This is a genomic window from Gorillibacterium massiliense (genome assembly GCF_000455485.1).
GTDB classification, from domain to species: Bacteria; Bacillota; Bacilli; order Paenibacillales; family NBRC-103111; genus Gorillibacterium; species Gorillibacterium massiliense.
Window position 1 is genome coordinate 1 of sequence record NZ_CBQR020000010.1, and the last position, 57,043, is coordinate 57,043.

The following is a 57,043-nucleotide window of genomic DNA, read 5'->3' on the forward strand; positions in this document are numbered from 1 at the left end:
CGCGTGGAAGATCATCAACTCATTGCCGGCGGCGGTTTTTCGTTTATCAAGCTGGCGGTGATAGCCGGCAAGGCGGGGCTAACCGGCTTGGAATTTGCCGGAGGCATTCCCGGGACTGTCGGGGGAGCCGTATATATGAATGCCGGCGCTCACGGTTCGGATGTTTCGCAAATCTTGAGCTATGCCGACGTCGTTTTGACGAATGGCGAGTCTATGACTTTGACTGCCGAAGATATGCAGTTTGACTATCGTCATTCACGGTTTCACGATCAACCGGGTATCGTGACGGAAGCGGTTTTTCAGCTGAAGCCGGGTAACCGCAACGAGATCGCCGGAGCCATGGCCGTCTATAAAGACCGCAGGCTGCGCACGCAACCGCTGCAGTTGCCTTGTGCCGGCAGTACCTTCCGCAACCCTGAGGGTCATTACGCCGCTAAGCTGATCGAAGACGCAGGGCTAAAAGGCATGAAAGTCGGAGGAGCTGAGGTATCCTCCCTCCATGCCAATTTCATCATCAATACCGGCAACGCGACGGCGAAGGATGTCCTCACCTTAATCGCTGCCATTCGCACTAAAATTCATGAACAATACGGCATTCTGCTTGCACCCGAGGTTTTGACCGCAGGTGAACTGGACTGATCTCCCCCCGTGCCGGCTTGCTTGGCAAGCTGACAGGAGGTGAGTCTTTGGAAAAACTGGTGATCGAAGGCGGGAAACCCCTCAAGGGAACAATCCGCATCCAGGGCGCCAAAAACGCTGCGCTCCCCATATTGGCCGCCAGTGTGCTTGCAGAAGGTACGACGATCCTGGAAAATGTTCCGGATCTGCTGGATATCCGGGTAATGCTGGATATTTTACGGGCCATTGGCTGCAAGGCAGAGCATAAAAATGAGACCGTTCATATCGATACGACCGGGCTTAACTCATTTCATATTCCCGCTGATCTGATGACGCAGATGCGCTCCTCCATTTTTTTAATGGGGCCGCTTGTGGCTCGTCTCGGCTCGGTTCGCGTCTATCAGCCGGGAGGCTGTGCTATTGGCGAACGGAAGATCAATCTTCATTTGGATGGACTTCGGGCGCTCGGGGCTGAAATCGAAGAGAGCTGCGGCATGATCCACTGTCGGGCGGAGAAGCTGACGGGGACGGATATCTATCTTGATTTTCCGAGTGTGGGAGCGACGGAAAATATCATGATGGCGGCGGCTGCTGCAGATGGCATGACGATTATCCACAATGCGGCACGAGAACCGGAAATCCAGGACTTGCAGAACTTTCTGTGTGCCATGGGTGCCAGAATTTACGGTGCCGGCACCGGAACGATAACGATCGAAGGGATAACCCGCTTCACGCCTTGCACCTACCGGATCATCCCGGATCGGATCGTGACGGGTACCCTTATGGTTGCGGCAGCGGCGACGCGGGGCAACGTGACGTTAGAGCGGGTGATTCCTTCCCACGTAACCTCGTTGATACACGTCCTAAGGCGCTCCGGTGTTCAAATCACAGTGTCCGGTGATATAATGAACGTGCAGTGCCATACGCGGCCGAAAAGAGTAGAGAGAGTCATTACCTCCCCTTTTCCTGCGTTTCCCACCGACCTGCAATCTCTACTTATGGTGCTTCTCTCTCTAGCCGACGGTCTGAGCATCATCAAAGAGACGGTGTTCGAAGGGCGCTTTAAGCACGTCGATGAACTAAGCCGCATGGGAGCCGATATCCTGATCGATCTGAATACCGCTTTTATCCGTGGCGTTCCCAGACTTTACGGAGCGACGGTGGAGGCAACGGATCTACGGGCTGGGGCCGCTTTAGTGGTGGCGGGATTGGCTGCTCATGGAACGACGGTTGTTGAGCAGATCCAACATATTGACCGAGGCTATGACCGCTTGGAGCAGCTTCTCGGCAGTCTTGGCGCAGTCATTACCCGCACTTCTCTAGATTCGGCTGTCAGGCCGGAGACGGAGCCGGAACCGGAACGGGCATCTAATCCGCGTACAGGGACTGCGCGAGCGAATGGGTAAGGTTGTTATCTGGTAAAAGTAGCAGGTGCCCGTCCCTTTCCCCAGTTGGGAAAGAGGCGGCACCGTTTTCAGTTTATCAAAAAGAAGGTGTCGATGTGGCTGCCACCATCCCCCCCCTGAAGCAGGGCGCGAAGAAAAGACGCGGCAGCCGCAGGCTGCTTTATTTGCTAATCGTTTTTTTTATCATTATATTCGCGGTACTTTTCTTTCAATCCTCATTCAGCAAAATCACCGATATTGAAATCAGCGGAAATCAGTATGTGGAAGCCTCTCAGATCGGACAAGCTGCGGCAGTGGACAAAGGAGATTCCTATTTTACGGTTGATGCAAAAAAGGTAGAGAACCGGTTGAAAGCGTTGAAGACCGTGGAAGCGGTCAAAGTGCGGAAAAGCTTTCCCGGGAAGCTGACCATTACCGTCAAGGAGTTTCCCAAGGCAGCCTACCGACTGCTGGATGACGGCAGCATCGCCCTTATGTTTGCCGACGGCAGTTCGTATCCCTTGAAGACCGACAGCACTCCCGTAGACAGGCCGCTGTTGACAGGGTGGACAGATGGTGATCCGATGCTGAAGACGCTTTGTGTGGAGCTGGCCCGGTTGCAGGATGCACTGCTTTCGGACATTTCTGAAATCAAGCCGTATCCCAATGTATTTACGGACCGGATCAAGCTGTATACGAGATCGCGATTTGAAATCATTACCAGAATAAGCTTATTGAAGGATAAGATTCCTAATTTAACCTACTATACCAATGGTTTCAAAGAGAAGAACGGCACAACAGGAGTGCTTTGGCTGCTGGAGCAAGACCGAGGCGTCCCTTATACAGACCGGGAAGCAGCAGAGGAAGGAAATGAACCTGCTCAAAGTTCTGGCGGCACAACGGGAACGGCTGCGAACTCCGGTTCGGGTACCGCGGAAGGCGGCGGGAATCCATAATTATCCTATGGAAAAAGATTCGGTTCCTACCGGAATTAGGCTACTCTTTATATGGAATTAATGTTAAAATTGTAGGCGTGACTTATTTTCGACCCTCTCTATTTTTCCTGGGAACAGGAGCTTCATAGATTGTTCATTTGGCATTTTGTGGTTTGTGGAAGCGCGTTTTTTTACAAATCCAATGGATAAGTGAAAAAAATGTTGAAAAAAGAGGGAATCTTGCAATTGTGTTGAATAAGTACAGAAGTCTTAAGCCATTTTTTTTCTAAGCGATTTTTAGCTTTGCGCTATAATTAGCCTTATTCCGCTGCGGTAAACGTTGCGTGTCCTGTAAAGGACGGCGTCAGCCGTTTACCTAGGTTGGATTTTCGCACTGGGAGGTGCCTCGCATTGGGCGGCAATGAAGTGGTTGTCAGTTTGGATATCGGGACTTCCAAAGTGCGCGCCATTATTGGAGAAGTTTCCAATGGTTCCATTAATATAATAGGCGTCGGAACGGCGGAATCCGAAGGTATCCGCAAGGGGTCTATAGTCGATATCGATCAAACCGTTCAATCGATTAAGAATGCAATTGAGCATGCGGAACGCATGGTGGATATTCAGATCAACGAGGTGTTTGTTGGAATATCGGGAAACCACATCTCGCTTTTGTCTAGCCATGGAGTTGTGGCTGTATCCAATGAAGACCGGGAAATCGGGGAAGATGATATCGAGAGAGTGCTTCAGGCATCCCGTGTTATCGCTTTGCCTCCGGAGAGGGAAATCATCGGCGTCGTCGCCAAACAGTTTGTCGTTGACGGATTGAATGAAATCCATGATCCCCGCGGGATGATCGGTGTCCGATTGGAAGTAGAAGCGACCATAATCACGGGAGCCAAGACGGCCATACATAACTTGAAACGGGTCGTGGAAAAAGCAGATTTGCGCATCAACGGGCTGGTTCTCATGTCCTTGGCCGCTGGCAACCTGAGCTTATCTAAGGATGAGAAAACCATCGGTACCGTGCTGGTTGATATCGGCGCCGGCTCCACCACCATTGCGGTGTTCGAGCATGGCACGCTGATGGCAACTTCAACCTTGCCCATCGGCGGCGACTTGATTACAAGCGATATTTCCATTGGCCTGCATACTCAAATGGAACATGCCGAGCGAGTAAAGCTGAAATTCGGCTGCTCTCAAGGAGAACTGGCTGCGCGCGATCAAGTATTCAAAGTTCCGCGCATTGGAAGCAATTCGGACAAGGAGTATTCCCAAGTCGATCTGACCGGGATCATTGAACCCCGGGTACAGGAAATGTTCCAATTGATTCGTACGGAAGTCTATCATATGGGTTACGGCAATGCTCCTGGCGGTTATGTGCTTACCGGCGGAACCGTTTCTATGCCAGGGCTTTTGGCTACGGCGCAAAAAGAACTGGGCACCTCCGTTCGGGTAGGGTCCCCTGATTTTATCGGGGTGCGAGATCCTTCTTACACTAGCGGAGTCGGTATCATCAGCCACATCGTCAAGTCCCACAAAAACCGCAGTCACAGCCAGCCGCAAGGGAAGACGGTCGTGAAGAAAGCAACCGCCGAGAAATCAAGCTGGTTTGAAAAATTCAAAAACTGGATAAGTGAATATATCTAAGATCGCCTGACCTGCGGCGCTGCCGCCTCTTGATAGGGAGTCGGTCGAAGAAGATCAGTGAGGGGGATAATAGTCGTTATGTTCGAATTTGATCTCGATATGGACCAGCTCGCGACGATTAAAGTCATTGGGGTCGGAGGGGGCGGAAGCAACGCCGTCAATCGGATGATTGAAAACGGCATCCAAGGCGTGGAATTCATAACCGTGAACACCGACGCTCAAGCGTTGAACTTGGCTAAATCGGAGCATAAGCTGAAGATCGGGGAAAAGCTTACCCGTGGCCTTGGGGCTGGTGCAAACCCGGAAGTGGGTAAAAAGGCTGCTGAAGAATCTCGGGAAGCGATCATTCAAGCGCTGCGCGGCTCGGACTTGGTGTTTGTAACCGCCGGAATGGGCGGCGGTACCGGTACGGGAGCGGCTCCGGTTATTGCGGAAATCGCTAAGGAATGCGGAGCTCTAACCGTTGGCGTCGTTACCCGGCCTTTTACCTTTGAAGGCCGCAAGCGTGCGATGCAAGCCGAGCAAGGCATCGCTTCCCTGAAAGAAAAAGTCGATACCCTCATCGTGATCCCTAACGATCGGCTGCTGGAAATCGTCGATAAGAAGACACCGATGGTGGAAGCGTTCCGGGAAGCCGATAACGTTTTGCGCCAAGGCGTTCAAGGGATTTCGGATTTAATTATGGTACCCGGTCTCATCAACTTGGACTTTGCGGATGTCAAGACGATCATGACCGAACGGGGATCCGCCCTGATGGGCATCGGGATCGGCACCGGTGAGAACCGGGCTGCCGAAGCTGCCAAGAAAGCGATCATGAGCCCGCTTCTGGAAACCTCCATTGAGGGAGCACGTGGCGTTATCATGAATATTACAGGCGGCAGCAACTTGAGCCTATACGAAGTAAACGAAGCGGCGGAGATCGTCATCGGCGCTTCCGATCCGGAAGTCAACGTTATTTTCGGAGCGATCATTGATGACAACTATAAGGATGAAATCAAAGTGACGGTTATTGCTACCGGCTTTGAGCATAAGATCCAACAGCCCGGCAATATGAAACGCCCGACTCCTGGTCATACGGAGCCAGCCATAAGCAGTAATGAACAAAAAGTTCCGCTGCGTCCCTTTGGTAGCCAGCCTTCCGGCGATCAGCTGGATATTCCAACCTTCCTGCGGCGGAAGAATCAAAACAACGAATAAAGAACTTGCATGAATGAAGGCCTGAGCGAATGCTGCTCAGGCCTTTTTTTTATCGGGTTTGCCGCGAAGTCGATTAGCGTCGAAGATCGGCCGCTCCTTTATTGGATTCGACAAAAATACAGCCTCATCGGCCCCAGAAATAGACAGACTTTGATGGTCCCGTCCCTTATACTGGTTTCATTCTGACGCGGGAGTTGCTGGATAGATGGTCGTTTATATCGATCTGCTGTTTCTGGCCAACTTTATCGTCGATGGCGCTCTACTCGCCGTTACCGCATGGTTGATGAAAACGGACATGCGTCCCTTGCGGGTTGCCGCTTCCGCCGGTCTCGGCGCGTTGTACGTTGTCTTCGTATATTTTCCAGAGCTGTCATTTCTCTATACGCTGGGTGTCAAATTATTATTCTCGCTGGCTATGGTTTTTACTGCTTTTGGCTTCGGCTCTCTACAGCGTTATTTACGGCTGTTAGGCGGATTTTATGCCGTCAACTTTGCGGCTGCAGGTGGAGTTTTCGCTGCATCATACTTTTTTTTGTCCCAAAGCGAGTTGTTGGATGGGATGCTGTATACCCAGTTCGGCGGGGTGTCCACAATGCTACTCATACCGGTACTGCCTGCAACCGTTTGGCTGCTATACCGCGTAGTTCAAAGTGCTAGGAACAAGCAGCACCTTGCGGGCAACCTCGCGGATATCCAGGTCGAGATCGGCGATTTCGTTCACGCTTGCCGCGGGCTTATTGATACGGGGAATCAGTTGTACGATCCCTTGACTCGTACGCCGGTCATGATCGTGGAAGCAGACCAGTGGAAGGATGCTTTGCCCCCTTCGTGGATGACCATGATCCGGTCAAGCGAAGTGGATCGTATGGTGGCTGCAATGGGTGAGGACGAATCATCCGATTGGCGGGACCGCCTGCGGCTTGTGCCATATCGGGGTTTGAACCGGAACACGCAATTTTTGCTAGCGGTCAAACCTGACCGGGTAACACTCCACTATAACGGTTCATCACTGGAAACGGGAAAAGTACTGATCGGACTTGACGGAGGCAAGCTGAGCGCGGATGGTTCGTATCATGCCATTATCCATCCGAAGCTTCTGGAATCCGTAACTTCTGTAACCTAACTTGACTTTCAGGAGGAAACGCCATGCAAGTAAAATGGAAATTTATCATGCAGCTGAACTATTACCGGGTGCTCATCTTCCTCGGCCTGAAAGGCAATGAGATATACTACATAGGCGGAAGCGAGGCGCTGCCGCCGCCTTTGACGAGGGAGGAGGAGGAGTACCTCCTTCAGCGGCTGCCCAGCGGCGACGCGGCGATACGGGCGATGTTGATCGAGCGCAATCTCCGTTTGGTCGTCTATATCGCGCGCAAGTTTGAAAATACCGGGATCAATATCGAGGACTTGGTATCCATCGGCGCCATCGGACTGATCAAAGCCGTCAATACCTTTGACCCGGAGAAAAAAATAAAGCTGGCCACCTACGCCTCCCGCTGCATCGAGAACGAAATCTTAATGTATTTGCGCCGCAACAGCAAAACCCGTTCGGAGGTAAGCTTCGACGAGCCGCTTAACATCGATTGGGATGGCAACGAATTGCTGCTGTCCGATGTGCTTGGAACGGAAAATGATACGATCTACCGCAACATCGAGGAACAGGTGGACCGCAAGCTGCTGCACAAAGCTCTGGACAAATTATCAGAGCGGGAACGGACTATTATGGAGCTGCGTTTCGGGTTGGCGGATGGGGAAGAAAAGACCCAGAAGGATGTAGCGGACCTGCTTGGAATATCCCAATCCTACATATCGCGTCTGGAAAAACGGATCATCAAACGCCTGCGCAAGGAATTCAGCAAAATGGTTTAAGGAGGTTTCCTAAAGGAAGCAGCACCGCATAAAAAAACCGACCCGGGAGATAATGAACAGTAACGTTTCTCCTTGGGAGGTATTCGCTTATGACCCGCAATAAAGTCGAGATATGTGGCGTTGACACTTCCAAGCTCCCGGTGCTGACCAATGCGGAAATGCGCGAGTTGTTTACGGAGCTGCAAACGAAAAACAACCGGCAAGCCCGGGAAAAGCTGGTGAATGGCAATCTGCGGCTCGTCCTCAGCGTCATTCAGCGGTTCAATAATCGGGGAGAATTTGTGGACGACCTGTTCCAGGTTGGCTGCATCGGCCTCATGAAAGCCATCGACAATTTTGATTTGGGCCAGAACGTCAAATTCTCCACCTACGCCGTACCTATGATCATCGGGGAAATCAGAAGGTACCTGCGCGACAACAACCCGATCCGGGTATCCCGCTCCCTACGGGATATAGCCTATAAGGCTCTGCAAGTAAGGGACAACCTCACCTATAAGCATTCCCGCGAACCTACGGTATATGAAATATCCGAAGCCCTCAACCTGCCAAAAGAAGATGTTGTTTTCGCCCTCGATGCCATCCAGGATCCGGTCTCTCTGTTTGAGCCCATCTATCATGACGGCGGAGATCCGATTTTCGTCATGGATCAAATCGGAGACGAGCGCAACCGGGACGCCACCTGGATCGAGGGCATTGCCCTCCGGGAAGGGATGCGCAAGCTGGGCGAGCGGGAAAAAATGATTCTCTCCATGCGCTTTTACGATGGCAAAACCCAAATGGAAGTGGCTGAAGAGATCGGGATCTCCCAAGCTCAAGTATCCCGTCTGGAGAAATCGGCTATTCATCAGATGCAGAAGCATGTTCAGTCGTAAATGCCACGAAATGTGCCGGCCCCGCTAAAACGGAGCCGGTTTTTCGCGTCATGTGAGAGATATCGCTGACAAAAAATGCCTTGCTTGGTTAATTAGATCATAACCAAACTAAAGGAGCATGATCCAATGACGAAGCAAGTGACGGCGAAAAAACCTGTATCGGTTAACATTCTAATCGCTCTGCATATCTTTCTGGGGGTTGGCGCTTTATTCGGTGGCGGAGCACTGATGATCGGACCGGATGGAAGTGTGTTGAAGATGCCCAGCGATCTCATGGAAATTAAGATGTTCCCCGATTACTTTATTCCCGGACTCATATTATTCCTTGTCCTTGGGGTTGTTCCTCTCATTATCGCCACATTCCTGATTAATGGCCGGGAATTTCGCCCGTTTCAATTTCTCAATATCTATGGGGACATGCGTTCCGCATGGACGGCGTCGCTCTATATGGGCTTTGCCGACCTGATCTGGATCACGGTGGAGGTTTATGTAATGCAAGCCGTTGCAATCATTCACTTGGTTTATTTCGCCATTGGCTTCATTCTCCAAATCGTCACCCTGCTGCCTTCTGTACGAAACTACTACAAGTTGGAAACGGATAGAGCGGTCGCTTAAGTATGGGCGCTTTCGAACCTGGGCAAATCCTTCGTATCTTTTTGGGTGTCTGCCACATATAGTAAGATAGGATGCAGGCAAAACTCAGGATACGTGGTGGTCGTCATGAAAATATCCGATTTCCAATCGAAAGACGTCGTCAATATCATCGACGGGAAAAAGCTGGGTCAAATCAGCGATTTGGAACTGGATTTGCGCCAGGGGAGAATCGAAGCCATCGTCGTTCCGAATCATACCCGCTTTTTCGGCATGTTCGGCGGAGGGACAGACGTGGTGATTCCCTGGAGGAATATCGTCAAGATCGGCATGGACGTCGTTCTCGTCAAACTGGATGATACTCGAGTTTACCGGAACTCCGAAGAGGATGCACCAGCGGAATATATTCGTCCATATCGGGAGAAAGAGCAGCGGGAACGAGAACGGGAACGGGATAGGGATAGATGAGCAAACACAAGATCAAGTTGAAAAAAGCTGCGCATGCTCCCATGCGTAGCTTTTTTAGTAGAGATCATGGTCAATTCAGTCTTTTGGCCGCTTCCCATTCTATGGTACACTTATTGAAACATAAACAAGGGGGAGTGTGGGGATGGAACCTTTTTCGTTTCAACGGGTTGAAGGGGGACCAGATCTCTTCCGCATCTGCGGATGGGAGAGCCGCATTCCGGGGCTTAGCGTTGGCTTCACCTCCCGATTGGGCGGGGTAAGCCAAGAGTCGTTTGCATCGCTTAACTGCGGACTGCATGTTGCGGACGATCCGGACTCGGTTGTGGCGAACCGCAGGCGGGTTGCTGAAGAAATCGGCATCCCACTAGAAGGATGGGTGTTCGGCGAACAGGTTCATGGCAAGCGTGTGGCCGTTATAACGGCGCAAGATGCGGGCAGGGGAGCTTTCAACCGCAGCAGCGCACTGCCGGAAGCGGACGCTTTTATCACCCGTGAGCCGAGGCTGGTGCTGGCTGCTTTATTTGCTGACTGCGTGCCGCTGTTTTTCGCCGATCCGGTGACGGGAGTTATCGGACTCGCCCATGCCGGCTGGAAGGGCACAGCCTTGGCCATCGCCGCTGAAACGGTCGCTGCCATGGTCAATCATTTTGGCGTTCAACCGGAAAATCTGCTGGCAGCTATCGGACCTAGCATCGGTTCATGCTGTTATGAAGTGGATAATCGAGTGATCGACGAAATCGATCGGGTGCTGGACCTTTCTGCCTCAGATAAAGACAACGGGGAGCGGTTTCCCTATTATCAAAAAACAATCGCCGGGAAGTACGATCTCGACTTGCAACAAGTAAACCGACAAATTATGATTAAAGCAGGAATCATGCCGTCCTCTATCGAATTGTCTCGATACTGCACAAGCTGTAGCACTGACCTTTTTTATTCGCACCGCAAGGAAAAAGGGATCACCGGCAGAATGATGGCTTGGATCGGCAAAGCAGTTCATGCTTGAACGGAGGGAACTAGCGGTTTGGATTTAAGCGAAAGAATTAAAGACGTGGAAGATCGAATCACATCGGCATGCAAGCGTTGCGGTAGAAACCGTGAGGATGTGCGGATCGTTGCCGTAACGAAATACGTGTCGCTTTCTTTGACGGAACAGATCGTAGAAGCCGGGTTTCACCATGTTGGCGAGAACCGTTGGCAGGATGCCAAAGCCAAGTGGGAAGCTCTCTCGGACCGGGTAACCTGGCATTTTATCGGACACCTACAAACCAACAAAGTGAAGGATGTCGTAGGCAAATTCGCATACATTCATTCGGTGGACAGGCTGAATCTGGCTGCGGAAATCAGCAGGAAAGCGATGGAGTTCGGTGTGGTTGCCCGCATTTTTCTGCAGGTCAATGTTTCCGGTGAGGATACGAAGTATGGCGTCGCACCTGAAGGGCTTTTCGAACTGGCGGAGTCGGTAAAAAGCTTGCCTGGCATCGAGGTGCTGGGACTGATGACGATGGCTCCGCATGAAAATGACCCCGAGCGGACCCGTCCGGTATTCCGGCGGCTGCGGGAGCTAAGAGATGAATTGAACGATGCCAAGCTGTTTCCGTATCCGCTTGTGGAATTGTCCATGGGAATGTCCAACGATTTCGAGGTTGCAATTGAAGAAGGAGCGACCTGGGTCCGCCTTGGCTCGGTTCTGCTGCCCTATGAAGGATAAGGAGGTACGGACATGGGAGTAATGAACAAGTTTCTGAATATCATTGGCCTAAGAGAAGAAGAGGATATGCCGGAAGACCACCGTTCCGTAGATGAACCCGAAGAAATTGAAACCAATCCTTTTGAGCAACGTAAGGTAAAAGGGAATGTTGTCAGCATCCACTCCCAAAAGAGCGTCCGTGTCGTCTTGAATGAACCGCGTTCCTATGAGGATACCCAGGAAATTGCCGATCATCTCCGGTCCCGCCGTCCGGTCATTGTCAATTTACAGCGGGTGCGGCCCGATCAGGGGAAGCGGATTGTCGACTTTTTGAGCGGAACCGTATATGCTCTCAGCGGAACCATTTCCAAAATAGGACCGCAAATTTTTCTGTGTACCCCTGATTCTGTAGAAATTCAGGGCAGTATAAAAGAAATGATGGATGATGAGAACTCTTATAATTGACAGAGGTGAAATGCTTTGCAGGATATAGAAAACATTGTCCATACCTTGTTGTTTTATTTATATGAGCTTTACTATGTCGCGATGTTCGTTTACATATTGATGTCGTGGCTTCCGAATGTCCGGGAAAGTTCCTTCGGCAGGGGATTGGCAAAAGTCGTAGAGCCCTATTTGTCACCTTTCCGAAAGATTATTCCTCCAATCGGCGGCATGCTGGATATTTCTCCGATCCTTGCTCTTTTTGCCTTCCGGTATGTTTATTGGGGCATCGATGCCGTTGTGGATTTCATTTTCAAATGGCTCAATAAGGCTTTTTAGGATGCTAGCATGGTAAAAGAGTGGTATTCGCATTTTCGTCCGGATGAGCACGCCTTCGTGGACCGGGCTGCCGAATGGCTGGAGCGCGCGGCGGAGCGCCATGAAATCAAAGTCACGGATTTTCTCGATCCCCGCCAAGCTTCCATTCTGGAGACGGTTGCTAACCGGTACGCGGCGGGGGACGCTGCATTCGCTCTAAACGGGGGTTATCCCGGCGCAGAGCGGCAGCGGGGCATTTTGGTTCCCGGCTACCGGGATCCGCTGGATGTAGACCCGGGCATTCGCGTTCTGGCGATAAAGCCGGCTGACGATAAGTTCATTAAGTTGGAGCACGGAGATTATATGGGCTCCATTTTGGGGTTAGGCATCAAACGGGACAAAGTAGGAGATATCCACGTGCTTGACGACGGCTGCCACTGTTTGGTGGCGGCGGAGATCAGCGATTACATGCGGCTAAATCTTCAGCAGGTTCATCGTACCCATGTGCAGACTGAACTGCTTCCGTTAGCGGAGCTGCGCACGGCAATCACTGAGTTTGAAGAGATAAACCTGTCCGTCGCTTCGATGAGACTAGACGGAATCGTCAGCGACTTATGCCGGTTAAGCCGGGCGAAAGCTCAAGATCCCATTCGAGCTGGGCGTTGCCGGGTGAACTGGAAGGTGGAAGAGGACCCGAGCAGGTCTTTGCAAGAGGGAGACGTTCTCTCTATTCAAGGCTTTGGAAGATTTAAGCTGCTGCAGGTGGAAGGGGTATCCAAAAAAGGACGAATTCGTCTGAAAGCTGGGAAATTCAAGTAATCTCACTGCGAAACACGTCTTTTTATGGCGGATTCGCTTTTTTATTGGGAAGGATTTTCTGATGTTCCGTCGAATAAGTCTTTTTATGGAACGACAACGTGACATCCATTACATCATTTATTTGGAGGTGCCCCAATGCCGCTTACGCCTTTGGACATACATAACAAAGAGTTCAAACGTTCATTTCGCGGATACGATGAGGACGACGTAAATGAGTTTTTAGATCAGGTGATTAAAGACTACGAAGCGATCATCCGTGAAAACAAAGAATTTCATAACCAGATTGCAACTCTGCAGGAACGTTTGGAACATTTCCAAAATATTGAAGAAAGCCTGAGCAAGACAATCATTGTCGCTCAGGAAGCTGCCGATGAAGTGAAGGGCAATTCTAAGAAGGAAGCTCAATTGATCATTCGGGAAGCGGAGAAAAATGCGGACCGCATCATCAACGAGGCGCTTGTAAAGTCCGGCAAGATTGCTCTGGAAACGGAAGAGTTAAAGAAGCAGGCTTCGATATTCCGCACTCGCTTCCGCACCTTGCTGGAAGCCCAACTGGAGATTTTGCAGACCGATAGCTGGGAATCCTTGGAGGCCAAGGAAGAAAGCCGCGCCTAACTTTTTTCGGGCTTATTTACCTGTGAAAAAGCCTCTCGTCCTTACAGGATGAGGGGCTAATCTTATGTTGCACCAGCTGCTGCACATGCTCCTGCTCAGGGAAAACCATCCACAACCGTATTGGACAAAGGGCTATCGGTAATAACTAAACTGATCGCCAATCGGAAAATGCGGAGAGTGGCAACAGATGAAGGATCAGCTGAGCGAATATGATCGGCAAGTATTATACGAGGTGAGCGAGCGGGTTAAGAAGATGGCAGGCAATATGGAACGGACGCAGATTGCCGATTATATTCAGCTGATGCATCACCCTTGGCGGATTTTTGTTCTGAATCTTGTGGGAGGAACCGCCAGAGGGATCGGCATCGCCATTGGGGTAACGGTGTTTACTTCAACTATTCTTTACATTCTGCAGGGTCTAGGAGCCCTGAACTTGCCCATTATTGGCGATTATATTGCCCAACTCGTTGATATCGTCCAAAGCAAACTGGATACTCGCACCTATCGGTAATCGGATGCGTGCCCGGCTTTATCCGGCAAAGGATCAGGTTCTAGAAGGCCCTCGCCTTCCTTATGATCTAAATAATGGTAATAGGCTTTATTACGGACAACGAATACACCTTCGCCGTAGATGTCAGTGGCGAGAAAGCTTTCCAAGTCTTCGACATATCCGACATTTTCGTCGCTCTCTATATATAAATCGTCATAGTCGGTAATTTCTGCCGCTTCGGTGTAAGCTGGGGAGGTGGATGTTCCAAAGCTGGCCACGGCCTGCCAAGAATCTTCACCATCAAACTCGGTTTCATCATCGCGCTCATCGAAGCTGGTGCGTCCGAAGGGCGGTTCCATCATTTCCTCTTCTATGGGCCTGTCTTCGGATACATGATTGTCAGTACTGTGCTCGATGCAGCATGTCGCAGTAGGCAGGGCTTCCAGTCGTTCATACGGAATGGGCTTGCCACAACGGGCACAAATGCCGTATTCTTTTTTTTCGAAGAGGGCTAGTGCTGTTTCCACATCCATCAACTTTTTCTCGGCATGATCGTTCAAAGCTAAATCTTTTCCCCGCTCGAACACCTCGGAGCCGATGTCAGCGGGATGGTTGTCCCGAGTGGACAGCTCGCCGATGGAGTCAGATAGAGCTTCCGACAAGCCAAAATTGTCGGTGTGGGAGAAAAGCTTATCCAATTCGGTTTTTTCTTGAATCAATTCCTGATGCAGATGGGTCAATTGATCACGGGTCAAATGTCGCATCGTAGTTCCCCCCTCATGCTCGGTGATTTTCGCTCTTAGCTTTTCCCGAAAAAGGGCCAGGCCGTCAAGGGAACTGGGAGCGGGTAAGGCAACCATTGTAAGAAAAGAGTTTATCGACGTACATTCAAAGAAGCCAGATCGCGCTTAGAGGATGCTTTTCTTGCGATATCAGGAAGCCTCATCTTCAAGGTTTATACTTTCTGATATCTTAAGAAACCTATGCAGCTGCTTTTACAAGGAGGAAGAACATTGATCTATTTTATAGTGGCTCTTATCGCTTTTTTGCTTGACCAATTCACGAAATGGTTGATCGTCCAGAACCTGGATTTATACGAGTTGGTGCCGGTAATCGGCCATTTTTTCCAAATCACGTCTCATCGCAATACCGGGGCGGCTTTTAGTATTTTGGAAGGCGAGCGCTGGTTTTTCGTCGTCATTACGGTAATTGTCGTTTGCGGACTGCTCTGGTACATGCGCAAAGTGATCCGGGAAGGCAGGCGGTTGATGCCGACAGCCCTTGCATTCATTTTAGGCGGTGCTTTGGGCAATTTCGTGGATCGGGCTCGGCACGGGGAAGTCGTTGACTTTCTTCAGTTCCACTTTCGCTTCACGTTATTTAGTTGGCATGTCGACTATATTTTCCCGATCTTCAATATTGCAGACACGTTCATCACGATTGGCGTCGCGATGATTTTGCTGGATTCCATTTTGGATTGGCGCAAGGAAAAGAAAGCAGGTCCAGCGGAACTCGATCAAGCTGGAGAAAAGGAGTCGGAAACCCATGGCTCCTGATATCATCGCAAGCCGCTCGGAGGATTGGACAGTTGCGGTCGAATCGGCTGGAGAGCGTATTGACAAGCTGGTGACGGACACCCTGGAAGAGGATGTCTCCCGGTCCCAAGTGCAGATGTGGATTAAGGACGGCCTTGTCTCGGTTAACGGGACGCCTGTTAAGGCGAACTATAAAGTGCAGTCCGGTGATCGGGTGGAAGTAAGCATTCCCGAGCCTGTAGAGCTGGAAGTCGCCGCCGAGCCTGTTCCCCTTGATATCGTGTATCAGGATTCGGATGTCGTCGTGATTAATAAAGCCCGGGGCATGGTCGTGCACCCCGCTCCCGGCCACTATTCGGGTACCGTCGTTAACGGACTCCTGTATCACTGCAACGATTTGTCGGGCATTAACGGCGTGCTGCGCCCCGGTATTGTCCACCGTATCGATAAGGACACCTCCGGGCTGCTGATGGCAGCTAAAAACGACAAGGCGCATGCTGCGCTGGCCGCTCAACTTAAAGCCCATACCGTCACACGAAAGTATATCGCCATCGTTAACGGTAATATTCCCCACGACAAAGGAACCATCGATGCGCCAATCGGCCGCGATGCATCGGACCGCAAGTTATTCACCGTCACGGAGCGCAACAGCAAGCGGGCGGTTACCCACTTTGCCGTGCTGGAGCGAATCGGCAACTTCACGGTGCTGGAACTGATGCTGGAAACGGGCCGCACTCACCAGATCCGGGTACATATGAAATACATCGGCCACCCGCTCGTTGGAGATCCGGCTTACGGCCGGGTAAAGGAGAAAAACCAAGGGATCACCGGTCAAGCGTTGCATGCCGCCGTACTCGGGTTTATCCATCCGCGGACAGAGGAATATGTGGAGTTTACCGCCCCGCTGCCGGATGATATGGAGGCGCTGCTGCGCCGGCTCAGGAGCATGTAAAGACAGGAGAACGGGGGAGACAGGATGGAACATTTGCTGAATGAAAGAGTTCGCGGCATCGAAATATCGGGAATCCGCAAGGTATCCAACCGGGTGGCGCAAATTCCCGGTGCGCTTACGCTTACGCTGGGACAACCTGATTTTCCGACGCCTACGCATATCAAGGAAGCGGCCAAACGGGCCATCGATTCCGGGCAAACTGGGTATACTGCAAACGCCGGCTTGTTGGAGCTGCGACGGGCTGCTGCGGCATTCGTCGAGACAAAATACGGTTTGTCGTACAACCCTGAAACAGAGGTAATCGTCACCATCGGCGCGGCAGAAGCGCTGGAAATTGCTCTGCAGACGCTGATCACACCGGGTGATGAGGTCATTTTGCCGGGGCCGATTTATCCCGGATATGAACCGATTATTCGCATGTGCGGCGGAGTTCCGGTCTATGTCGATACGCGGGAAACGGACTTTCTGCTGACAGCCGAAGGGCTGTCGGAGAAGCTGACGAACAAAACACGCGCGGTGATCATCGGCTCACCATCCAACCCGACCGGCCGCGTCATGAGTTATGAGAATATGGCGGCGATTGCCGCGTTGCTCAAGGACCGGCAAATTTTTGTCGTATCCGATGAAATTTACAGTGAGCTGATTTATGACGGCGCTCACGTATCCGCTGCTGCTTTTCCTGAGTTACGCGAGAAAACAGTCATCATCAACGGATTATCCAAATCCCATTCCATGACCGGGTGGCGCATCGGCTTTACGTTCGCCCCGGCCTATATGACCCAGCACATGTTGAAGGTTCATCAATATCATGCTACCTGCGCCAGCTCCGTCAGCCAATTCGCCGCTATCGAAGCGCTGACGATGGGGGTGGACGATGCGGAACCGATGCGTGTGGAATACCGTCGCCGCCGAGATTATGCAGCGGAAAGACTGACGGCGATGGGCTTTGGTTTGATTAAGCCGGAGGGCGCATTTTATCTGTTTCCCTCGATTCGCCCGTTTGGCTTGAGCTCTCAGGAATTTTCCTCCCGTTTACTTGATGAAGAGAAGGTTGCGGTCGTGCCGGGAGACGCTTTTTCCGATTATGGGGAAGGGTATATCCGCATTTCTTACGCCTGTGCCATGGATGTGCTGGAGGAAGCGCTGAATCGCGTGGAGAGCTTTGTGGGGAAGATCCGGTAATGGTTCTAGATCGGTTGAACGATTCATTAAGAATATATGTTGATTCGAGAGCAGGCGCTTGCCTGCTTTTTTTTGTTGGGATAAAAACTATTGTGCACAGCACAGTACTGTGTGGTATTATAATAGTGGAAGGAGCGAGCCTCGTGGATATGTCGGAATGGATTTCTCAAGTGCGCCGCGGGTTGCTGGAATATTGCATCCTGCAACTGATCAGCACCAAGCCCCGGTACGGATACGAGCTTGTCACGATCTTGGATCGCTGGGAGCCTTTGGCCGTAACGGAGGGAACCCTCTACCCTCTTTTACGGCGGCTGCTTAAAGACAAATACATCGATTCCTTCTGGCAGGAATCGGAAGCGGGACCGCCCCGGAAATATTACCGGCTAACCCCGGAAGGCCACAGCTTACTGGAAGCGATGTCCCTTGAATGGGGCAAGGTGTCCGATGCGGTCGCCCAAATTCATCTGTATTGAGCAGAGAGGAGAATCATTATGGGAGCTTATGGGAACGAGTATTTGAGGAAGTTTTATGAGTTTCTAAAGTACATGCCCGAAGAAGAGCGGCAGGACGCAGTCCGAGAAATCGAAAGCAATATCGCGGAAGGCATCGCGAACGGTCAATCCGAGGCGGCGATTTTGGCCAGATTGGGCAATCCTTATTTGCTGGCAAGAGCTTATCAGAGCGAATACATGATGGAAAGGCAACCGAGTCATTCCTTGAAGGATGTTTTACTGAAGCTGAGGTTTTATTGCACGACAGGCTTGATCAGCATCATGGTGGTTCCGGTATTGGCAACGATCATGTATTCGTTTGGCTTCTGCGCCGTACTCACCCTCATTGCCGGTGTCATACGCTCCTTCGGAGTCCCTTGGATCAATATGAGCCTTGGCCCGAACTACGAGGTGCCGTATTCCTGGAGTATTCCATTCGCCGTTGTTACGAGCGCTTTTATCGGAGGCATCGCCTTGATCAGCCGCAAATACTTAAATAAATATCTCAAATTCGTCTCCGTGCAATACAGCAAATTAAAGCCCGGCAGTTTTGCTTGAGGGGATACAACAAGGGGCAGGCCCGAGAGGGCTTGCCACTTTTTTTCATCGAGATGGAGAGATATATTTCATATTCGATATTTAGAGTTGATCTTGCTTACTATAAAAAGAACAAATGTTTGCATGCGTGCGTTTTCCGGCTATAATTAGAGACAGACATCATCAGACAAAAAGCGGGAGGTTCGTCGTGGTTGAATACGTATTATTGGGCTTGTCTTTGTTGTTAAATGCAGTCGTTCTCATTCTCTTAGTCTCGCAAAAAGGAAAAGGAGACACCTCTGCTCTGAAGGACAAGCTGACTTTTGTGGAGCGGCAGCAGGAGCGGTTGGAACGGAGCTTGCTTGAGCAGTTCTCCTTGAACCGCAGTGAGCTGCAGCAGTCGGAACGACGAAACCGGGAAGAAACCGGGGGTAAGCTGGAAGCTTTCAACCGGTCTTTACTTTCTTTTCTTGAGCAGCTTTCCTCGATTCAGAAGAATCAGTTGGGCACGACCGAAGACAAACTGGACAAACTACGAGACACGGTTGATCAGCGGCTCAAGGAATTGCAGGAAGACAACGGCAAAAAGCTGGAGCAGATGCGCGCAACGGTGGATGAGAAGCTCCACGCGACGCTGGAACAGCGCCTCGGCGAATCCTTCAAGCTGGTCAGCGAGCGATTGGAGCAAGTACATAAAGGGTTGGGCGAAATGCAAACCCTCGCTTCGGGCGTCGGCGACTTGAAGCGGGTCTTGACCAACGTAAAGACGAGAGGCACGTGGGGGGAAGTCCAACTGGGCAACCTGTTGGAACAGCTGCTAACACTTGATCAATATGAGCGCAATGTGGCCACTCGCAAAGGCAGTGCGGAGCGGGTGGAATTTGCCATCAAGCTGCCGGCCAAGGATGGTGCAGGCGGTGTCGTGTGGCTGCCCATCGACTCGAAATTTCCTACGGAGGACTACCAGCGGCTGCTGGACGCACAGGATGCCGGCGATCCCGATGGTGTTGCTCAGTATATGAAGCAGCTGGAGAATCGGCTGAAGGCGGAAGGGAAGGATATCCGCAATAAATATATCGAGCCGCCACACACGACGGACTTCGGCATTTTGTTTCTGCCAACGGAGGGGCTATATGCGGAAGCGTTGCGGATGCCGGGCTTAAGCGAATGGCTGCAGCGGGAATGCCGGGTCGTCCTGACCGGGCCGACGACGCTGTCTGCCTTCCTCAACAGCCTGCAGATGGGCTTCCGCACCCTTGCTATCGAAAAGCGCTCCAGCGAAGTATGGAGTCTTTTGGGCGCGGTGAAGACGGAGTTCGGCAATTTCGGCGATCTTTTAGACAAGACCCATAAGAAGCTGCAAGAAGCGAGCAACACCATCGAAAACGCGGCTAGAAAGAGCCGCAATATCGAGCGGAAGCTGAACAAAGTGCAGGAGCTTCCCGTCCCGGAAGCAGCCGAGCTGCTGCAATTGGAGACTGCGGAACGATAATTCGTTAATCGCCTTGCATGATAATGGTGCTTATGGCTTCCAGCGCTTCCAGTTCGTCTGCGCCACTGGTTTCAACGGTTGCTTCATAGCCTGCGGGTATGCTTTGCAGCATAAGGCCGAGCAGGCTTTTGACATCGATCTTAATGGAATCGTTCTGCAAATACAGATAGACGTCCGCCTGGAATTTGGACGCGGCTTGGGATAAGCTCTGCAAATCCTTCAAGGACATCGCTTTGCCGAATTGAACCGTATGAATTCTCATGTGGGTCACCTCATCTACCGTTTTTTTCTTATTATATGAAAACACGATTGCAAATAGTGCAGCAGCCGTGTCGTTAACGAGCCAATAAAAAAGCGGAATTGCCTTTGGGCAAAACCGCTTTTTTTGCTGATATGGCTTATTGGCCGCTTTTCCATTCCAAATAACGGGTTACGGTGCGGATGGCGACTTCAATCGCCCCTTCGTTTGGTTCCAGCTTCGCATGGTGCAGCCCATAGGGCGTATCAACTCCGAGCCAGAACATCAGACCGGGGATCTTAGCCAGAAAATAACCGAAATCTTCGCCGGTCATCGCTTCCGTGCATTCATAAAGTTCGGCGGTTCCGCCTTCCTTCAGCCATTCCATGAATTCCGCCGTTGTGTCCGGATCGTTGTATACTTGCAGGTAATTAGCTCCCCAGTCGACACTAGCTTTGCATTCAAAGGAAGCTTCGATCCCCTTAAGCAGCGCCTCGATGCGGGATTTGATCTTGACCATCGTCTCTGCGGACAAGGTGCGGATCGTACCCTCGAGACGGGCGTTTTCAGCGATGATGTTTTGCTTGGTGCCGCCGGTGATTTTACCTATCGTGATAACGGCGGAATCCAGCGGGTTGATGTTGCGGGCGACGATGGTTTGCAACTGTCCGACCAATTGAGCCGCCGCTACGACCATATCGTTGGCGTTATGAGGATAAGCGGCGTGGCCGCCTTTTCCGGTCAGATCGATAAATAATTCGGAAGTATTGGCGAAAAGAATGCCGGGCTTCGTGGCGATCACACCGGTTTTATACTCCGGAGCGATGTGCAAAGCGACGATCTGATCAGGCATGAAGTCTGCCAGTTCCGGGCTTTCCAGCATCGGCTTGGCGCCGCCGGGGCCTTCTTCGGCCGGTTGGAACAAAACGACCAGGTCATCCTTCATCGGCTGCTCTACAAAATGGGTCAAAACCCCAAGAGCGATAGCCATGTGCATATCGTGGCCGCACGCGTGCATATAGCCAGGGTGCTCGGACTGGAACGGGTAAGACGTATCCTCCGGAATGGGCAACCCGTCCATGTCTGTACGGTAGCCGAAGGTGTGGGACGGCTGCAGCCCCTTTATTTTCACCAAGATGCCCGTGCGCCAGGTACGGATTTCAAGCCGTTCCTGTGGCAGCTTCGCGATATAGTCCAGCAGGAACCGCTGGGTTTTGAACTCGGCAAAGCCAGGCTCGGGAATACGGTGCAGTTGGCGGCGGATCTCGATAAAGGTGTCTTTTTGGATATTGGTATGAACGGTCATCGGCAACCCTCTTCCTTGATCAATCGCAAAAGATGAGCCGGGCTCATTTTACAGTTGGCGCAGCTCTTGCAGGATTTCGGTTTTCGACTTCGTCTTGTCGTCCACTTGCTTGATCACCTTGGCAGGCGTTCCGGCAACCACTGTGAAAGGAGGCACGTCCTGGGTTACGACGGCACCTGCTGCGACAACAGAGCCTTCGCCGATGCGGACGCCTTCCAATACGACGGCGTTGGCGCCGACCAGCACATTATCTTCCAGTACAACAGGTTGAGCGGAAGGTGGTTCGATAACGCCAGCAAGCACGGCTCCTGCGCCGACGTGGCACATTTTGCCTACTTGCACGCGGCCGCCAAGAATCGCACCCATATCGATCATGGTGCCTTCGCCGATATGTACGCCGATGTTGATAACAGCGCCCATCATGATGACGGCATTATTATCGATAGTGACCTTGTCGCGGATAACCGCACCCGGTTCAATGCGGGCGTTGATGCCTTTCAGATCCAATGTCGGAATAGCCGAGTTGCGGCGGTCGTTTTCCACAACGTAATCTTCGATCTCAGCCGTATGCTTGTCCAAAACGGCTTTAATGACCGTCCATTCGCCGAACAGCACGCCGCTAGCACCGGAGATGAACGCTTTTACGTCTGCGCCGAAGTCGATGTTATCAAGCTGGCCTTTTACATATACCTTCACAGGGGTTTTCTTTACGCTGTTTTTAATAAAATCGATAATCTCGTAGGTATTCATTTCGCTCATTTCCGAATTCTCCTTTTGGCCGGTTTATTAGTAAATCCGCCTGCAGGCGGTCATGCACTACATCTTTTATAGCATAACCCGGGCGGAGAGACAATTGGAGAGCGGACTATAGCCGACATCACCTTAGCTGAGCTGTATCTTGGATGGAACTGTCGTTGACAAACCTGCAGCATCATGTCATAATCTTTGTAACCAAATAGCGCCTTTAAAAGACAGTCCTGTGAGGCTGGCAAGGTGAACGATTAGTAAGCGGTATGCCCATCGTCTGCGGACGAGTGCGTGTTGCGGTTTTTCCGCGCACGAAGACTAGGCATCTGACTCTTTCGGCGCACCCCCTTGCCCTCCGGCAAGGGGGTTTTTTGGATCTTCAGACGATTTTTCGAAAGGAAGTTATGGTAATGGCCCCACAGCAAACTCACATCTTGATGGACGAAACTGCAATCCGCCGGGTACTGACTCGGATTGCCCACGAAATCGTGGAACGCAACAAAGGGGTGGATAACCTGGTGCTGGTCGGAATACGCACCCGGGGGATTTACTTGGCTGAACGGATTGCGGAACGGATCCAAGAGATCGAAGCGGCTGCCGTACCGGTATTGGAGATCGACACGACGCCTTACCGCGATGACCGGGAACCGTCGGGGGTTCGCATCGAGAATATGCCGGCCGGACGCGATGTCATTCACGGCAAAAAGCTGATTCTTTTCGACGATGTGCTCTATACCGGCCGTACGGTGCGGGCTGCGATGGATGCCCTGATGGATCAGGGGCGTCCGGAAATGATTCAGCTTGCCGTACTCATCGACAGAGGACATCGGGAGCTGCCGATCCGGCCGGATTACATCGGCAAAAACGTGCCGACGGCCAAATCGGAAGAGATCGAAGTCAAGCTGCAGGAAGTTGACGGGGAAGATAAAGTCATCATTATCCAAAGGGGGCGGACGGAGTGAGTACAATGGCCATTCGAACGGACAAAAGCTTGCTTGGTTTGAAAGGGATGAGCGGAGAGGAACTCTATTCCATCCTGGACCGTGCAGCCTATTGGGAAGCCCATCCGCAAAAAAACCATACGGCGCTCAGCAATCGCTTCGTCGCCAACATGTTTTTTGAGAACAGCACCCGCACACGCTTTTCTTTTGAAGTAGCCGAAAAACGACTGGGAGCCCAGGTGCTTAACTTCTCGGCAGCCGTATCCAGCGTGCAAAAAGGCGAATCCATATACGACACGGTGCGCACACTGGAGTCGATGGGAATCGACGCCGGCGTTGTCCGATTGAAGCCGAACGGGGTTTTGCCTCAGTTGGCCGAGCACGTGAGCATTCCTCTGATCAACGCCGGTGATGGGAACAACGAACACCCGACCCAAGGGCTGCTTGATCTCTACACGATGCGAAAAGAATTCGGACAGATCAAAGGATTGAACGTCTCCATCATCGGCGACATCAAATACAGCCGGGTTGCCCGCTCCAATCTGTGGGCTTTGCAAGAGCTGGGGGCGAACGTTCGGTTCTGCGCTCCTTCGGTGATGCAGGCTCCTGAACTGGCAGAATACGCGCCATATGTCAGCATGGATGAAGCGGTGCATGGCGCTGACGTCGTCATGATGCTGCGGGTGCAACTGGAACGGCACGAAAGCCAGTTGTTCGCCTCCACTGAGGATTACCGGGCGCAGTACGGTTTGACGGCGGAACGAGCGGCCAAAATGGAAAAGCACGCGATCATCATGCACCCGGCGCCGATCAACCGCAACGTGGAAATCGACGACGAGATGGTCGAGCATGAACGGTCGCGAATCTTTACCCAAGTCAGCAACGGCGTCCCCATCCGGATGGCCGTTCTGGAACGGGCTTTGTCATAAAGAAAAAACAAGCATGAAAATGGTACGTATTGTCTCACAAAGTGAGCGGAGCGAGCAGTTGATCTGGAGAAGCGACAGCGTTCGCCTTTGCGGAAGGATTCGCACCCTATTGGGTCTTCTCATTCAAAGAATCCGTCCACAACAGCGATCGGAAGATCAATCTGCACGCGGAGCGAGCGTTGCGAGATAGACAGAAGTCCATTTTTCATGCGACAAACAAGGAGGATTACCATGGGCACGTGGATATTGAACGGAAAAATGATCGGAATGGGAGACAACCAAGAGCGGCATCATCTTTTCATTGAAAAAGGCAAGATCGTTTCAATCCTTTCCGCTGCGGATGGAAATCCGAATACAGAACACCATGAAGTACTGAACGTGGAAGGCAAATTGGTAAGCCCCGGTTTTATCGACATGCACGTGCATTTGCGAGAACCGGGCTTCGAGCATAAAGAAACCATCGCTAGCGGCACCCGCTCGGCGGCGCGGGGCGGTTACACCACCATCGCTTGTATGCCCAACACCCGGCCGGTGATCGATACCCCGGAGACGGTGAAACTGGTAATGGATAAAGCGGCAGCGGAAGGCGTTGTACGCGTCCTGCCCTACGGTAGCATTACGAAAAACGAGCTGGGTCGCGAGCTGACCGATTTCCCGGCGCTGAAGGAAGCCGGAGCCGTCGGCTTTACCGATGACGGTGTCGGCGTGCAGAGCGCTCAAATGATGAAAGACGCCATGGCGTGGGCCAAAGAGTTGGACATGCCGGTCATCGCCCACTGCGAGGACAACTCTCTAGTGGAAGGAGCCGCCGTGACGGAAGGAGCATTCGCCCGCAAGCACGGGCTGAAGGGCATCCCCAATGAATCGGAGGCGATTCATGTGGGCCGGGACATTTTGCTGGCGGAAGCGACGGGGGTTCACTACCACGTATGCCACGTCAGCACGGAGCAGTCGGTCCGGCTCATCCGTCAAGCGAAAGCCATCGGCATTCACGTAACGGCCGAGGTTTGCCCTCACCACCTGGTGTTGTCTGACGAAGATATTCCCGGCATGGATGCCAATTGGAAAATGAACCCGCCCTTGCGCACTCCACGGGACGTACAGGCTTGCATCGAAGGGCTGGAGGACGGCACCATCGATATCATCGTCACCGACCATGCGCCGCACAGCGCAGAGGAGAAAGCAAAGGGCATGCTGGCTGCTCCCTTTGGTATCGTCGGGTTTGAGACAGCGTTCCCGCTGCTCTACACGAAGTTCGTCGCCACAGGCATTTGGACCCTCTCTTTCCTGCTGGAAAAGATGACGTCCGCGCCAGCCGATGTCTTCGGACTATCTTGGGGCCGTTTGGCGCCTGGAGCCGATGCGGATTTGACTGTCATCGATCTGGATGAAGAACAGGCCGTAGACCCGGATACCTTCCTCTCTAAAGGCAAGAACACGCCGTTTACCGGATGGAAGCTTAAGGGCTGGCCGGTTATGACGATGGCAGGCGGAAAAGTGGCGTGGAAAAATGAATCTTTCCGGTTTACGAATGAATAAATATACATTATAATTTATAAATATAACAATAGTATGCATAGAGGACGAATAAAGGCTCAAGAGGAGTGTGGAAAACCTGATGCAAGCGAGATTGCTGCTGGAAGACGGTACGCTTTTCACCGGAAAAGCGTTTGGAGCAGAAGGAGAATCGACCGGCGAGGTCGTTTTTAATACGGGAATCACCGGTTATCAAGAGGTACTGTCCGATCCGTCCTATTGCGGGCAAATCGTGACGATGACTTACCCGCTGATCGGTAACTACGGCATCACCCGGGATGACTTCGAGTCCGTGCGCCCTTTCGTGCACGGCTTCGTCGTGCGCGAGCACGAGGAAGTGCCCAGCAACTGGCGAGCGCAATATACGGTGGATAATTTGCTGAAAGAGTACGGCATCGTCGGCATCAGCGGCATCGATACCCGGATGCTCACCCGCATCCTGCGCCACTACGGCACGATGAAGGGCATTTTGACAACCGCTGCCGTATCCGTTGAAGAGTTGAAGGAGCGCTTGGGCGTGACTACTCTTATGACGGACCAAGTTAGCCGCGTTTCCACCAAGAGCGTGTTCAACTGCCCGGGCAGCAAAGAGCGGGTCGTCGTCGTCGACTTCGGTTCCAAGAGCGGCATCGTTCGCGACTTATCCAAACGGGGCTGCGACGTTATCGTCGTGCCGCAAGACACCACAGCCGAGCAAATCCGCAGACTGGCTCCGGACGGCATCATGCTGTCCAACGGCCCTGGGGACCCCAAGGACGTTCCCCATGCGGCGAAGATGATCAGCGAGCTTTTGGGCGAATATCCGATCTTCGGCATCTGCCTCGGTCACCAGCTGCTGGCTCTCGCTTGCGGTGCCGACACGGAGAAGATGAAGTTCGGCCACCGCGGCGGCAACCACCCGGTAAAGGACCTGCGCACCGGCCGCTGCTATATCACTTCCCAAAACCACGGCTACACAGTAAAAGACAACACCATCGCCGGCACCGGTTTGGAAGTGACCCACATCAACAACAACGATCGCACCATCGAAGGCGTCAAGCATACGAAATATCCGGCTTTCTCCGTGCAGTACCATCCAGAAGCCGCTCCGGGTCCATATGACTCCAGCTATCTATTTGACGAGTTCCTGGAGATGATCCGCGAAACGAAAGCAAGCCGCAAGGAAGAACCCCAGCAGGCGAAGCTGTATGCCCGTTTGGGAGCTACCAGCACCCCGAAGAGCGCCATCACTACCAGTGCGGGTGCGCTGAGTAAAGGAGAACCCGTATATGCCCAAAAATAAATCGCTGAAAAAAATTCTCGTTATCGGCTCCGGCCCCATCGTCATCGGCCAAGCGGCTGAGTTTGACTATGCCGGTACCCAAGCCTGCCAAGCGTTGAAGGAAGAAGGCATGGAGGTCGTGTTGATCAACAGCAACCCGGCCACCATCATGACCGATACCAACATGGCAGACAAAGTATACATTGAACCGATCACCTTGGAATTCGTCACCCAAATTATCCGCATGGAAAAACCCGACGGCCTGCTGCCCACTTTGGGCGGCCAAACGGGCTTGAACATGGCCGTTGAGCTGGCGCGCGCCGGAGTTCTTGAAGAAGAAAACGTCAAGCTGCTCGGCACCCAACTCACCGCCATCGAGAAAGCGGAAGACCGGGATCTGTTCCGTGATCTCATGCGTGAACTGGAGCAGCCGGTACCGGATAGCGTCATCGTGACGGAGGTTCATGAGGCCGTTGATTTTGCTAACGAAATCGGCTATCCCATCATCGTCCGTCCTGCATATACCCTTGGTGGAACCGGCGGCGGCATCGCGGCTTCGGAGGAAGAGCTCATCGAGATCGTCAGCTCCGGCTTGCGTTACAGCCCGATCAGCCAATGTCTCGTAGAGAAAAGCATTGCTGGCATGAAGGAAGTCGAATACGAAGTCATGCGGGATGCTAACGACAACTGTATAGTTGTCTGTAACATGGAAAACATCGACCCGGTAGGCGTGCATACAGGAGATAGCATCGTTGTGGCTCCGAGCCAAACCTTATCGGACCGGGAGTACCAAATGCTTCGTTCCGCATCTCTGAAAATCATCCGCGCGCTGAATATCGAAGGCGGCTGCAACGTGCAATTCGCCCTCGACCCGTTCAGCTTCCAATACTATGTCATCGAAGTAAACCCGCGGGTCAGCCGCTCCTCGGCTTTGGCTTCCAAAGCTACAGGCTACCCCATCGCCAAAATGGCGGCGAAAATCGCAATCGGCTACACCTTGGATGAAATCATCAACCCGGTTACGGGTCAAACTTATGCCTGCTTTGAACCGACTTTGGACTATATCGTATCGAAAATTCCCCGCTGGCCTTTCGACAAATTTACCAGCGCAAACCGTAAGCTGGGTACCCAAATGAAGGCCACTGGCGAAGTAATGGCCATCGGCCGTACTTTCGAGGAGTCCATTCATAAAGCCATCCGCTCCCTGGAGATCGGTACTCACCGTCTTTATCTGAAGGATGCAGAAGACATTAGCGCTGAGGAACTGGAGACACGTCTCGCAAAACCGGACGACGAGCGGATCTTTTTGATCGCGGAAGCATACCGCAGAGGCTACACCTTGGAGCAAATCCAGGAAATCACCCGCATCGACTGGTGGTTCTTGAACAAATTCAAGAACTTGGTCGCCTTTGAACAGCAACTGGCCCAAGACGAATGGACGTCGGAACTGCTTCTCACGGCGAAGCGCAAAGGCTTCACCGACCGCTCTATTGCGGAAATTCGCACCTTGGCCGGAGTAAAGGGCAGCTTCACCACGGAGCAGGAGATTCGCAGTTACCGTCTAGAACAGGGAATCAAGCCTGTATACAAAATGGTAGACACTTGCGCCGCGGAATTCGAAGCCACGACGCCTTATTACTACAGCACCTACGAAACAGAAGATGAGGTTCAGCCTACGACGAAAGAAAAAGTCGTCGTGCTGGGCTCTGGTCCGATCCGCATCGGCCAAGGCATCGAGTTTGACTACTCTACTGTTCATGCCGTGTGGGCGATTCAGCAAGCCGGTTATGAAGCGGTTATCATTAACAACAACCCAGAGACGGTTTCCACCGACTTCAATACGTCAGACCGGCTGTACTTTGAGCCGTTGTTCTTCGAGGATGTCATGAACGTCATCGAGCGGGAACAGCCTATCGGCGTCATCGTTCAGTTCGGCGGACAGACCGCCATCAACTTGGCAGGCCGCTTGTCTCAAGCCGGTGTACGGATTTTGGGCAGCGATCTGGAAAGCATCGATACCGCAGAAGACCGCAAGAAATTCGAAGCGCTACTCGGCAAGCTGAATGTTCCCCAGCCTCCCGGCGGAACCGTTACATCGGTGGACCAAGCGGTGGGAACAGCTGCCCAATTCGGCTACCCCGTGCTTGTCCGTCCTTCCTACGTATTGGGCGGCCGTGCTATGGAGATCGTATATTCCGACGAGGAGCTTCTTAGCTACATGGAATATGCGGTGAAAATCAATCCGGAGCATCCGGTACTAATCGACCGCTATATGCTAGGCAAGGAAGTGGAAGTCGACGCCATCTGCGACCAAGAGACGGTGGTTATCCCCGGTATCATGGAGCATATCGAGCGGGCGGGAGTTCACTCCGGCGACTCTATCGCCGTGTATCCGCCGCAAACTCTTTCCGACGAGATCAAGGAAAAGATCGTAAACACGACGGTGAAAATCGCCAAAGCGCTGCGAGTATCCGGCTTGGTGAACATTCAATTCGTCATCTATAAAAATGAAGTATACGTGATCGAAGTCAATCCCCGTTCTTCCCGTACGGTGCCGTTCCTGAGCAAAGTGACCGGTATCCCCATGGCTAACGTGGCAACCCAAGTCATTTTGGGCAAAAAGCTGGCCGATCTCGGTTACACGGAAGGCTTGTGGAGAGAAGATAAATACGTATCCGTCAAAGTGCCGGTATTCTCCTTCGCCAAGCTGCGCCGAGTGGACACCACTCTCGGGCCGGAAATGAAATCCACTGGTGAAGTCATGGGACGGGACCGCAACTACGCCAAGGCGCTTTATAAAGGCCTAGTCGGCTCCGGCATGAAGATTCCGCCTACCGGCTCCATCATCGCCACCGTCGCCGATAAGGATAAAGAGGAAGCAGCCGAAATTCTCCGGGGCTTCGACGAATTGGGCTACAAGATCGTCGCCACCGGTGGCACGGCTCAGGCACTGCAGGAAGCGGGTCTCCGGGTCAATGTGGTGAAGAAACTGAGCGAAGGCTCTCCCAACATCGTAGATCTTATCCGCAACGGTGAAGCGCACTTTGTCATCAACACCCTGACCAAAGGCAAAGAGCCGGAGCGGGACGGTTTCCGTATCCGCCGGGAAGCGGTCGAAAACGGGATCGTCTGTATGACCTCTCTGGATACGGTCAAGGCACTGCTGCTTGTTTTGCAAACCATCAACTTTACTTCCGGAGCCATGCCTGCACACACAGAAACAGGCGCTGTCAAGTAAAGTAAAATAGAACCAAACCGGGCGTCCGGCGGATTTTCCGCCGGATTTGCCGCGAAAAGAAAGGGAGATTTTACGGTGGCAAGCGGAATGGAGAAAGCCGAGCAAGTCATAATCGCCCTCGATTATCCCACTGCGGATGGAGCGCGGAAGCTGTTGAAATCTTTGCAAGGAATACCTTGCTATATGAAAGTGGGCATGCAGCTTTTTTACTCGGAAGGTCCGGCTTTTGTCCGCGAACTCAAGGAACAGGGCTATAAAGTTTTTCTGGATCTGAAGATGAAGGATATCCCCAATACAGTTATGGGCGGTGCTGAAAGCATCACACGCCTTGGCGTCGATATGTTCAACGTCCATGCCTCCGGGGGCAAACAAATGATGGAAGCGGCCAAGGAAGGGATGGAGAAGGCACTGTCCCAAACCTCATCTAAAGACCGTCCGATTCTGATCGCCGTCACCCAATTGACCAGCATCAGCCAAACCGTCATGAACGAGGAGATCGGCATCCCTGGTTCAGTGGAAGATACGGTCGTTCGCTATGCCGTATTGGCCAAGGATGCAGGTTTGGACGGCGTCGTCGCTTCTCCCCATGAAGTGGGGCCGATCAAGCAGGCGGCCGGAACCGGCTTCTATACGGTTACACCGGGAATCCGCCCCGCGGGCTCCGATACTGGCGACCAATCCCGGATCATGACACCGAAACAAGCACTCGACCAGGGCACGGATTACTTGGTGATCGGTCGGCCGGTGACGGCAGCCGCCGATTCCCGACATGCGCTGGAAGCCATATTGAAGGAGATGATTTGATCATGTCGATGTTGAATTTGCCGGAAACCATTGCATCCTCTTTGTTGGAAATCGGAGCTGTATCTTTGCGGCCAGATGAACCTTTTACTTGGACATCGGGTTTGAAATCGCCGATTTATTGCGATAACCGCCTGACTATGTCCTACCCCGCTATCCGCCAGCTCATTGCCGAAGGCTTCGCCCAACTTATCCGCGAGCAATATCCGGATACGGAGGTTATCGCGGGAACGGCCACGGCAGGCATTCCCCACGCCGCCTGGGTGGCAGACAAGCTAAACCTACCGATGATCTACATCCGTGACAAGGCGAAGGGTCATGGCAAGCAAAACCAAATCGAAGGCGTGCTGCGGGAAGGGCAGAAGGTTGTCGTTATCGAAGACCTGATTTCCACCGGCGGCAGCTCCCTGAAAGCCGCTTTGGCCGTGAGGGAAGCGGGCGGTGATGTACAGGCAGTGCTAGCCATTTTCAGTTACCAGTTCCCGCAAGCTGCGCAGGTTTTTGCCGACAGCGGCATCCCCCTTGCGACGCTGACTAATTACAGCACCTTGGTGGAGCATGCAGCCAAAGAAGGAATTGTCCGTGAAACGGACATCGCCAAGCTTCAGGCATGGCGGGAAAATCCGCAAGAATATGGCACAATCAAATAACAGCAGAATGGAAGATCGGCAGAAGATTTTGCCGGTCTTTTTTGTATACTCTTGGGGAAATGTCGCATATGGTACGATACCCCCTTTTTCCTGATATCGATTTTTAATTTTGGGTAAGGGATGAGACATCTGCAGGCTGATTTGTGATTTGCATCGGCATAGCTTGTACAACCGTTCATTCGATTGATGGAGGGAGAGAGAAAGATGGAGAGAGTACACAGTCAAGTTGTTCAGGATGCCGTTATGCGCAAGCTGGAGGAAAGAGGGGTTAAGCTGCAAGCAGTGGCGGATATCGTCTATGAGATGCAGCGGCATTATTATCCCCATCTCCAGATGGATACCTGCCTGCAAAGCGTCATCGCCGTTTTGGAAAAGCGTGAGCTGCAGCATGCGATTCTTGTCGGCATAGAGTTGGATGTCCTTTGTGAGAAACAATTGCTCTCTGAACCGTTGCAGACTATCATAGCTCAGGATGAGGGACTGTTTGGCTGTGATGAGACGCTTGCTCTTGGTTCGGTTTTCGGATACGGCAGCATTGCCGTTACTACCTTCGGCCATCTCGACAAACAAAAAGTCGGCATCATCCGGCAATTGGATACGAAAGCCGGCGGTAAGGTGCATACGTTTCTTGATGATCTCGTCTGCAGTATCGCTGCGTCGGCCTCAAGCCGCATTGCCCATAAGCTGCGGGATCAGGAGGAGGCGGAGGCTGCCGTGAGAGGGCTGCATCTCGCAGATCTTCCTGGTGAAGCGAATGATACTTCGGCCTCTGGTGTTGACGAGGTGATTCCTATGCAGGTTGCAGATGGTACAGAAACGGCGGCAAGCTGATATTGCTTTTCCAAACTGATGATATTAAAGTTAGCTTCAAACCTCCTGTGAACAGGGGGCTTTTTTTGCTTTTATATAGGAATCCACGCATAAAAACCAAGAAAAACGGGATAAGCTAGTGCTGATCTACTGTTAGGACCTAACCGATGGAACATCCCGGAGGGAACGAAAATGAATTGGGTGTATTGGGTAAAATTATATGAGAGCAAGTTTCAAGCTGGCTGTATGGCAAGGCGGCTCGAGGAAGATTGGTGGATCTACGGCTTCGAATGCCCCCGCACCGTGGAAGTGTTCCGTTCCCGCAGAGGGCGGTTCGGGATTCGCTATATTTTATAAAAAGGGAGAGTTCCCTGCCAAACCTGCAAACACGCGGATGCGGCGTCTTGACATCCTTCTCGTCCCCAGTGTATACTATCCTTCGTGGCTGTAAAAAAGCCGCATATCGACTACTGACGCGGGGTGGAGCAGCCCGGTAGCTCGTCGGGCTCATAACCCGAAGGCCGCAGGTTCAAATCCTGCCCCCGCAATTTTTCTTTACCCTTATAGATAAGGGCCCTTAGCTCAGTTGGTTAGAGCGGTCGGCTCATAACCGATTGGTCGGGGGTTCGAGTCCCTCAGGGCCCACCATTTTCAAAACCTTGTCTATCAAGGCTTTTTTTGTTTTTATAGAGTATTTTTGCTCATGAATTGAACCTTTTGGACCCTTTAGACTCCGCCGTCGGCGGGGTTTTTTACCATTTTTATACATTGTGATTGGAACCGATGCAAAATCGTGTAATAATAAAAGAAATGAAGGGACAGGGAGGAATGAAAGTTGCTCAGTCATTACCGCTTAGACGGCAAAAGCAAGGTGTCGCTGCAATCCTTCGATCCGGAGGACAAGCATAAGTTTTCGGATCGCGAGGAAATTGCCGATGAGTTTGAAAAGCTGAAGGAAGAGCTGCAAGAGGAGCAGGAAAAGCTGTTTGCCAGCAAGACCAACGGTGTATTGATTCTTTTCCAAGGGATGGACTGCAGCGGCAAGGACGGGGTCATCAAAAAGGTACTCTCCGAGCTGAACCCCCAAGGCTTCCGCGCCGAAAGCTTCAAGACGCCGACTACCGAGGAAGCCGCACACGATTTTCTGTGGCGCACCCACAAGGTCGTGCCGTCAAAAGGCTTTATCACCGCGTTCAACCGTTCCTATTATGAGGATGTTCTTATTACCCGGGTACATAAGCTGGTGGATGAGAAGGAAGTGGAGCAGCGGTTCAAGCATATTGAGCGTTTCGAAAAATTGCTCACGGACAGCGGCATCTCCATCGTGAAAATCTTTTTGCATATTTCGCCGGAGTTTCAATTGAAAAAGATCCAGGAGCGCATGGTTAATCCGGAAAAACTATGGAAGTTCGATCATAGTGATCTGGAGGAACGCCGCTATTGGAACGATTATCAAGAAGCTTACAACGACGTATTCACCAAAACCTCGACCAAACGCAATCCTTGGTACATCGTCCCCGCCAATCATCGCTGGTTCCGTGATTATCTCGTGCTGCGGATTATCGTATCGGCTTTCAAAGAGTTGAATCTCGCTTATCCGTCCGTGGATTTGAGCAAGTATAACTCGGTGCTGAACGATGATCCCTATGTGGCGGTTGCAGCGGCAGCTGCGGAGAATAAGGAGAAAAAACCGATTGGAAATAAAAATAAGAACTGAATCCGATATACCATGTACTGGCGCCGAACCCTTATGGGGTAGCGGCGCTTTTTTGTTCCTAACCTTGAGTGAGCTCATGAGATGATTCTTTGGTGCGGCGGCGATTCGGATCAAATTCCGCTTGCAGAACCTCCTCGATTTCCTCTATAGAGAGGATGAAGCTGCGGATCATCTCCAACTGCTCTTTTGGATATTTCATGCGGAGGGAGGGCAGATAGACTCCGATTTCATTTGGCCGCCCGGGGATGGTTGTTAAATCGTCAAGTCCCACCCGTATGCCCGGTTCCTCGTCAAGTTCATCCCAAGTTAGCGTCTGGAAGGGGGAAATCAGGGGAAGGCGTAGGTATGTCTCCGACCAGATCGGCTCATCCGGATGAAAAGTGGCTTTTATGTAAAAAGCAGTTTGGCTCTCCGTTGCGAAATCGCAAAAAACGCGGATGTCCGGCAATCCCTTCGGCTCCCTTAGTTGGGTAAGTTGATCTTGCAGCCTGTACGTCTCTTGTGCATAGCTTTCCTCTGCCGAGATTCCTTTGTACGGCTCCTTTAGGCTGTTCATGAACTCCTGATCCAAAACTCCTTGCAAAATCCGCCGTTGAATCTGCCGAAGCCTTTTTTCCGCCAAAGTGTAGGTAACATGGAATTCGGATACGAGAAACTCAACGATGCTATGCTCCTGGGCGGGCATGTTCAGAGTTTTTAGCAGATAAAAAGGAACCGCAGCATACAGTTGGAAAGTCGCCGCGTTTTGCTCCTGCCATTCCATAAGTGGCTCCGGCAAATGGAATTGGTTCCCTGCATGGCGAAGCACATGGCATAGCTCGTGAAGAAAATCCTCCCATTGCTCTGAAGGCGTAAGTCGTTTATCGATGTTTACGCTGAAAAGTCCTCCCCGGTCAATATGGCAGCTCTGCATTTCCTGATAGTACACCCAAATATCCATCCGTTCCGCGATATAATCAATATTCAGTTGTGCGGTCGATGAAATATCGAGATTTTGAAAAAAAGCTTCAATCCACATCTCAAAGGGCGTCGGTTTATAAAGGGCTAGCATGGCTCCACCTCGCAAGGGAATGTATGTTCGTATTTTTGTGGAAAAGAAAAGCCCAAAGGGCTTGAGAGACGTTGCGAAAGGCTTGTCCGGTTATTTTTGCTGTCTGTCCGCGGGTTGTCGGGTTCGTTCCCGTTCAAGGATAAATTCCAGAAAACGGCGGGTTTCTTCACGAATCTCCGGTGAAGCATTCTTCAAATCACGGAACATGAGGGAAAGCTCTGGGTCGTCTACTAATGAGACAGCGTCAGCATCAGATTGGTTACGCCCAAGCAAATGATCGGTAGTAACTTCCAAAATATTCGCCAACTGGACAAGGGTTTCGTGGGGCGGAGTGCTGTGGCCGTTTTCATAGTTGCTGATCGTGCCTTTGGTTGTGCTCACTTTGCGGGCCAGTTCCTCTTGCGTTAGCTTTTTCTCTTTTCGCAATTTGATCAATCGTTCAGGACGAAACAAACGGAGCGCTCCTTTCCCTTTGAAACTATCACATTTATTATAGTACAAACTGAAATGATATACAAGAATCTTATATTTTTGTGTTGACTTACAAGATGCTTATACCTATAATTGGGTTGCAGCAACAAATGGACAATGTTGGTAGTTGAGTCGTACGATCTTCACCCATAAGTACAAGATTGTCATACCAAGATCAGCATAAAGAAGCGGAGGGATCGGGATGCCAGCGGATATGACGGCCAGCGCATTTGCGGCTATGCACGGTTTGGAAATGGATCGCAAGATTACGCGAAAGCGGGTTGAGGAAGCGCTGGAGACAGTGCGGATATATCGGCAAATCGGTTTTAAGCGACGGGAGATGCGGACGACTTCAAGCTACGAGCCTCGGTTTCATGGGGCAACCAATACCGTTACGAAAGCGGCGGAGAACATTGCCGTATGGAATGTGGATATGGAGGAGGAACTGCGTAAAACCTCCGAACAGGTGGAAGAAGCCGTAACCCGCCTGTGGAAAAAAGAGCGGGAGATCATCGAGAAGCGGTACTTGAGCGAGGAAACGACTCCGGATTTTCTCCTTTGCCACGATTTGAACTTGAGCGAGCGAACCTATCGCCGGGTAAAAGGAGACGCTATTTGCAAGCTGGGAATCATGCTGGAAGTGGCAGTATATGTGAGAAAATGATTAGTACAAATAGTATGGCCGCCGAGCAAAACGGCGGTTTTTTTGTTCAACAGGCGGCTTCTTCCGCTGACCGAACCTGCACCGAATCCGGGCCGAAAGCTGGCCGTTTATCGGCAGATTCATGGCACTCCATTTTGCGAAGGGCGTGGTATATTGATAACGTGGACGATTTGGGAAACGGCACACAAGCCGGTGGAACCGATCGGACTGCAATCGAATAGGTAAACGGAGAGAGTCGCGCTGGCGGCTCTTTTTTCGTTGGGGAAAAGGATGCTCCACTATTGGCCATGGGGCGGGGGCCGGGGCAAAAGTTAAGGGGGGAGAAAACTATGATTGTTATGGCAGTGAAGCATAGTTAATTTCAGTACTTCTTCCAGAGAATAGATTTCCGTGTCTTAAGGCTCCTGAATTGAAAAACGGCAGAAACTGCTAGTGGAGCATGAAGTCGGTTACCGGCCAAAGAAGGTGAGTGAATGACTGACAACGTAATTTTAGAGTCGATTCGATTATTTTGTGAATTGTATGTCAGCCCCAAAATCAAGCTGAGGGCTCCCACTGACGATAATGCCCAATATCAGCTTAGGAACCCCAACGTCTTGATTGGATGGCTGCCGCCGAATCAAATGGAAAACTTACCTTTAAAACTTCCAGATGGCTTAAAACAAGCTATACCGGCCATGGTGATCGGCATGGATGAAGGGGAAGATACCGGGAGCGATGCGGGTATTACCATCCGAATTTCCTTCATTGTGCATGATTCCGGTTTAAATCCAACACTGGATGAGCTCGCTCCGAATTATGAAGGGTATAGGGACCTGTTGAATTTTATATTTGCCTGCCGACAGGAACTATCCAGTACCTATTTGGTCGCCGGTGGAGAAACAGCGGCGCAAAAGCCCTTCCGATGGGGTGTCTATCAACAGCAACCTATTGGGTATTGGGTTGGTTGGTTGACCTTCCGAGCTACGGCGGTTGTGCTTCCTTATTTGCAGAAACATGAACAACTAAATTTTGATTGGAGTGAATAAATTTGGCATACAAACATGGAATATACGGCATTCAGGTTCCGACGGCGGATACCTTGCCGCCTTCTGGCGTAGGTACGGTTCCGGTCTATATTGGTACCGCACCTGTTCATCAACTGACAGACCCGTCTTCTGCCGTCAACGTTCCGATTTTGATCAACAGTTACGAGGACGGAGTTGCAAAGATTGGCTATTCCGATGACTGGGATACCTTCACTCTTTGTGAAGCGGTTTTTGCTCATTTCAAGAACAAGATCCAGCCGATCGGTCCGATCATCGTGATCAATATCATGGATCCGACACACCATTCCAAAGAAGCAACGGCATCCGTTCAAGCGGTTAATGGTGTAGGATATTTGACTGATCCCATTGTCCTGGAAACCATCGAGATTGACGGGAAGATCAACGGGACCGACTATACAGCTGAATATGGAGCTGATGGCCGAGTAAAATTGACGGGGACTACACTAATGTCTCTGACTTCGGTCAAATACAAGAAGATGGACGTTTCGACTGTTAAAATCTTGGATGTGGTCGGAAGCAACAGTTCCGGCGCAAGAACGGGCATTGAGGTTGTGGATTTGATTTATCAAACTTTAAATTTAATCCCGACAATTCTAGCAGCTCCGGGCTGGTCGCACATCAAAGAAGTGAAAGAAGCGCCAGTCACCAAATCCGACGATATAAACGGTCATTGGGATGCGGTCGTGTTGGCCGACATCGATGCGAACACACTTCATGATGCAATTTCATGGAAGTCAACGAATGAATACACCGATATTCAATTGAAAGTCGGTTGGCCGAAAGTAATCCATGCAGGACGCACTTTCTGGGCATCAACGCGGATGGCAGTCCGGATGCAGCAAACCGACTTTGATGGCGATAATGTCCCTTATGTTTCTCCGTCAAATAAACAAATTGATATTACGGGAACCGTCTTGAAAAATGGCACCTCCGTATCGTTTGATGAGATTCAAGCAAACGAACTTAACGCTCATGGGATCACGACATTTATTTTCCGCGGCGGTATCTGGGTGTTGTGGGGTCCGCATAACGCTAACTATGAGGATAGCGTGGAAGTTGACCCGAAAAATGTGTTCGATGCCTCCATCCGGATGATGCGATACCTAACCAATACATTCCAAAAGCGGTATATGCACCTGATTGATGGACCGCTCACGCATATCTTGGTGGACACAATTCTAAATGATGCCGGAACTTGGTTGAATAGCCTGATAGCCGACGGCAAATTGCTTGCCGGAACGATTCGCTTTAATGAATCTAGTAATCCGACCAGTTCCATGATTACAGGGGATTTCCTCTTTGACATTCAGACGACAACAACACCGGTCGCCAAGTCACTCACTTTTAAAGTACAGTACACAACAAGCGGTTTAAATGCTCTTTTTGGAGGCGAAAGCTAATGCCAAAGATTACAAATAAAACAATTAACTATAAACTGAAAGCTACAAACCAGGCAGACAAGCTTATTTTGATTGATGATGCTTCCGATTTACAACTCCCCAGTATTGAAAAGGTAACCGATACGTTGAAAGGTTCAGGTATCATGGGTGAAGTGGATCTGCCCATTTTTGGACAAGTCGGGAGCATGACTTTCACCGTAAACAATCGGGCGGACAATCCACAGTATGCGATCCTATCGCGTCCGGGTGAGATCAAGTTTGAGGTTGTTTGGGCCGTGGATATTTTCGATTCTACACAAACCAAAATCGGCATTCAGCAGCATAAAGTTTTTATGTCAGGTGCTAATAAAAAGTATGATATGGGCAAAATTGAGGTTGGTGCCGGAACGGACGGGTCAAGTGAATTTGAAATTTATTACCTCCGCAAGATTGTGGACGGGAAAGAAATTCTGTTAATCGATAAGTTTAACTACAAATATGTCGTCAATGGCGAAGATTACCAAGCAGCATTACGGACAGCCCTCCAATGAGGGCTGTTTCTTAATTTGATAGGGGGATTTATACATGGCAAGTTTGGTACTGAACAAACCTATTTTAATCAATGGCGAGGAAGTCAGAGAACTGAATTGCAACTTGGAGGATATGACTGCGCGCGACAAGGCTGAAGCGACAAAAGCATTCAAAAAAGCCGGCAATATGATCATGGTGCAAGAATTGGACGCTGATTATCACCTTTATCTATTTGCGGCTGCTGTTCATAAGGAAAACTCGTCGATTGAAGTAGATGATGTTCTTCGTATGAGCGCCAAGGATTCTGTTAAGGCGGAGGCGTTGGTACGTGATTTTTTCTTCTTGAGTTCGGGGGAATAATCACTGAGGAATATATTGATACGTGCATTACGCAAATTGTTTATCATCATTTCGGTACACGCACCGAATGCCTGAACATGAGTCTGGTCGAGCTGATCAGGTTCTTCGAGTCCTTAGCATGCGAAGCGGAGCGCCAGCGGAAGGAGATGGAGCGAAATAATGGCAAGTAAGAGCGATCTGGAGATGCTAGTCGTCCTTTCAGGGCGAGTTGACCCATCTCTTGTAAAGTCAATCGCCAGTGCAATTACTGGCGTAGATAATTTAAACAAGAAATCAAGCTTGGTTGGAAATGTGGCTAAAAGCTCATTCAATGCACTTAAGTCAGCCGTCACCGCTGGTGCCTCCAGTGCGATCAATGCTCTTGGGAAGTTTGCATTGAATGGTCTTGATCTTGCATCCGATCTGGAGGAAGTCCAAAAGGTGATAGACGCCACTTTTGGTGATGGTGCAAAACAGATTGATATTTGGTCAAAGACTGCCATTAAAGGATATGGAATATCCGAACTGTCGGTTAAACAATTTGCCGGATCATTCGGAGTTCTAATGAAAAGTGCCGGTGTGTCGGGTAAGAACCTAGTTACGATGTCCGAAAATGTTGCGGCTTTGTCCGGTGATTTTGCATCGTTTTACAATCTTAAGCCGGAGGAAGCCTTTGAAAAGATCAAAGCAGGGATCTCCGGAGAAATTGGACCGCTGAATGCCCTCGGAATTAACATGAGTGAAGCTAATTTGGAACATTATGCTATGTCCAAGGGCATCAAAACAGCATATGGCAAGATGGATGAGGCTAACAAGACCATTCTTCGATATAATTATTTGCTTGATAAGAGCAAGGTTGCACAAGGGGATTTCGCACGGAATCAAGACTCCTGTGCAAACCAACAACGCCTTTTCAAAGAGAGTTTCAAACAATTGTCCGGGACCATCATGAGTGCCGCATTGCCCGCATTTACATCGTTGTTTAAAAAAGGTAACGAATTAATTTCCACTTTTTTGAATAGCCCTGAAAAAGTTGCACGAGTGCAGCAAGCTATCCAGGGAGTCGGAGAGAAAATTATTGCGTATATCCCGGTAGCAGTGGACATGTTGCAGAAGTTCGGTGCGTTTATCAGCGATGTTGCTATGAAAGCGGCAGATCTCTATCATTTTATTTCGGATAATTGGTCGTTCATAGCTCCAATCATTATTGGCATAGTTGGAGCAATGGCGCTGTGGAAGATTGGTTCGGGAATAAAGGCTGGTATTGATGGAATAACACTGGCTTATAATGCGTTGAAAGCTGTAAAAGTTAAGGATCGATTGGAAACTTTATATTTGCAAGCCTTATATTTGAAGGATGCCATATTGAAAGGCACAAGCACTGTCGCAACCTGGGCGATGACAGCAGCAACGGTTGCTTGGAACATCGCGGCAGGGATAGGTGCGGTAGTTACGACAGCTTTTGGTGTTGCTGTAGCCTTCTTGACTTCGCCAATTGGGCTTGTCATTTTAGCGATTGTAGCTCTCATCGGAATCGTTATTTTGTTATGGAAGAATTGGGACAAAGTATCTGCATGGATCGTCGGACTGTGGAAAAACAACATTCTACCTTTTTTCCAAGCGATAGGAGGATGGTTCAGTGGCTTATGGACCGGCATGGTCAACGGATTGAAAAATGCATGGAGTAGTGTAACAGCTTGGTTCACAAATTTATGGAACAATGGCATTCTCCCATTGTTCCAAACAGTTGTAGGATGGTTCAGTGGCATATGGACAGGGATGGTGAGTGGATTTCAAGCTGCATGGAGCAGCATACTGCCATGGATCCAGGTGATTGGAGGATGGTTCAGCGGTTTATGGACAGGAATTGTCGGTGGATTTCAAAGCGCATGGAGTGGTGTGCAAACAACATTCCAAAATGTCATTACCCTGTTTAAAGGATTCCTGAACATGTGCATTCAACCCTTTAACTCGTTAATCGCAGGGATTAATAGCATGAGTTTTACAGTACCGAATTGGGTGCCTTTTATCGGGGGAAAAGGTTTTTCGCTAAACATTCCGTTGATTCCTACTTTCGCGAATGGAGGCTTTGCGAACCAGCCATCCATATTTGGCGAAGCAGGTCCCGAAGCGGCGATTCCGCTGAAACGCACTCCTCGCAGTTTGAGCTTATTGAATCAAACGGCACGGGTCATTGGCGCCGATGGAGCCGGTAGTAAACCGACCTTTGTTTTCAGCCCGGTCATCAGTGGAGTTGACACTGGAAAGGCGTTACCGGCATTAAAGAGCGCGGCTGATGACTTTTTCACTCAAGCAGATGCTTGGTGGGAGTCGAAGAGGAGGGAAAGCTTTGCCTAATGCATATCATTATACGGCTTTGGCGGGCGATACTTTTGACAGTATCGCCCTTGATTTTTACGACAAAGAGCAAAAATCGTCTGTGATTATTCAAGCCAATCTCCAATACCGGAAGGTTATCACTTTTATTGGAGGAGAGGTTTTGCAAATCCCGATTCTCGAAACGGAGGCAGCGACTACGTTGCCACCTTGGAAGCAGGCGTAACGGATGAACATCTATTATAACGGAACAGACATCACCTCGTCTGTCCATCCAATAGTCGTGCAATTCACCGATAACACTGGGGGCAAGCCAGATAGTTTATCTCTTGTCTTTGCCGATCCCAGTGGCTTATGGAGTCAATGGAAACCGATGAAAAACGATACTTTGCAAGTAAAAGAGAAGAGCTTCGACACCGGCGTTATGTACATTGATCAAATCTCGCAGCAGGCCGGATCCTTCGGTATGCAGGCACTCTCTATTCCTTTGGTAAGTAAGACGGCACGCTCACAGGGTTGGGAAAATGTTAGGTTCCTTGAACTGGTTACTCAGATTGCAGCTCGCTACAACTTAAAAGTTCAAACCTACAACGTAAGTAACTATCTTTATACTCGCGTGGATCAGCAAGATGAGGCGGATTTTGCCTTTCTCGCGTATCGTTGCATGTTAGAAGGTTATGTTCTTAAAATCACCAATCAAATGCTGGTTGTACAAAACGAGGCGGACGAAGGAAATCGGACAAAGGTTACAATGATTCGCGCTTCGGATATAATCCGCGATTTCGACTTTATCGATAAATCGACGGATATTTATGGCGCTTGCCAAGTAATAAGCCAGTCAGATGTGCAAATAAAAGGGATATTCAAAGCTCCGGATATCGATGGGGCAGCAATGCGTGAGTTTTTGTATGTATCCAACCAAGCGGAGGCTGATCGTTGGGCGCGTGGGCTTTTGAGGAATGCAAATAAATATCGAATTATGGGCAGATTGACCATAACACTAAACACAGGACTCGCAGCAGGGAGCGTTCTTCAGCTGTATGGAATCGGTTATTTTGACGGTTTATATGTGATTGATTGTATTTTGCATGACCTGGCGTCTAATCGATCCAAATTGACAATCAGGCGCGTGTTGGAGGGGTATGTGTGATAAAAAAAGGTTATGTGAGCTCGGTTGACCCCTTAAAACGGACTGCGAGAATAACCTTTACGGAATTGGAACGATCCGTTACTGCAGAATTGCCAATTGCCTCACATTTGGAGCTCAGTGTCAGTGATTACGTTGTGGTGGCATTCACTTCGTCGAGCAACATGGCCGACGGCATGATTATTTCTGCATTTACAGAGTCAGCAATGCGTATCAATCAAAGTTTGGGATTTTATCCTGAATCTGGGAACTTGCCTCAAGCTCCCTATAATTTCGCGGTAATAACGGGTATGCGAGGAGGTGTTGAATACACAGAATTGTGGATACTGGTAAATGCATGGTATGACTACAAGACCAAGCGATTCAAGCGAGTTGACCTGGATAATTTTAGCTTCGGGTGGCAATTGCAAGGCGGTGGGACTTATCCCGGTGAAGAGTCAACCGGTGACTTTATTAATCAGGGCGTCAACCTCTGGAAGGCTAATGGTAAAAAAGCATATGGAGAAGACGATCCGTCTCGTGAATTGACAGGCGAGGACATCGGCGCCTTACAGTCAGATGGCAGCTGGCGTGAATTTGGGATTATGCTCGGCTGGAATAATCACTTTATGTGTGATGCTTACGGCGGCATGACCATCGGAGGCAGCGGATTTGAGATTGACGGATCCGGAACGAGCCCCTTTAAGCGTATCTCTTTAGGCAAATTTTCAGGTGGAAGCACTGACTCCGCCAAAGCGTATCCCGATTATGGATATGCATATAATGGAACGCTCTGGAATGGGCAACATGGGCTATGGAATATGGATGAACGTGGGTACAATTCCTTTTTTTGGGGGATGGTCAGCCCGTTGGATTTTTATGACACTGGTTATTACAATCCATACACTGGCCGTGCGAAGCTTGAAGGCACCAAAATGGTCTGGAGAAAGCTCCCTAAAAATACCGATCCAAGAGTTGAAAATTGGTTTGATATAGCGGCTATATCTGAAGATGGAAGTATGACCCTTATGGGCAAACCTGTCCCTGCTGTTCTTGAGGTAAAAGCTGATATCGTTAATATGACAGACTTTAACATGGCGTACCCGGACGATACCTGGAATAAGCACAATATAGTCATTCTTGCGGTTAAAGGTGTATTGGAGAGTGGAAATTTAAAACAAGTCGGGGGGTATAACGCTACGTTTACGGACTATGGAGCATATGGTTATCTTGGTAGTGGGGAATTTATTTCTGCAAAAATTTTAATCTCGAAGATATAGGGAGGTGAGTCCTTTGCCAATTGCCTCTTATCAAAAAAAAGTGTTCCAGGTAAGCGGGAATAAAATCTATACCTTTAATGGCATGGAATGGTCTACAACTTTGGAAACGGAGACCCAGGAAAAAATCAAAGACAAACCAAGCACTTACGTCAAGGGGTATGGCCTCAGCGCAATGAGTTTCGAACTACCCCTTCGTGTGGATATGAATATCGATGTGCAGAAGGAAATAGAAGAGTGGGAAGCGATCTGTATAAAGGCCGCTGCCGACTTTTTTATTATGGGGACAAAGCCTCTTGGGAAAAACCGCTGGTTGTTGAAGTCGGTTAGGACGAGCGATACAGAAATCGACAATAAGGGGCGCCTCCTCAAAGCCAAAATAAATCTCGATTTTGAGGAATATGTACGTGCCGGAAAAGCAGAAGCAATAGAGAGTAACGCGGGAAGCTCACTGTCGACGAATCCGGATATTGTCCCCAACTCGTACATCGATAATCCAAATAAGCGGGATAATCCAAACTATGAGCTGTCGACCGTATCCATCTTTAAGCGGACTCATAACTATGCGGAGGGGGTATGAGGTTTGCAAGCAAGAATAATTTCCTCAGATATTCCTGAGATTGATTGGGCGGCGTCCGGCAAGGCAGAAATCATTCAGAATGTGTTCACCCTCATTAACACGTTGCAATATGAAATTGCATATGACCGGACACTTGGACTGAAGCGGGATTTTGTTGATATGCCGGAGCCTGTAGCGGTACCTTATGTGATTGCACAGATCTTCTCCATTGTTGATGAGCGGGAACCGAGAGCAAAGGTCAAGGACGTGACCTATTCTGGAATCTCAGATGATGGAAGTTTAATTTTTGAGGTGGTGATTGACGTATGACGGATTTCCAGCCCATTTCTTTTGTCGATACCGATGCAGAGCGCATCGAAAGAGAGCTTTTACTTGATTATCAGAAGGCGATCGGCCAAGCACTTTTTCCAGGTGATCCGAGACGCCATTTCTTATTACAAATGGTTCCAGCACTGGTAGCACTACGGAATAGCATTAACTATACGGGCAATTCGAATCTGCTGCCTTTTGCGTTTGGGTCCATATTGGATGCTCTTGGTGATCGATTTAATGTTCCGCGATTATTGGAGAGTTCGGCGCAAGTGACGATCCGGTTTTCGCTTTCGACAATACAAACATCGGCCATCACCATCCCTGTCGGCACTCGTGTTACTCCGGATGGCGTTCTTTATTTCGCAACGGTATCGACGTACACAATCAACCCTGGGGAAACATTTGGTGACGTCTTGGCCATGGCTATGGTAGGCGGAGAACAGTATAACGGTTTTGTTCCCGGTCAAATTAGACTGTTAGTTGATCCGATACCTTATGTAGCCAGTGTAGTTAACCTTGATATTAGTCATGGCGGTACAGATGCTGAAACTGACGATGCTTATCGAGAGCGTCAACGTCTTGCTCCTGCTTCGTTTAGCGTCGCGGGGCCTCGTAATGCTTATGTTTTTTGGGCAAAGAGTGCAGATGTTGGAATTACGGATGTGGCTGTTACTTCTCCGGGGCCGGGGATAATCAATATTTATCCACTCCTAGAAAACGGTGCTCTTCCCAATAAGGATGTTCTAGACAAAGTGGAGGAAGCGGTAAAAGACGATACGCGGCGGCCTTTGACAGATCTTGTGACGGTTTTAGCACCGGAGGAGGCGACATACGAGATAAGTCTCACCTATTATATTTCTTCAGAGCAGTCAGCTAAGGAAGCGGCCATTCGATCAGCTATCGAAGGTTCTGATGGAGCGATCTATCAGTACGAGGCTTGGCAAAGCTCTAAACTAGGTAGGGCGATAACTCCGGACTATTTGATCTCAAGGCTGTATGTAGCAGGGGCATATCGCGTGGTTTTGACAGTCCCTACCTACACTCCTCTTGAAGAGTTTAAAATAGCAAAACGGATAGGAGATCTTTCGATCACCTATGGAGGACTTATCTAATGGATCTTACCAATTTGAATTTATTGCAGTTGCAATCTAAATTCATGCAGAGAGACGAAGCTGTAGAGGGAATGTCCACAGCAATCGGCAAGCAATTGCGTGATATCGTTTCATCTGTAGACAAGTCTCTCATCTATGGACGGATTAACGATCTGCCTGAGGAAGCGCTCGATATCCTTGCTTGGCAATTTGGTGCGGAATGGTACGATGCCAATGTCTCCCTTGAGACTAAGCGTAAGGCGATCAATGATGTTCTTTATTTAGCACAGATTCGCGGGACACCGGCGGCCGTGAAGCGGGTTATTGAAATTTATTTTGGAGACGGCCACATCGAAGAGTGGTTTGAGTATTCTGGAGAGCCCTATTATTTTCGCGTCGTAACCAATAATGATTCCGTGACTAATGAGCAAGCTTCGCTCTTTATTAAGGCAACAGATTCTGTGAAAAATTTACGTTCTAAATTAGCTGCAGTTGTTATTCAATCCACGGAGAGCTGTGATCTCAAAATAGGAATATCACTCCACATGGCCGATAAATTGACAATTGGGATGGTGTAAGATGGCTGCATTTAACGGACTTTCAATAACGAGTAAAGGGGTATCTGTACAGAGTAAAGCACAAGCAGGCAGTGCGCTAAAGTTTACCCGAATTGCAATTGGAGACGGGCAGTTATCAGGGCAGCAAATTCCTTCCCTCAATACTCTTGTTAATCAAAAGATGAATCTAACCTTGACCAAACTCAAGGCACAAGCACCTAACAAGACAGTTATCGGAGCGACCTTATCCAACAAGGATATTACTGCAGGCTTTTATTTCCGGGAGATCGGGGTCTTTGCTCAAGATCCAGACCTCGGTGAAATTCTTTATGCTTACGCAAACGCCGGTGCAGGCGCAGAATTTATCCCGGCTAATGGAGGCGCCGATACCATTGAGAAGGCGTTAGATGTCATTGTAGTCGTCGGACAAACCGCTAATGTAACTGCCGTCATCGATAGCTCTCTTGTGTATGTATCACAAACGGAATTCCAAACATTAGTAGATAATTTGCCTAATATGACCATCGATGCCGGGAAATTTACAGATGCAAAAGTTGGAGGCTTTAACCCTGGAACACTCAGATTAGGTGTAAATGGAGTGAGTGTAAGGGCATTTGATGCAAAAGGGAATGGTGTGGTAGAGGATGAATCTATAGCCATAAACGAAGCAATCCAATATGCCAGTGAACATAACATTTCTTACGTTTATATACCAGCAGGAACATATAATCTCCAAAACACAATCTTTCTACAACAAAACATCTCTCTTCAAGGTGATGGACCACAAACGATATTACGTATTGGAGACAAAAGTGATATTGATGCCATTCGCACTAATGGGCTTGTTTCTAATTGCAACTTACGTAATTTCTCAATCGATTGCAATAAGCAAAATAATAGCTTTATTAATGGCGGCTCTGCATTAAATGGTCACTTTGACTCATCTGTAATCGAATTTATACGAGTGAAAAATTGTTCCGAATCAGCATTCCGGCTAAATGATGACAGTTCTATTTACGATTCACTTGGATACTTAAACATGGTCAGAAATAACCAAATTGAGGATGCAAACGTCGGGGTAAAATGGGGTTGGAGATGCAAGGATAGCTGGTGCATGTGTAATAACATCGGGGCTGATTTCTGTGATGTTTACATTCAAGGTGGCCCAATACGGTTTATTGGCAATCACTTTAATGGATCTCCTGAGTATAACCTCTACCTCGAAGGTGGAAATACTCTTCTTTTTGCACATAATATTATTGAAAATGCTGGTAAACATGCAATTTATGCACCAGAACTCGGTTTTGAAGAAGCATTTAAGAACATTAGCATTACGGATAATATCATTCGCGCTTGCTCTCGAGAAACCAATAATATGTATAGTTTGATTCACATGGAAGGGAAAACCACTCATCTCGGCAACGGTTTGCTTGTGTCTGGCAACACCCTTGTTGGTGATAATGGAAGGTTTCCAAAGTACACCGCTAGCTTAAAAAACGTACAAAATGTATCTATTCACAGTAACATTTTGACAGATGGATATTCGGGAGATACTCCATTTGACTTTGATAATGTGATATCGTCTTCTGTTGGCGGAAATATCCCGAGCAACGAAATAGGAACGCGGGAGGTGTAAGTATGGCAGGTATACGGATTCTACGGGGATTAAAGGCAGACTTGCCGATTCTTAAAGACGGTGAGCCAGCGCTTTGCACAGATACAGAGGAACTCTTTGTTGGTACAGAAGACAAAGGAAACATTCAGATTACCATCCCGAGCGCATCACTTATAACAAAGGGGAAAGTCCAACTCTCCAACGCTACGGACAGTACAGATGAGATTAAAGCGGCAACTCCAAAAGCGGTGAAGGCGGCATATGACCGGGGAAGTGCGGGCGTTACAGCAGCCGCAACAGCCCAGACGAGGGCAGACCAGGCTTTTCAATCAGCCAGTGACGGTAAAACTGCTATTGCCGCTGCGATCACTGGTATGGGGCAAGCAGCGGCGGCAAATGAAACTTTTACTCAACTGGCAACAAAGATTAGTAAAATTTCAACAGATTCAAACGTTGTAGTAGGAGAGGTCTTGTCTGGAAAAACGTTTTATCAGGGGGGGACAAAAAAGACCGGTACCATGCCGAATCGTGCTGGTGATACTTCGTCATTATCGACGGTGGTATCAGGTACAACAATTAAACTCTTACCGTCTGCTGGATATCGAGATGGTGTAGATGACTTTGTGACATTAACGGATCTGAATTTTATAGAGTCGAATATCAAAGATGGAGTAGCTCTGCATGGGTTAACGGGTACTTATGTGGCGAAAAGATACGCCATTGTTTCGGTGGAGGGGTTACCAGGGCAGTACACCTATACAATAACAGGTATAAACTTTTTTCCGACTTTGGCATTTTTGTATTATCCAGGAAGTGTCGGAATACAATATAATTCTTCATATTATGGTTCTGCTGGTGACGGGTGTCATATTAGTAGTGTCGGTCCTGCTTACTATTTTGTGAATGGATTCGGTGTGTCATCGCGACCTATAGCTACAATCGGCAATAAAACAGGCACATCTTGCACAGTGACCATCAGCTCTTCTCAGGGGGGGCAAGTTACCGTTGGTAGTACGGGTACACTTTACCTTTTTGAGTAGGGATGAATTACCATGAAGATCAGAGACATGGTTCTTTGATGAATCGAGTGGTAAATTGAAGCTAGTTGATGTGATTTCAGATCATTTAGTTATCAGCTGATTCTTATTAATCAGCATTAACTTAACAAGAGACTTCATGTGAAACTGCTCCTTTTCATTGGGAAGTTCATATCACCACGCCCCCGACCGACCCCGGGGGCTATCTTTTTTCTCGAAAGGACGGGGGAAGCATGACACAAAAAGACTGCCCTCTGGCCGCACCTGCATGCGATGATCTCAAGATAATGAATAACGTCATGACGGAAGTGCGGCTGCAATTGCGCGAGGTCGTCACGGAAATGCGGGGAATAAACGATTTGGTGAAACGCGTCGAGGCACTCGACCGGTTGTCGGCGGAAACGGCGGAGGCGGTCAAGTCCACGCAAAAAAGGTTGGATAGCATGGACGCCACCGTCAAGTGGCTCATCGGCACAACGATTAGCTTGGGAGCTCTCAGTATTGCCGCCATTGGTCTGATCCTCAAGGCGGTGGGTGCAGGATGATCATCAAGGGAATCGACTGCGGATCTCCGCTTAACACAGTAAAGGCCGCCCAATTCAAAAAAGACGGTGTGTCCTTTATCGGACGATATGTCACACCGGAATCCTGGAAGACATTATCGAAGGCGGAAGCTGATATACTGCAAGCCGCGGGTTTGCAAATCCTCTCGGTTTTCGAACGCTCCGCCAACCGTACCAAGGGAGGACACAACGCAGGAGCAGAAGACGGCAGGGAAGCCTACACACAAGCGCGGAACATCGGCCAGCCGGTGGGAAGCGCTATTTATTTTGCCGTTGATTATGACGCGCCTGAATCAGACTTTGAATTGCTTGAGACCTATTTGCGAGCGGCTGTTGCACAAATTCCAGGCTATAAACTTGGTGTCTACGGTTCATACTCAGTCATTGAAGCCATGTCGAAACGCTTTCCGGGAATCTACGGGTGGCAAACTATCGCCTGGAGCCGAGGTAAACGTTCTGAATCCGCTCATGTTTTTCAAAGAGAAATCAATGTCACGCAAAACGGCCATTTGATCGATTGGAACGAACAAATGAGGGAAGCCGGGCTGTGGCCGATTCACGAAGAGGGGGTTGCGCGAATGACAAAAGAAGATGCCAACAAAATAACGGCCATGTTAGGAACCGTCTACAATACCGCAAAAGTATGCGGTGCAGGTGCTCCTGCTCTTGCAGAGATCGGCAGGCTTGCCGATGAAGTGCGTGCCGCTGCCGGCCTTCCAAAACAAAACCTATAAGCGGGGTGATCTCATGCAAAATGAAAATCTAACGGAAGTACTGGCTTTTGCGTCGGTGCTGGCCGTTTTTGTATTGGCTTTGGTGCAGCTTGTGAAAAAGACCATCAACCTACCGGGAAATATTATTCCTTTGGTAGGGGTGTTGATCGGTTTAGGGGTTGGCGCGGCAGCGGCGCCTTTTACCGATTTAGGTTTGATTCTGCGGCTTTGGAGTGGGGGATTGGCGGGTTTGTCCGCTACAGGATTATTTGAACTGGCGTTTAATAAGCGGTAAACGACCAAGGTATTTTCCCAAATAAAAAATAAACCCCTCGTCGAGGAGCTCTGCGGCTGTGAGTTGCTTATTCAGTTTCTTCCTTCGCGGGTTTATCCTGTTTTTCTTCGTAAGGCTCGCGGTCTTCTTCGTAGTACATGGCTGTCTTCACCTCCTTATGGCTTTTCTAACGTCATTGTACAACCTATGCATCAAATCTGCGTCATCGCTGGGTAAAAGAAAAGTCAATTTTCTTCCGATTTTTTTGTTTTTTAATTTGTTTTTAAGGTATGCGTAAGCTTATTTTCATGTTCCTCCTATATAGTAAAAACAACCCCACAATCATTTATATAGATCGCAAAAAGACTCTGCCCCATGCAGAGTCTTTTTGTTTACTCGCAACCGATCCCGTCGCCATCCCGGTCCAGATGTTTGCCATAGCCGGGATCGCCGATATGTACAGGCGCTGCTCCCGCGGCTCTTGCTTCTGAGCAGTTTTTGAAATATACTTGCGAGCCTCCCGTTGAAGCGGGTGCGGATGAAGTGGAGGACGACGGTCGAGGCGTTGCCGAAGGTGAGGAAATGCCGACGCTTCCCGCACCTGTACCAGTGTTTGTAGGCTTTGCCGCAGATGAAGTCGTACTCCCGACTTTTACATCCTCATTAAACCCTCTATCCGTAGCATAATTCTCTATGCTCCAAATCCCGATCTCAGCCTGCCGGGCTTTGTCCTGTATGACTCGGAACTGGTCCACATACTTCACGTTAGGCGGGTAAATATAAGCGACACGGGCTAACCCCTTCTCCAGCAATGCCTCGTTAAACATCACGCCATCCACCCAAAGGTAGCAGAGGAGACGGCCGTATTTATCCCTTTCCGATACATCTAGTTCGAGGATAGCTTTTTTCCCGGTTAAGGTTTCTTTGGCAAAAGCGGAGGCTTCCGGACCAAAAGGCTCCACCGGTTTATCCGGGTGCACCGTTTCTGGCGTATCCACAAGAAGCAGTCGGATGGTTTCCTTTTTACCGGACAGATCGACTTGCATCGTGTCTCCATCGACCACTCGAGTGATGGTGGCCGGTATCCCGCGGGGAATGGCTTGTTCCGTATCTTGTTCCGGTACATATGATGGCGATAAAGATGGCGCCTTGGTAGCGGTTGAAACGGCTGTGGAAACAGGTGAACTGGATGCGCTGGTCTTGTTGCTGTCCGCAGCCTCTTGAGTATTCGATTGACACGCGGATAAAATGATCAGACAGGCAAGACTGAAAGCGGCTGTGCACGTACGGATCGATGATTTCATTTCGCTTGCGGTCTCTCCTCCAATAAAAGTGTTAGTTGCTATGCGCCAAAATAGTATAACATAGACATGACAAGCAAGTTATTCAGTGTTGACAAAGGATTTTAAGCTTATTTGGAGAAAATCATATAAAAGAAGCAGTATAGACAGGAGTGGACCCATGATCAAGGAATTCAATAAAGCATTGCGAATGATGGAAACCATTTACAAGCGCGAGCTGACAAAAGAAGAGCGTGATCAATTGCTTCGAGCCTATTTAGAAGGCTATGATTTAGGAGAACATTTGGACACCGGTGAAGTGCAGGTAGACAAATAAGGGCTTGGTTACAAGCGGAAGGATGATAGGCTTGGAATCTTATGTTTTCGATTGCCTGGAACGTTTGGACCGCTCTCTCGGTCATGTGGAAAAAAGCATTCTCAGCCTTCAACATGAGCAGCTTTGGCAGCGGCTTCGTCCGCAGATGAATGCTATCGGTAATTTGGTTATGCACATTGCCGGGAATGAATATCAGCATATCGTGAGCGCCATTGGCGGACAGCCATTTATCCGTAACAGGCCAGCTGAATTCAAAGCAGACTTTGGCGGCGATGGAACTGAACTGCTAGCCCTTCTCCATGATGTGCGGCAAAAAAGCAGGGCAATTCTAGATAATTTGTCGGCCTCCGATCTTGAAAAAGAAGTTGAAGTCCAGTACAGCCCCGATTCGAAGGTGGAAGGTTACACGTGGCCGATCCGTAAAATTTTGCTGGTTGTCACGGAGCATTACAGCTATCACAGCGGGCAAATTGTGCTTTTAGCACGAATTTTGCAGGAAAATGATACCCATTTGCTTCATTGGAGACATTAAGATTTAATATCTTCTTATATAGGTGCCGGCGGTGGGAGATCATCCTGCAGCCGGCTTTTGCTCATTTGCAGCACGCAAGCTCATGTTTGAATAGAGCCCCCTATCGGCGCTATACTTGCCCTGTATGCTAAATTTTGAGGGAGGGAATAGGAGGTTAATATCCATGAGCCAATCTTTTACGCTTCGGATGGCGGAAGACCGCTTTTTGCGAGGGAATCTGTACAAAGCTAAAGAAGAGTGTCAAGGCTTGCTTCTGATCTGCCATGGCTACAAAGGGTTTAAGGATTGGGGGTTCTTTCCCTATGCATCCCATCGGCTGTCGCAGCATTTCGATACCGTTGTCTTTAACTTCTCTCATAATGGTGTCGGTGCTGATTTGACGGAGTTTACCGAGTTGGAGAAGTTCGCCGGCAATACGTTTTCCCGGGAGCAAGAGGACATTCGATTTATTCTGTCGGCATTGGAAAAGGGAGAAGTCGAAGATTACCGGCATGCGAAAGATAAGCCGATCTTCCTCTTGGGACACAGCCGAGGAGGGGGGAATGCCCTTATCTACGCCTTCGATCATCCTCATGATATTGCCGGTGTCGTCAGTTGGAATGGGATTACCGATACTGATCTCTTTTCTCATCAGCAAAAAGAAGACATGCGTAAAAACGGCCGCGCGTATATTCTGAACAGCCGTACAAAACAGATGATGCCGCTGAATCAGGAGATCCTGGATGATCTGGAGGCAAATCGCGACCGCTTCAATATTTTGGAGCGGGCGAAACAGTCGCCGGTGCCCATCGTTTTAATCCAAGGCACGGAAGACGGACGTAATCTTCAAGAAGGATCTTCCCGATTGACGGCAATCAGGCCGGATATCCCATGGCGACGGATAACAGGAGCCAATCACACCTTCAGAACGGTGCATCCCTTCCAAGGGACGACGAGTTATCTGGACGAAGCGATCATGCTGACGGAGGATTGGCTTTTGAACACCGTCAAATCAGGCGAGGCGAGATAGTTCCATTTAGTTTTCTTCGTCAAAAGCACGAAGAGCGGCTGGCAGGGAAGCGGTCACGCCGTTTCCCGCTGCCGGCAAACCGACGAGAATGGCGCTGATTAGCTCATCCCGGCTTGCTCCGGCTGCTTTGGCTTCTTTCGCGTGAAAAGCGATGCCGCTTTCCAGGCGAAGGGCGGCCAAAACGGCTAGGTAGGCCAAAGCCTCCGTTTTCTTGTCCAGCTTGTTTGCCTGATCCAGATTATGCACGGCGCCCATCCAGGCTTGCGCGTGCTCAGGTGCTTCTTTTAGAAACGTTTGAAATGCGTTGCTTATTGACGTTTGCTCCATTCGAATCAATCTCCCTTGATAAGATATTACCTACCCAACCAGTTTAACATTCAGGCAGGGAGGGGGCGTGAAGACCAGACTGTTCATTTGGTTGGTCTTTTTGCTTAGTGGATGTGTCATTATGCATTTCCATAAATTCCGTCATGTGCTTCCAGTACCGTTTGGGCATATGCGACATTCTGGCTTTCGGATTATCCCGTTCCTTGATGCCAATGGTTTCGTAGAAACGCTGCCAGAGCTGCCGGAATTTTTCCTCTTCGTCCGACGCTTGCGGGAGGGTTAAGTCATCCAGGTCCGTGATAACCGATTCACCCGGGCGGTGTACGAGAGCTTTGCCGTGGGTTTTATCAAAAATAAGGAAGAGTTCCTCGGGAAACCGGCTGGAAAAATGCTCTTCCAAGAGAGGAAGCACTTGGTTTTGCGGTTCGATGATTGCTATCATCACTTGATTATAGATGGAAAACCGGATGAACCCCAGATAATGATGGTTTTCCGAATTCAAAGCGAGCACAGCTTTTTGTAGCGTAATTACAGTCTCATCGGTCAAACGATCCACAACCGAGCGGCCGTATAAAAAGCCAAGCCGCACGAAGCGCCAGACCAGCAGATCCTTTTGTGGGTGGCATGTGAGATGGCCGCGCTCAGTCATTTCAAACGCCGGCTTACCTATTTTCCTAAGGATTCCGGTTTTCACCCGAGCTGCTTTCTCCATGTCGGTTTCGATCCATTTGGTATCAAAAAGGGATAGTTGGAGTGTTTCCTCCGTGACGATATCAAGGGGCTCATCTTTACAGGCGAAGCTTTCGAATATGCAAGTGAGCAAGCCATCGAAGCTGCCGTCATACCCGTAAACTAAATCTGACCGGTTAGGCATTTGACTGCATCCTCTCGCGTGACCAAGGATTCATCGAAAAAAGAGAGCTGTTCGGGCTGATCCTCCAACCGTTTGATGCCTGTCTCGGAGATGAGCGCCCGCAGCAAGGAATGCTGGCTGATCCGCAAACCCTCTAGGCCTTTATCCCGGCAGGTAATGAAATATTGCGCCCGCTTGAGCACGACGCCTAGTTTCTTTAGTCCGGTAAAATCAAGAGAGCCAGTCTTCCGCGCTTTGAGAATCCGTTGAGCGCTTCGAACCCCGATGCCTGGCACCCGCAACAGCATCTCGTAGGGTGCACGGTTGACCTCAACTGGGAATAACTCCATATGATGCAGCGCCCAGTTACATTTTGGATCGAGCAGAGGATCGAAGTTCTGATGATTTTCATCCAGCAGTTCTTGGGCTTGAAAGCCATAGAAGCGGAGCAGCCAGTCCGCCTGATAGAGACGGTGTTCCCGGAGTAAGGGAGGCTTGCTGTCCTTGGCAGGAAGAAGCGAGTGCTCCATGACCGGCGTATAGGCGGAATAAAATACCCGTTTTAGCTTGTACTTTTGGTAAAGTCCTTCCGTCAGCTTCAAGATGCGGAAATCCGTATCTGGAGTGGCACCGATAATCAACTGGGTACTCTGGCCGGCAGGAGCGAATTTTGGAGCGTGGCGGCTTACGGCAAGTTCCGTGCTTGTCTCCCTGATCTTCTCCCGCATGAGACCCATTGGCCGGAGAATCGACTCCTTCGTTTTATCGGGAGCGAGCAGGGTCAAGCTTTCTTGGGAGGGCAGTTCGATATTGACACTCATCCGGTCAGCCAAATGGCCGAGACGGGTGATCAGCGCATCATCAGCGCCGGGGATCGCTTTGACGTGGATATATCCTCCGAATTTGTACTCGTCCCGCAACAGTTCCAGTGCCTGGATCATGCGTTCCATCGTGTAATCGGGATTCCGGAGAATGCCCGAACTTAAAAATAAGCCCTCTATGTAATTACGGCGGTAAAAATGCATGGTCAACTCCGCCAACTCCCGTGGAGTAAACGCAGCCCGCCGTGTGTCATTGGATTTTCGGTTCACACAGTATTTACAGTCGTAGATACAGTTGTTGGTCATCAACACTTTCAGCAGCGAGATGCAGCGCCCGTCCGCCGCAAAGCTGTGGCAGATGCCCATGCTTACTGTGCTGCCCACGGAACCAGGCGCACTTTTGCGCTCTGAACCGCTGGACGTACAGGCAACGTCATACTTCGCGGAGTCTGTTAAAATGGTTAGCTTATCGATTAAATCCATCAAACTCACTCCCAACTTGCTTCCAATATATACAAGAACATACGTTCCTGTCAATGCGAAGCGTCGCAGGGAATCATACCTTGATTTAAAAAGCCCGCGCACAAGGGCGCAGGCTAATCT

Annotated in this window: 65 protein-coding genes and 2 tRNA genes; 57 read left to right on the plus strand and 10 right to left on the minus strand. The window is 49.9% G+C overall.

Features of this window, described 5'->3' with window-relative positions; all coding sequences use genetic code 11:
• The 17 genes from murB to TJ79_RS01185 all read left to right on the plus strand — a co-directional run.
• The coding region (murB, locus tag TJ79_RS01105) for a UDP-N-acetylmuramate dehydrogenase (protein ID WP_040948444.1) at positions 1–639 on the plus strand (639 nt) is incomplete at its 5' end.
• Positions 640–686: 47 nt separating this feature from the next.
• On the plus strand, positions 687–2,024 hold the full coding sequence (gene murA, locus TJ79_RS01110) for a UDP-N-acetylglucosamine 1-carboxyvinyltransferase (RefSeq protein WP_081756633.1): 1,338 nt from the start codon (positions 687–689) through the stop codon (positions 2,022–2,024).
• Between the two features lie 95 nt (positions 2,025–2,119).
• Positions 2,120–2,959 carry a cell division protein FtsQ/DivIB gene (locus tag TJ79_RS01115; protein ID WP_052339154.1) on the plus strand — a complete coding sequence of 280 codons (840 nt, stop codon included), beginning with the start codon at positions 2,120–2,122 and terminating at the stop codon, positions 2,957–2,959.
• 390 nt (positions 2,960–3,349) lie between these two features.
• Positions 3,350–4,585: a cell division protein FtsA gene (gene ftsA, locus TJ79_RS01120; protein WP_040948445.1), complete on the plus strand. Its 1,236-nt coding sequence runs from the start codon at positions 3,350–3,352 to the stop codon at positions 4,583–4,585.
• Positions 4,586–4,663: 78 nt separating this feature from the next.
• The gene (gene ftsZ, locus TJ79_RS01125; protein WP_040948446.1) at positions 4,664–5,782 is read left to right on the plus strand and encodes a cell division protein FtsZ; all 1,119 of its coding nucleotides are present in this window, start codon (positions 4,664–4,666) and stop codon (positions 5,780–5,782) included.
• Between the two features lie 205 nt (positions 5,783–5,987).
• Positions 5,988–6,905: a sigma-E processing peptidase SpoIIGA gene (gene spoIIGA, locus TJ79_RS01130; RefSeq protein ID WP_040948447.1), complete on the plus strand. Its 918-nt coding sequence runs from the start codon at positions 5,988–5,990 to the stop codon at positions 6,903–6,905.
• 23 nt (positions 6,906–6,928) lie between these two features.
• Positions 6,929–7,651, plus strand: a complete 723-nt coding sequence (gene sigE / locus TJ79_RS01135) for an RNA polymerase sporulation sigma factor SigE (protein ID WP_040948448.1) — start codon at positions 6,929–6,931, stop codon at positions 7,649–7,651.
• 89 nt (positions 7,652–7,740) lie between these two features.
• The gene (gene sigG, locus TJ79_RS01140) at positions 7,741–8,523 is read left to right on the plus strand and encodes an RNA polymerase sporulation sigma factor SigG (protein ID WP_040948449.1); all 783 of its coding nucleotides are present in this window, start codon (positions 7,741–7,743) and stop codon (positions 8,521–8,523) included.
• Between the two features lie 126 nt (positions 8,524–8,649).
• A complete protein-coding gene (locus TJ79_RS01145; protein WP_040948450.1) occupies positions 8,650–9,138 on the plus strand; it encodes a hypothetical protein in 489 nt (162 codons plus the stop codon).
• A gap of 105 nt (positions 9,139–9,243) precedes the next feature.
• A complete protein-coding gene (locus tag TJ79_RS01150; RefSeq protein WP_052339155.1) occupies positions 9,244–9,582 on the plus strand; it encodes a YlmC/YmxH family sporulation protein in 339 nt (112 codons plus the stop codon).
• A 142-nt stretch (positions 9,583–9,724) separates the two neighbouring features.
• Positions 9,725–10,585: a peptidoglycan editing factor PgeF gene (pgeF, locus tag TJ79_RS01155; protein ID WP_040948451.1), complete on the plus strand. Its 861-nt coding sequence runs from the start codon at positions 9,725–9,727 to the stop codon at positions 10,583–10,585.
• An 18-nt stretch (positions 10,586–10,603) separates the two neighbouring features.
• On the plus strand, positions 10,604–11,290 hold the full coding sequence (locus tag TJ79_RS01160) for a YggS family pyridoxal phosphate-dependent enzyme (RefSeq protein ID WP_040948452.1): 687 nt from the start codon (positions 10,604–10,606) through the stop codon (positions 11,288–11,290).
• 12 nt (positions 11,291–11,302) lie between these two features.
• Positions 11,303–11,734 carry a cell division protein SepF gene (locus tag TJ79_RS01165; protein WP_040948453.1) on the plus strand — a complete coding sequence of 144 codons (432 nt, stop codon included), beginning with the start codon at positions 11,303–11,305 and terminating at the stop codon, positions 11,732–11,734.
• Positions 11,735–11,758: 24 nt separating this feature from the next.
• Positions 11,759–12,049: a YggT family protein gene (locus TJ79_RS01170; RefSeq protein ID WP_040948531.1), complete on the plus strand. Its 291-nt coding sequence runs from the start codon at positions 11,759–11,761 to the stop codon at positions 12,047–12,049.
• A 9-nt stretch (positions 12,050–12,058) separates the two neighbouring features.
• Positions 12,059–12,847 (plus strand): YlmH family RNA-binding protein, encoded by a 789-nt coding sequence (locus TJ79_RS01175; protein ID WP_040948454.1) that lies wholly within the window; start codon positions 12,059–12,061, stop codon positions 12,845–12,847.
• Positions 12,848–12,982: 135 nt separating this feature from the next.
• The gene (locus TJ79_RS01180) at positions 12,983–13,462 is read left to right on the plus strand and encodes a DivIVA domain-containing protein (protein ID WP_040948455.1); all 480 of its coding nucleotides are present in this window, start codon (positions 12,983–12,985) and stop codon (positions 13,460–13,462) included.
• A gap of 187 nt (positions 13,463–13,649) precedes the next feature.
• Entirely contained in the window at positions 13,650–13,973 is a 324-nt protein-coding gene (locus TJ79_RS01185) for a DUF5665 domain-containing protein (RefSeq protein ID WP_040948456.1), read from the plus strand.
• Here TJ79_RS01185 and TJ79_RS01190 read toward each other — a convergent pair.
• Entirely contained in the window at positions 13,964–14,716 is a 753-nt protein-coding gene (locus tag TJ79_RS01190) for a TraR/DksA C4-type zinc finger protein (protein ID WP_040948457.1), read from the minus strand. The genes TJ79_RS01185 and TJ79_RS01190 overlap by 10 nt on opposite strands.
• A gap of 249 nt (positions 14,717–14,965) precedes the next feature.
• Here TJ79_RS01190 and lspA point away from each other — a divergent pair, with 249 nt between their 5' ends.
• The 6 genes from lspA to TJ79_RS01225 all read left to right on the plus strand — a co-directional run bounded on the left by lspA (position 14,966) and on the right by TJ79_RS01225 (position 20,141).
• Positions 14,966–15,508, plus strand: a complete 543-nt coding sequence (gene lspA / locus TJ79_RS01195) for a signal peptidase II (RefSeq protein ID WP_040948458.1) — start codon at positions 14,966–14,968, stop codon at positions 15,506–15,508.
• Positions 15,498–16,439, plus strand: a complete 942-nt coding sequence (locus TJ79_RS01200) for an RluA family pseudouridine synthase (protein WP_040948459.1) — start codon at positions 15,498–15,500, stop codon at positions 16,437–16,439. Before lspA ends, TJ79_RS01200 begins: the two co-directional genes overlap by 11 nt.
• 24 nt (positions 16,440–16,463) lie before the next feature.
• Complete coding sequence (locus TJ79_RS01205) at positions 16,464–17,621, plus strand: aminotransferase A (RefSeq protein WP_040948460.1); 1,158 nt, start codon at positions 16,464–16,466, stop codon at positions 17,619–17,621.
• A 149-nt stretch (positions 17,622–17,770) separates the two neighbouring features.
• A complete protein-coding gene (locus tag TJ79_RS01210) occupies positions 17,771–18,094 on the plus strand; it encodes a PadR family transcriptional regulator (protein WP_238322715.1) in 324 nt (107 codons plus the stop codon).
• Between the two features lie 18 nt (positions 18,095–18,112).
• A complete protein-coding gene (locus TJ79_RS26460) occupies positions 18,113–18,670 on the plus strand; it encodes a DUF1700 domain-containing protein (protein WP_081756635.1) in 558 nt (185 codons plus the stop codon).
• Between the two features lie 187 nt (positions 18,671–18,857).
• The gene (locus TJ79_RS01225) at positions 18,858–20,141 is read left to right on the plus strand and encodes a DNA recombination protein RmuC (protein WP_040948462.1); all 1,284 of its coding nucleotides are present in this window, start codon (positions 18,858–18,860) and stop codon (positions 20,139–20,141) included.
• 4 nt (positions 20,142–20,145) lie between these two features.
• Here the strand turns inward: TJ79_RS01225 and TJ79_RS01230 are convergent, their stop codons facing one another.
• From TJ79_RS01230 to dapD, 3 genes are all read right to left on the minus strand, one after another.
• On the minus strand, positions 20,146–20,403 hold the full coding sequence (locus tag TJ79_RS01230) for an HPr family phosphocarrier protein (protein WP_052339156.1): 258 nt from the start codon (positions 20,401–20,403) through the stop codon (positions 20,146–20,148).
• A gap of 136 nt (positions 20,404–20,539) precedes the next feature.
• Complete coding sequence (locus TJ79_RS01235; protein ID WP_040948463.1) at positions 20,540–21,685, minus strand: N-acetyldiaminopimelate deacetylase; 1,146 nt, start codon at positions 21,683–21,685, stop codon at positions 20,540–20,542.
• A gap of 48 nt (positions 21,686–21,733) precedes the next feature.
• Positions 21,734–22,444: a 2,3,4,5-tetrahydropyridine-2,6-dicarboxylate N-acetyltransferase gene (gene dapD, locus TJ79_RS01240; protein WP_040948464.1), complete on the minus strand. Its 711-nt coding sequence runs from the start codon at positions 22,442–22,444 to the stop codon at positions 21,734–21,736.
• A 398-nt stretch (positions 22,445–22,842) separates the two neighbouring features.
• Between dapD and pyrR the strand changes: the two genes are divergently transcribed.
• The 12 genes from pyrR to TJ79_RS01295 all read left to right on the plus strand — a co-directional run bounded on the left by pyrR (position 22,843) and on the right by TJ79_RS01295 (position 34,315).
• On the plus strand, positions 22,843–23,394 hold the full coding sequence (gene pyrR / locus TJ79_RS01245) for a bifunctional pyr operon transcriptional regulator/uracil phosphoribosyltransferase PyrR (RefSeq protein ID WP_040948465.1): 552 nt from the start codon (positions 22,843–22,845) through the stop codon (positions 23,392–23,394).
• Between the two features lie 5 nt (positions 23,395–23,399).
• On the plus strand, positions 23,400–24,302 hold the full coding sequence (locus TJ79_RS01250) for an aspartate carbamoyltransferase catalytic subunit (RefSeq protein ID WP_202903260.1): 903 nt from the start codon (positions 23,400–23,402) through the stop codon (positions 24,300–24,302).
• A gap of 231 nt (positions 24,303–24,533) precedes the next feature.
• The gene (locus tag TJ79_RS01255; protein WP_040948467.1) at positions 24,534–25,841 is read left to right on the plus strand and encodes a dihydroorotase; all 1,308 of its coding nucleotides are present in this window, start codon (positions 24,534–24,536) and stop codon (positions 25,839–25,841) included.
• Positions 25,842–25,920: 79 nt separating this feature from the next.
• Complete coding sequence (locus TJ79_RS01260) at positions 25,921–27,120, plus strand: carbamoyl phosphate synthase small subunit (RefSeq protein WP_040948468.1); 1,200 nt, start codon at positions 25,921–25,923, stop codon at positions 27,118–27,120.
• On the plus strand, positions 27,107–30,337 hold the full coding sequence (gene carB, locus TJ79_RS01265; protein WP_040948469.1) for a carbamoyl-phosphate synthase large subunit: 3,231 nt from the start codon (positions 27,107–27,109) through the stop codon (positions 30,335–30,337). The genes TJ79_RS01260 and carB overlap by 14 nt, the downstream gene beginning before the upstream one ends.
• 87 nt (positions 30,338–30,424) lie before the next feature.
• Positions 30,425–31,141, plus strand: a complete 717-nt coding sequence (pyrF, locus tag TJ79_RS01270; protein ID WP_040948535.1) for an orotidine-5'-phosphate decarboxylase — start codon at positions 30,425–30,427, stop codon at positions 31,139–31,141.
• Positions 31,141–31,788 (plus strand): orotate phosphoribosyltransferase, encoded by a 648-nt coding sequence (gene pyrE / locus TJ79_RS01275; RefSeq protein ID WP_040948536.1) that lies wholly within the window; start codon positions 31,141–31,143, stop codon positions 31,786–31,788. Before pyrF ends, pyrE begins: the two co-directional genes overlap by 1 nt.
• Positions 31,789–31,992: 204 nt before the next feature.
• Positions 31,993–32,619, plus strand: coding sequence for a phosphatidylglycerophosphatase A family protein (locus TJ79_RS01280; RefSeq protein ID WP_081756637.1), 627 nt, complete (start codon positions 31,993–31,995; stop codon positions 32,617–32,619).
• A 171-nt stretch (positions 32,620–32,790) separates the two neighbouring features.
• Complete coding sequence (locus tag TJ79_RS27665; protein WP_202903259.1) at positions 32,791–32,955, plus strand: hypothetical protein; 165 nt, start codon at positions 32,791–32,793, stop codon at positions 32,953–32,955.
• 117 nt (positions 32,956–33,072) lie between these two features.
• Positions 33,073–33,146: transfer RNA gene (locus TJ79_RS01285), tRNA-Met, on the plus strand.
• A 23-nt stretch (positions 33,147–33,169) separates the two neighbouring features.
• Positions 33,170–33,246: transfer RNA gene (locus tag TJ79_RS01290), tRNA-Ile, on the plus strand.
• A gap of 187 nt (positions 33,247–33,433) precedes the next feature.
• On the plus strand, positions 33,434–34,315 hold the full coding sequence (locus tag TJ79_RS01295) for a PPK2 family polyphosphate kinase (protein ID WP_081756638.1): 882 nt from the start codon (positions 33,434–33,436) through the stop codon (positions 34,313–34,315).
• Positions 34,316–34,373: 58 nt separating this feature from the next.
• On the opposite strand, the gene TJ79_RS25590 is transcribed toward TJ79_RS01295, so the two are convergent.
• Both TJ79_RS25590 and TJ79_RS01305 read right to left on the minus strand, forming a co-directional pair.
• Positions 34,374–35,366: an ImmA/IrrE family metallo-endopeptidase gene (locus TJ79_RS25590; RefSeq protein WP_052339157.1), complete on the minus strand. Its 993-nt coding sequence runs from the start codon at positions 35,364–35,366 to the stop codon at positions 34,374–34,376.
• A gap of 90 nt (positions 35,367–35,456) precedes the next feature.
• Positions 35,457–35,819, minus strand: a complete 363-nt coding sequence (locus TJ79_RS01305) for a helix-turn-helix domain-containing protein (protein WP_040948470.1) — start codon at positions 35,817–35,819, stop codon at positions 35,457–35,459.
• A gap of 220 nt (positions 35,820–36,039) precedes the next feature.
• On the opposite strand from TJ79_RS01305, the gene TJ79_RS01310 reads away from it, so the two are divergent.
• The 19 genes from TJ79_RS01310 (at position 36,040) to TJ79_RS01400 (ending at position 51,302) form a co-directional block, all read left to right on the plus strand.
• A complete protein-coding gene (locus TJ79_RS01310) occupies positions 36,040–36,501 on the plus strand; it encodes an ArpU family phage packaging/lysis transcriptional regulator (RefSeq protein WP_238322711.1) in 462 nt (153 codons plus the stop codon).
• Complete coding sequence (locus TJ79_RS01315) at positions 36,498–36,722, plus strand: hypothetical protein (protein ID WP_162162898.1); 225 nt, start codon at positions 36,498–36,500, stop codon at positions 36,720–36,722. Before TJ79_RS01310 ends, TJ79_RS01315 begins: the two co-directional genes overlap by 4 nt.
• 252 nt (positions 36,723–36,974) lie before the next feature.
• Positions 36,975–37,529: a hypothetical protein gene (locus TJ79_RS01320; protein WP_040948472.1), complete on the plus strand. Its 555-nt coding sequence runs from the start codon at positions 36,975–36,977 to the stop codon at positions 37,527–37,529.
• A 2-nt stretch (positions 37,530–37,531) separates the two neighbouring features.
• The gene (locus tag TJ79_RS01325; RefSeq protein ID WP_040948473.1) at positions 37,532–38,950 is read left to right on the plus strand and encodes a phage tail sheath family protein; all 1,419 of its coding nucleotides are present in this window, start codon (positions 37,532–37,534) and stop codon (positions 38,948–38,950) included.
• Entirely contained in the window at positions 38,950–39,480 is a 531-nt protein-coding gene (locus TJ79_RS01330) for a phage major tail tube protein (protein WP_040948474.1), read from the plus strand. The genes TJ79_RS01325 and TJ79_RS01330 overlap by 1 nt, the downstream gene beginning before the upstream one ends.
• 34 nt (positions 39,481–39,514) lie before the next feature.
• Positions 39,515–39,820, plus strand: coding sequence for a phage tail assembly protein (locus tag TJ79_RS01335; RefSeq protein ID WP_040948475.1), 306 nt, complete (start codon positions 39,515–39,517; stop codon positions 39,818–39,820).
• Positions 39,821–39,979: 159 nt separating this feature from the next.
• Positions 39,980–42,157: a phage tail family protein gene (locus TJ79_RS01340; RefSeq protein WP_040948476.1), complete on the plus strand. Its 2,178-nt coding sequence runs from the start codon at positions 39,980–39,982 to the stop codon at positions 42,155–42,157.
• Entirely contained in the window at positions 42,150–42,362 is a 213-nt protein-coding gene (locus TJ79_RS01345; RefSeq protein ID WP_040948477.1) for a hypothetical protein, read from the plus strand. Before TJ79_RS01340 ends, TJ79_RS01345 begins: the two co-directional genes overlap by 8 nt.
• Positions 42,363–42,365: 3 nt before the next feature.
• On the plus strand, positions 42,366–43,286 hold the full coding sequence (locus tag TJ79_RS01350) for a phage late control D family protein (protein ID WP_040948478.1): 921 nt from the start codon (positions 42,366–42,368) through the stop codon (positions 43,284–43,286).
• Positions 43,283–44,542, plus strand: coding sequence for a hypothetical protein (locus TJ79_RS01355; protein ID WP_238322712.1), 1,260 nt, complete (start codon positions 43,283–43,285; stop codon positions 44,540–44,542). The genes TJ79_RS01350 and TJ79_RS01355 overlap by 4 nt, the downstream gene beginning before the upstream one ends.
• A gap of 13 nt (positions 44,543–44,555) precedes the next feature.
• Entirely contained in the window at positions 44,556–45,119 is a 564-nt protein-coding gene (locus tag TJ79_RS01360; RefSeq protein WP_040948479.1) for a phage tail protein, read from the plus strand.
• Positions 45,120–45,122: 3 nt separating this feature from the next.
• Positions 45,123–45,428 (plus strand): hypothetical protein, encoded by a 306-nt coding sequence (locus tag TJ79_RS01365; RefSeq protein WP_040948480.1) that lies wholly within the window; start codon positions 45,123–45,125, stop codon positions 45,426–45,428.
• Positions 45,425–46,543, plus strand: coding sequence for a baseplate assembly protein (locus TJ79_RS01370; RefSeq protein WP_040948481.1), 1,119 nt, complete (start codon positions 45,425–45,427; stop codon positions 46,541–46,543). Before TJ79_RS01365 ends, TJ79_RS01370 begins: the two co-directional genes overlap by 4 nt.
• Complete coding sequence (locus TJ79_RS01375) at positions 46,543–47,100, plus strand: phage tail protein I (RefSeq protein ID WP_040948482.1); 558 nt, start codon at positions 46,543–46,545, stop codon at positions 47,098–47,100. Before TJ79_RS01370 ends, TJ79_RS01375 begins: the two co-directional genes overlap by 1 nt.
• A 1-nt stretch (position 47,101) precedes the next feature.
• A complete protein-coding gene (locus TJ79_RS25595) occupies positions 47,102–48,715 on the plus strand; it encodes a glycosyl hydrolase family 28-related protein (protein ID WP_052339158.1) in 1,614 nt (537 codons plus the stop codon).
• 2 nt (positions 48,716–48,717) lie between these two features.
• Positions 48,718–49,734 (plus strand): tail fiber protein, encoded by a 1,017-nt coding sequence (locus tag TJ79_RS27490; RefSeq protein WP_052339159.1) that lies wholly within the window; start codon positions 48,718–48,720, stop codon positions 49,732–49,734.
• Positions 49,735–49,964: 230 nt separating this feature from the next.
• Entirely contained in the window at positions 49,965–50,276 is a 312-nt protein-coding gene (locus TJ79_RS01390) for a hemolysin XhlA family protein (protein WP_040948483.1), read from the plus strand.
• Positions 50,273–51,028 (plus strand): DUF1906 domain-containing protein, encoded by a 756-nt coding sequence (locus TJ79_RS01395; RefSeq protein ID WP_040948484.1) that lies wholly within the window; start codon positions 50,273–50,275, stop codon positions 51,026–51,028. Before TJ79_RS01390 ends, TJ79_RS01395 begins: the two co-directional genes overlap by 4 nt.
• A gap of 13 nt (positions 51,029–51,041) precedes the next feature.
• On the plus strand, positions 51,042–51,302 hold the full coding sequence (locus tag TJ79_RS01400) for a holin (protein ID WP_040948485.1): 261 nt from the start codon (positions 51,042–51,044) through the stop codon (positions 51,300–51,302).
• Between the two features lie 371 nt (positions 51,303–51,673).
• On the opposite strand, the gene TJ79_RS26465 is transcribed toward TJ79_RS01400, so the two are convergent.
• Entirely contained in the window at positions 51,674–52,585 is a 912-nt protein-coding gene (locus tag TJ79_RS26465; RefSeq protein WP_040948486.1) for a thermonuclease family protein, read from the minus strand.
• A gap of 157 nt (positions 52,586–52,742) precedes the next feature.
• On the opposite strand from TJ79_RS26465, the gene TJ79_RS27005 reads away from it, so the two are divergent.
• The 3 genes from TJ79_RS27005 (at position 52,743) to TJ79_RS01415 (ending at position 54,439) form a co-directional block, all read left to right on the plus strand.
• Entirely contained in the window at positions 52,743–52,898 is a 156-nt protein-coding gene (locus tag TJ79_RS27005; RefSeq protein ID WP_155987736.1) for a hypothetical protein, read from the plus strand.
• 31 nt (positions 52,899–52,929) lie between these two features.
• Positions 52,930–53,430, plus strand: a complete 501-nt coding sequence (locus TJ79_RS01410) for a DinB family protein (protein WP_052339160.1) — start codon at positions 52,930–52,932, stop codon at positions 53,428–53,430.
• Positions 53,431–53,593: 163 nt separating this feature from the next.
• Positions 53,594–54,439 (plus strand): alpha/beta hydrolase family protein, encoded by an 846-nt coding sequence (locus tag TJ79_RS01415; RefSeq protein WP_040948488.1) that lies wholly within the window; start codon positions 53,594–53,596, stop codon positions 54,437–54,439.
• A gap of 6 nt (positions 54,440–54,445) precedes the next feature.
• Here the strand turns inward: TJ79_RS01415 and TJ79_RS01420 are convergent, their stop codons facing one another.
• The 3 genes from TJ79_RS01420 to TJ79_RS01430 are packed head-to-tail and all read right to left on the minus strand — an operon-like array spanning position 54,446 to position 56,923.
• On the minus strand, positions 54,446–54,766 hold the full coding sequence (locus tag TJ79_RS01420) for a carboxymuconolactone decarboxylase family protein (protein WP_040948489.1): 321 nt from the start codon (positions 54,764–54,766) through the stop codon (positions 54,446–54,448).
• Positions 54,767–54,809: 43 nt separating this feature from the next.
• On the minus strand, positions 54,810–55,640 hold the full coding sequence (locus tag TJ79_RS01425; protein WP_040948490.1) for a TIGR03915 family putative DNA repair protein: 831 nt from the start codon (positions 55,638–55,640) through the stop codon (positions 54,810–54,812).
• Positions 55,619–56,923, minus strand: coding sequence for a putative DNA modification/repair radical SAM protein (locus tag TJ79_RS01430; RefSeq protein WP_040948491.1), 1,305 nt, complete (start codon positions 56,921–56,923; stop codon positions 55,619–55,621). The genes TJ79_RS01425 and TJ79_RS01430 overlap by 22 nt, the downstream gene beginning before the upstream one ends.
• Positions 56,924–57,043 lie beyond the last annotated feature (120 nt).

Coding starts and splice junctions, on each gene's coding strand:
- ftsZ (WP_040948446.1), top strand. CDS start 4,664: ATGTTCGAATTTGATCTCGATATGGACCAGCTCGCGACGATTAAAGTC.
- spoIIGA (WP_040948447.1), top strand. CDS start 5,988: ATGGTCGTTTATATCGATCTGCTGTTTCTGGCCAACTTTATCGTCGAT.
- sigE (WP_040948448.1), top strand. CDS start 6,929: ATGCAAGTAAAATGGAAATTTATCATGCAGCTGAACTATTACCGGGTG.
- sigG (WP_040948449.1), top strand. CDS start 7,741: ATGACCCGCAATAAAGTCGAGATATGTGGCGTTGACACTTCCAAGCTC.
- TJ79_RS01145 (WP_040948450.1), top strand. CDS start 8,650: ATGACGAAGCAAGTGACGGCGAAAAAACCTGTATCGGTTAACATTCTA.
- TJ79_RS01150 (WP_052339155.1), top strand. CDS start 9,244: ATGAAAATATCCGATTTCCAATCGAAAGACGTCGTCAATATCATCGAC.
- pgeF (WP_040948451.1), top strand. CDS start 9,725: ATGGAACCTTTTTCGTTTCAACGGGTTGAAGGGGGACCAGATCTCTTC.
- TJ79_RS01165 (WP_040948453.1), top strand. CDS start 11,303: ATGGGAGTAATGAACAAGTTTCTGAATATCATTGGCCTAAGAGAAGAA.
- TJ79_RS01175 (WP_040948454.1), top strand. CDS start 12,059: ATGGTAAAAGAGTGGTATTCGCATTTTCGTCCGGATGAGCACGCCTTC.
- TJ79_RS01180 (WP_040948455.1), top strand. CDS start 12,983: ATGCCGCTTACGCCTTTGGACATACATAACAAAGAGTTCAAACGTTCA.
- TJ79_RS01185 (WP_040948456.1), top strand. CDS start 13,650: ATGAAGGATCAGCTGAGCGAATATGATCGGCAAGTATTATACGAGGTG.
- TJ79_RS01190 (WP_040948457.1), bottom strand. CDS start 14,716: ATGCGACATTTGACCCGTGATCAATTGACCCATCTGCATCAGGAATTG.
- TJ79_RS01200 (WP_040948459.1), top strand. CDS start 15,498: ATGGCTCCTGATATCATCGCAAGCCGCTCGGAGGATTGGACAGTTGCG.
- TJ79_RS01205 (WP_040948460.1), top strand. CDS start 16,464: ATGGAACATTTGCTGAATGAAAGAGTTCGCGGCATCGAAATATCGGGA.
- TJ79_RS01210 (WP_238322715.1), top strand. CDS start 17,771: ATGTCGGAATGGATTTCTCAAGTGCGCCGCGGGTTGCTGGAATATTGC.
- TJ79_RS26460 (WP_081756635.1), top strand. CDS start 18,113: ATGGGAGCTTATGGGAACGAGTATTTGAGGAAGTTTTATGAGTTTCTA.
- TJ79_RS01230 (WP_052339156.1), bottom strand. CDS start 20,403: ATGAGAATTCATACGGTTCAATTCGGCAAAGCGATGTCCTTGAAGGAT.
- TJ79_RS01235 (WP_040948463.1), bottom strand. CDS start 21,685: ATGACCGTTCATACCAATATCCAAAAAGACACCTTTATCGAGATCCGC.
- dapD (WP_040948464.1), bottom strand. CDS start 22,444: ATGAGCGAAATGAATACCTACGAGATTATCGATTTTATTAAAAACAGC.
- pyrR (WP_040948465.1), top strand. CDS start 22,843: ATGGCCCCACAGCAAACTCACATCTTGATGGACGAAACTGCAATCCGC.
- TJ79_RS01250 (WP_202903260.1), top strand. CDS start 23,400: ATGGCCATTCGAACGGACAAAAGCTTGCTTGGTTTGAAAGGGATGAGC.
- TJ79_RS01255 (WP_040948467.1), top strand. CDS start 24,534: ATGGGCACGTGGATATTGAACGGAAAAATGATCGGAATGGGAGACAAC.
- TJ79_RS01260 (WP_040948468.1), top strand. CDS start 25,921: ATGCAAGCGAGATTGCTGCTGGAAGACGGTACGCTTTTCACCGGAAAA.
- carB (WP_040948469.1), top strand. CDS start 27,107: ATGCCCAAAAATAAATCGCTGAAAAAAATTCTCGTTATCGGCTCCGGC.
- pyrF (WP_040948535.1), top strand. CDS start 30,425: ATGGAGAAAGCCGAGCAAGTCATAATCGCCCTCGATTATCCCACTGCG.
- TJ79_RS01280 (WP_081756637.1), top strand. CDS start 31,993: ATGGAGAGAGTACACAGTCAAGTTGTTCAGGATGCCGTTATGCGCAAG.
- TJ79_RS27665 (WP_202903259.1), top strand. CDS start 32,791: ATGAATTGGGTGTATTGGGTAAAATTATATGAGAGCAAGTTTCAAGCT.
- TJ79_RS25590 (WP_052339157.1), bottom strand. CDS start 35,366: ATGCTAGCCCTTTATAAACCGACGCCCTTTGAGATGTGGATTGAAGCT.
- TJ79_RS01310 (WP_238322711.1), top strand. CDS start 36,040: ATGCCAGCGGATATGACGGCCAGCGCATTTGCGGCTATGCACGGTTTG.
- TJ79_RS01315 (WP_162162898.1), top strand. CDS start 36,498: ATGATTAGTACAAATAGTATGGCCGCCGAGCAAAACGGCGGTTTTTTT.
- TJ79_RS01320 (WP_040948472.1), top strand. CDS start 36,975: ATGACTGACAACGTAATTTTAGAGTCGATTCGATTATTTTGTGAATTG.
- TJ79_RS01330 (WP_040948474.1), top strand. CDS start 38,950: ATGCCAAAGATTACAAATAAAACAATTAACTATAAACTGAAAGCTACA.
- TJ79_RS01335 (WP_040948475.1), top strand. CDS start 39,515: ATGGCAAGTTTGGTACTGAACAAACCTATTTTAATCAATGGCGAGGAA.
- TJ79_RS01340 (WP_040948476.1), top strand. CDS start 39,980: ATGGCAAGTAAGAGCGATCTGGAGATGCTAGTCGTCCTTTCAGGGCGA.
- TJ79_RS01350 (WP_040948478.1), top strand. CDS start 42,366: ATGAACATCTATTATAACGGAACAGACATCACCTCGTCTGTCCATCCA.
- TJ79_RS01370 (WP_040948481.1), top strand. CDS start 45,425: ATGACGGATTTCCAGCCCATTTCTTTTGTCGATACCGATGCAGAGCGC.
- TJ79_RS01375 (WP_040948482.1), top strand. CDS start 46,543: ATGGATCTTACCAATTTGAATTTATTGCAGTTGCAATCTAAATTCATG.
- TJ79_RS25595 (WP_052339158.1), top strand. CDS start 47,102: ATGGCTGCATTTAACGGACTTTCAATAACGAGTAAAGGGGTATCTGTA.
- TJ79_RS27490 (WP_052339159.1), top strand. CDS start 48,718: ATGGCAGGTATACGGATTCTACGGGGATTAAAGGCAGACTTGCCGATT.
- TJ79_RS01390 (WP_040948483.1), top strand. CDS start 49,965: ATGACACAAAAAGACTGCCCTCTGGCCGCACCTGCATGCGATGATCTC.
- TJ79_RS01395 (WP_040948484.1), top strand. CDS start 50,273: ATGATCATCAAGGGAATCGACTGCGGATCTCCGCTTAACACAGTAAAG.
- TJ79_RS01400 (WP_040948485.1), top strand. CDS start 51,042: ATGCAAAATGAAAATCTAACGGAAGTACTGGCTTTTGCGTCGGTGCTG.
- TJ79_RS26465 (WP_040948486.1), bottom strand. CDS start 52,585: ATGAAATCATCGATCCGTACGTGCACAGCCGCTTTCAGTCTTGCCTGT.
- TJ79_RS27005 (WP_155987736.1), top strand. CDS start 52,743: ATGATCAAGGAATTCAATAAAGCATTGCGAATGATGGAAACCATTTAC.
- TJ79_RS01415 (WP_040948488.1), top strand. CDS start 53,594: ATGAGCCAATCTTTTACGCTTCGGATGGCGGAAGACCGCTTTTTGCGA.
- TJ79_RS01420 (WP_040948489.1), bottom strand. CDS start 54,766: ATGGAGCAAACGTCAATAAGCAACGCATTTCAAACGTTTCTAAAAGAA.
- TJ79_RS01425 (WP_040948490.1), bottom strand. CDS start 55,640: ATGCCTAACCGGTCAGATTTAGTTTACGGGTATGACGGCAGCTTCGAT.
- TJ79_RS01430 (WP_040948491.1), bottom strand. CDS start 56,923: ATGGATTTAATCGATAAGCTAACCATTTTAACAGACTCCGCGAAGTAT.